Below are 57,671 nucleotides of genomic sequence, written 5' to 3' on the forward strand. Positions count from 1 at the left end.
CTTGCATGTATTAGGCACGCCGCCAGCGTTCGTCCTGAGCCAGGATCAAACTCTCCATTAAAGACGCGACTTCGTCGCGCCGCCCGTTCCGGAATGGGTCGATCTCAGCTGAGCCGATCATTCTGGAACGAGTATAGAAAGAGCTGATTGCTCATTTTGAAACTGACGAGAATTTCTTCTCTTTAATACTCACTCGTTGTTCAGTTTTCAAAGATCAAGCTTCATTCAAGACTTTCATCGTCGCTTGTGTTCCTCAGCAGCAACTCTTATATCTTATCACAACCAAGTGATCAACGCAAGCTTTTTTATTTCTTTTTTGAATCAACAGCTCGTGTTTCTTGGCCGGAATTAGAATATACCACAGATGACGAAGAATATGCAATAGATTTAAAAAAATAAAAAAGAGCTGATTTCACAACTTGCGAAATCAGCTCTTGGGGTTCCGTTAATTTAAGCAGCTTCACTTATTAATAATACTTAGCGCCCGTGTATTTGCTGGCGAGCTTGGTAATGCCGGTGCCGGCAGTCTGCTTGGTCTTGCCAAGCCCTGCATCCACTGTCGTGTCGATTGTGACCCATTGGCCATCAATCAGCACTTCATTCCAGGCATGGTACGCGGTTACGTAGCTGCTTTGGCCCATTACAAGCTTCGTAGGCACATCCACACTGCGCAGCATAGCGGCGAAGAGAGAAGCGTAATCATAGCAAATGCCCTTCTTCGTAGCGAGTGTGTTGTCGATGTTAGGGATGTAGTCCGTAGTTACATTGGCAGCAAGATCATAATCGTATTTAACATTCGAGACAACATAGTTATAGATAGCTGTTACTTTCTCTTTATCGGTAGCCGCATTCTGCGTAAGCTGTTTGGCTTTTTGAATAGCGCGGTCGGATGGACTCCAGTTAATGTTCTGAACAGAACTCAAATATACGGCATTGGAGTTGCTGAGGGACAGTTCAACGGTATCAGAATCAATCAGCTTGTACTTGTTACCCGTGGTGTTCTCCATGATCGACACTTTATACGTGCCATTTCCGAGTTGAAGAGGGAAGCTCTCAACCGACTTGGAAGCATACAGGTTGTACGTATAGCTGCTGCCGTTCTTGGTGATCATCAGTTTGGTCTTTTTATCTTGAGGGACGGAATAGTGAATGCCAATAACGCCTTGGTCTACACTCGAGGTATCAAGCCACTCCGCACTTGCGAAGGCTTTAGGGGCAAATTGGATAGATCCAGCAATTACAAACAAAGAAAGAATAAAACCGTAAAGCTTCTTCATATGAAAAACTCCTTTCGGTAGCTGGCTGCCATCCTTACGGGAAGGCCCTCTAGCTTTGCGTCCCTGCCTTTCGACAGGTTTGCCGTTATCGTGGAATCTCCACCTTACATAAAAAAGAACAACTCCCATTTTCATACTGTGTCACTAAACAAAAAAAGCCTCTCATTCGGTAGCTGGCTGCCATCCTTACGGGAAGGCCCTTTAGCTTTGCGTCCCTGCCTTTCGACAGGTTTGCCGTTATCGTGTTTAGCTTTCTATGAATAGAGTACCATATTTTAATAGCTAAGAAAATAGTTTTCTAGGAAAAATCGCCTAATTTTTTATTTATTTTTTCGAAAAAGGGCTTATGCCTCAAGCTTGGCATGAATAATCAGACGATGAGTCGGATTAATTAGCGGATCGCAAGTAATTAAAGTAAGAATCCGGTCTTTATTATTTCCTTCCAGCACCGAGACATCCGTTGGCTCTACTACCAAGATCTCATAGACCTTATACTCCAAGTCTTCGCTCTTGGTCTTGATCGTAATGGTATCGCCAATCTTCACTTCGCCCAGTCGGTTGAACAATCTGCCTTTGGTATGCGCCCGATGCGCGGCGATGGCCGAATTGCCGATTCCCCCCAGCGGGGCAGTCTCGGTCATATGAACGGCGGCATGTCTCATATTCGCCTTGGTCGCCCCCTCCAGAACGGGAAGCTTCACATCGATAGAGGGAATTTCAATCAGCGCAATCGCCTTTTCGTCGCTGGCCGGATCTTGTTCAGCCTCCGACAACTGATCCTGCTCATTCAGCGCCGATTCATCGGCAAGAAGCTGCGTCACCTTGGCGTATTTCAAGCTGAGATCAGGATCTGCGGCAGTCCCTCCAGCAACCTCGCTCTGCTTCGGACTCTGGTCGAAGCTCTGTTCCGCTTGCTCCAGCAGCCGCTGCTGCTTCCAGTCTTCGAACCATTCGCTTCCTTTGGGATAGAGCATCAGAAGCAGACCGGCGATGATGATAATATAGGACAGCTTCCGCATGGGTCTCCTCCTATCGCTGTTCAATGTTCGATCCCGGAGCCGGCACTGTCTCCTTGGGAGCGGTGAATACCCACTTCCGGCTGCCGAAAAAGTTGATAATAACCGTCACGAACGTAACCAGCACCTTGGCAACCAGCTCCTGCAGGCCAAAGCGGTTGATTAGCAGCCTCATCAGCAGCAGAGAGATGCCAAGCACAACCAGATTCAGCACCACAAACCGGATAAGCTGCATATGGTCGAAGCCCTCTTCTTTGCTCCGCTGGCGGTCCTTAAATGTAATCTTGCTGTTCAGAATAAAGCTGTTGGCCGTTCCTGCGCTGTAGGAAATAATTTGCGCCCCGATATAGAATAAGCCAAAGACGCCATTAAGCAATGCAAACACAGCCATATCGACGAGCGTATTAAGCAGACCAACAATATTGAATTTCACGAACTGGATGAAGTCACGTTTGAAATTCTGGTTATTCATACCGCCCATCCTTTCGCAAATGCCGGGCCTCCTCGTTCAGAAGCTCGATTTCTTCGGCTTTCAATTTCCGGTAACCTACCGTCTGACGGACGATATACAGTGGACGGCCTTTGGATTCGTCGTAAATCCGTCCGATATACTCCCCTATTACCCCAAGGATCATCAACACGATCCCGTTGAACAGCAGGTTCACACCGACAATGGACGCCCAGCCGGGAACCGTGCGGTCAGTGAATAATCTCTGCATGAGAACGACGAACAAGTAGATGAAGCTGGAGATCGAGAGCGCAAAGCCCAAATAAGAAGCGATCTTGAGGGGCTTATGGGAAAAAGAAGTGATGCCGTCGAGCGCGAAGCGGATCATTTTCTTAAGCGGATATTTCGTCTCGCCCGCAAAACGCTCCTCACGCACATATTCCACGCTCGCCTGACGGAAGCCTACCCAGCTTACCAGCCCCCGGACGTACCGGTTCTTCTCCTTCAGATCCCGCATTACATCGGCCACCTTGCTATCAATCAGCCGGAAATCGCCGGTATCCGTCGGAATGTCGACGCTGGTCATGCTGCTGAGCAGACGGTAGAAGACTTTGGCGGTCGTTTTTTTAAACAGGGTCTCGCCATGGCGCTTCAGCCTTTTGGCATACACCACCTCGTACCCCTGCTTCCACTTCGCGATCATCTCCAAAATAACCTCCGGCGGGTCCTGCAGATCGGCATCGATCACCACAACCGCGTCGCCCTCCGCATAGTCCATTCCCGCCGTAATGGCGATCTGATGCCCGAAATTTCGGGAGAAGTCGATCAGCTTGACATTCGGATCGTTGTCTGCAATATCCTGGATGATGGCCGCCGTCCTGTCACGGCTACCGTCGTTCACGAACACCAGCTCATATGGCTCGCCGGTGTTGTCCATTACCTGCTTCAGACGCTGATGTGTGTGCGAGATGACTTGTTCTTCATTATACATCGGGATGACGACGCTGTACCTGGCTTTCATTTCTTTTCCTCCTACATTTTAGAAAGGGTCTTTAGAAGACCCACGTCGGGAACCAGCGCAGAATTCCGGTCACATAGCCGCCGCTGACCTGCATGCCCGAGAGAACGGGATAGAACATCACGAAGAGAACGAAGGCCGCAGCCACATAGACATACCGGATTGTCTTCGCCCTGCGCTCCGGCAGCAGTTCGTCAAACTGCCTGAACACATACACCAGCGCCAGAATCATAAACGGAACCATTGCAAAATAATGGTACAAGAATGTCGTTCTCGGAACAAGCATCCAGGGCACATATTGGGAAAAATATGCAATCCAGATCATATACTCGGCCTTCTGCCTGCGCTTGATCGTCAGCCACAGCACCGCCAGAACCGCAAATACGCCAGTCCACCATATCAGCGGATTGCCCATCGTTACAATGCTGCTCACCATTCCGGCCGGCTGACCTTCGCCTCCGCTGAAGAACCACACCGGACGCTTCATGAACGGCCACTGCCACCACTGGGAAGAGAACGGGTGAGTGGCTTCGAGCTTGCTGTGATAATCGTACATGCTGGTCTGTGCGTCAATCAAGCCCTTGAACGTATATCCCTGCTCGGTCACGGACAGTACGGGAATGAACGATGCGCTATAGATTGCAGCCGGAATTGCGACGAAGAAGACGAGACAGCAGGATAAGGTGATTATGGTCTTTTTCCAAAAAGAACCCGCCGCTTCCCTGCATGCATCCGCCATCGCCGGATCTCCAGCTGCCCCCGCCGCCAGCAGGCGGCGTGCCGCCCGATGCTGACGGTAGCGGTCAAAGAGCGAAATGCCAAGCATGATGGCAAGGCCCGCTCCGCCGTAGAGCGCGATCCATTTGGATGCGACCCCGATGCCGAAGAACAGGCCGGACCAGAACAGCGGCCAGAGCGTTCGGCGCAGCGGAACGCGGTAGAAGTTCATGACCATATACCGCTGCATGAAGTAGAACATCAGCATAATGAAGAACACGACGTATACGTCGATGGTCGCGATTCGCGTCTGGGTGAAATGCATGAAGTCCAAGGCGAACAGTCCTGTCGCAAGCGCGGCGTAGCGGGTGCGTCCGAACAGTCTAAGCGCCATGACATACAGGGCGGGCAGCATAGCAATGCCGAACACCGTGCCGACGATCCGCCAGCCGAACGGATTCACACCGAACAGCGCCATCCCGACCGAGATCAGCAGCTTGCCGAGCGGCGGATGTGTGTTCTCATACGGAACAATGCCGTGAGCGAACTCATAGGCAGTCCGGGCATGGTAAATTTCATCGAAATAAGAGCTGTTCATGAAGCCCGAATTGGCGGGAATCAGCTGCTGCTCGTCGAACAGATTGGCAGGCTTCCCTGTCTTCGGCGTGCCTCCCGTATCCTCCGAGACGCTCGTAACCGGAAGCGGCGAAGCCGAGCCCTGCTCGTAAAAAGCCATCTCGTGCAAATAGAAGCCCGGAGTATTTACATTTACTTTCACATAACGTGCCGACACGTTCAGGTCATTGCTCTTCCATATAAAGACGTTGCCGACGTCTTCGTTGATTTTGAGCGGGGAAGAGAAGCTGTCCTGCGTCTGCCCGAATTCCAGCGTAAACTCCCCGGTTCCCACGCCGCCGAATATCCGTACCCGATCCAGCTGCTTCGCGCTTCCCAGATCGACAACGAAGCTTTCACCGGCGGATGAAGGCGCCCAGACGGTCTCTGGCGACGATGTTGAGCCCAGATTGACAAGCGCAAGCGCGCCGTACAGCACCGTTATAGCGCCCATCCACAGCCAATCCTTGCGGAGTAGCCGCGGCGCAGCCTTGGCAGCTTCTCCTTCGGGACTGCGCAGCTCACCGGCAAGCGCCAGATCGGACTCCCGCAGCTCCCCTTGGGTACGTGGAGGCGCCAGCGGCAGAATCCGTCTTCGGTAATAAATATCCCAGCCCGTATACAGCATAAAGAGCAGCAGGGCAATATTGGCAATCGATGTCAAAATAACAACGCCGTCCGATCCCGGATTCTGGCCCGCATTCAGGAACAGCAGCACATAGGCGACATTAATATATTGCGTAAGGCTGATGCCGAAGAACAGGGTCAGCAGCCTGCGGTCCTTCGTCTCCATGAAGGCGAACAGGCTGAGAATCAGTGCCGGGAACATGTAACGTTCATGCATTTTCGTTCCGATAACGAACATAACGACAATCAGGACAAGCCCGATAAAGTAAGACTTGGACAAATCTTTCCGATCCTTCCGGAACGAATACACTCCGGCCAGCACGACGGCTGCCAGAATCGCGATATTGCCCCAAACGCGGAACGGAATGCCCAGCCAGGTCTGCTCAATCGATGTCCAGGACGGCGCAATAAGCGTGTACAGGTTAAAGGCGTTAACCGTCGAATACGGGTAAGAAGTAAGCGTGCCCGTATAGAGATCGATCAGCCCTTTTAATCCGCCGTTCCCCCAGAAGAAAGGCAGCGTAATCACGGCAAAGGTCACCAGGCCGAAGACCGCGCCCTTAAGCATCTCCAGCCAAGCCCGTCTATGATAAAAGGCGAACAGCAGCACCGGTGTAAAGATCAGCGCCTGGGGCTTGACCGCCGTTGCTATGGCGAACCATACCGCCGAGGCTGCCAGCTTGTTCTCCGAAACGGCGATGATGCTGACCAGGAGGAACAGGACGAAGAAAGCGTCCGCTTGTCCCCAGACGGCCGAATCCGTGAGGACGGCCGGGTTGAAAAGATACAGAAGCGACAGGCCGAGGGCGATGCCGCTGCCGAGCTTTTTGCTGCCATAGCGATAAATGAGCCAGCCCGCAACGAGATCGGAGAGAATCGCCGGCAGTTTGAACAGCAGCATCTCGCCGGCGGAGCCAGGAACGATACCAAGGCCGATTTTCAAACTATGGAGCAAATACAGGATGTAGAGATAGCCTGGCGGATAATCGGCGAATACCCCTTCCTGATAGAAGCGTCCCGGACCGACTTCGGCCAACCGTTGGCCCCAGTACATGAAGGTCCTCATGTCGCTCATATAGCCTTCCTGTGTCCACCCCAGCCGCAGCCGCAGCAGGAATGCAAGTCCCATAGCCAGCCACAGCCAGACTCCATATGAGCCTTTCTCCCTGCGGAGCAGACGATCGCTTCTAAAAGCGGTCCGGTACACCCAGGCGAACAGGCCCGAGAACAGCGCCGAGAAGATCAGAATGTTCTTCCAGGAGATCTTCAAAGCTTTAACTTCCTGGCTGACACCCGACGAGGAATCCAGCGAAATGACCGAGGCGCCCGCCGGAGCGGATGTCAATTCCTCCACCGTAACATCGTCAAAGTAAGCCTTGCCGCTGGCGAGATTGCCGTAGCCCCCAAGGGCCGCGCCAATCGTCATTTCCTTCTGGCCGCTTCCTGTCTTGCCGACAAAGCTCAGCTGCTGCCAGCTTCCGCCAGTATCCTTGGTGCTCGGATAGCCACCGCCCACGCCCGCGACGAAGAAGTTGGCCCCAAGTCCATCGCTGCCGACGCTCACCACCTTGACCCAGCCGGAGATCCGGTAGTTCGTGTCAGGCTTGACGGCAACGGTCTGAACCCATTTTGCGTGATTGGGCTGCCGGTTCTCGATAACTGCTGCGTAAGCGCCTGAATACACATCGTCGGATTCGACGGACAGCACACTGGCTTCCCCGCCCTGAACCCATAAATCCTGAGTCCACGAAACAGGCACCTTGCCGTCCGCCTCCTCAAATCCCGGATTCTTGAGCAAGTTGCCTTCAGCAAACATTGTTCCCGCCGGCAGCACCAGCATGAAGAGCATCAATAAAAACGTCAATCTTGCGGCAAGAGGCCACTTTTTCATTCGTCTTTACCACCTTTGAACCGAATCTATGTATAAGACAACTCTTAATTTTTCCCTCATTTCAATATAATCGAATATCCAGTTGAAGGAAAGTCCACACCTTCTTTAGCGTCGCCAGCTTTCCGCCCTCAGGTCTCTGTTCATATGTCAAAAAGAAAACGGCCCCTTCCCTTAATGGAAGAAGCCGTTATCGCCAAGCTGCGTCCTTATCCCTGGCTGCCGATCAGCAGATAGCGAAGCACGATCAGGATGGCCAGAAGCCACATCATCCAGTGGATGTCGTATTTCTTCTTGCCAGAAATATTTGCCACAAACGCCAGCACGACGTAGGTGACGATCCCGAAGGAAATGCCGTTCGCAATATTGTAGGTGAAAGGCATAATAGCCAGCGTCAGGAACGATGGGATCGCGATGACCATGTCGCCAAAATCGATCTGGCGGATCGACTGCGCCATCAGCACGCCGACGATAATCAGCGCCGCAGCGGTGGCGGAGCCTGGGATCAGGGCGGCAATCGGCGCCAGGAACAGGGCGAGCAGGAAGCATACGCCGGTTGTAACCGCGGTGAGGCCTGTGCGTCCGCCTTCGGCTACGCCCGCTGCGCTCTCGACATAAGCGGTCGTCGTGGAAGTTCCGAGCATTGCGCCCCCGGCAACGGCGGCTGCGTCTACGAGCATCGCCTTGCCGACGCGCTTCTTGCCGACTTCAGGATTGTCCATAATGCCGGCGCGCTGCGCCGTGCCGACCAGTGTTCCGAATGTATCGAACAGCTCGACGAATGTGAACGTGGCAATCGCCGAGATGATGCCGGTATGCATAATGCCCTCCCAGTCAAAGGACCAGAAGTTGAGCTGCGAGAAGTCCGGAACCCAAGGAGTCGCCGGATTGGACAGTGTGGAGAAATCAACCGCGCCCATCAGCACGCCGACAAGGGTCGTGCCGAGGATGCCGAACAGAATGGCTCCCTTGACGCGGAGCACCATCAGAATTCCGATCAGCAGCAGTCCGATGATCGCCAGTTGAACATTTGTGTTATCAAGGCTGCCCATATGAATAACCGTCTCGAAAGACTGCACATCCGTAAAGGTGTTGGCCTGAATCGCATTGCCCGCTTCGACGCCGATCGTCATCAGGCCGCTGTTCTTGAGGCCGATGATCGTGATGAACAGGCCGATGCCGACGGTGATCGCATGCTTCAGGCTGTCCGGGATCGCATCCAGCAGAATTTGCCGGACCTTGGTAACCGTAAGCAGGATGAAGATCAAACCGGAGATAAACACCGCCGTCAAGCCCATCTGCCAGCTGAACGGATGATCCGTTGTGGCTGAGGACAGGACAACCGATGCGAAATAAGCATTCAATCCCATGCCAGGCGCAAGCGCGACCGGGAAATTAATGAAGAGCCCCATGGCGATTGTAAAAATGCCCGCTGCAAGTGCGGTCGCCAGAAAGACGGAATACCAGCCCATGTCGATCCGGCCGAAGGCCGTCAGAGTGCCGGGATTGACCGACAGGATGTACGCCATCGCCATAAAGGTGGTCAGACCGGCCATAACCTCGGTGCGTACGTTGGTGCCGTTCTCTTTGAGTCTGAAAAAGCGTTCCAAAATGTTCTCCCCCTAAGGTAGTAATAGATGGGCAGCAACAAAAAAGCCGGTGTCGAAGACGACGCCGGCTGAACAGAAACACCGCCACTCGTCCGCCCACGCGCCAAAACGCGGAAAGCAGCAAGTTACGGCATCCCTTTATATCGTAGCCAGGTCATTATGGTGACCTCGTAGAGACTCCCGGGCCAATTCCCGGGATTATACGAATAGTGATGTTGTTGTGCTTTCTCATTTTAGGCTGACCTCACATCGCTTGTCAATAGTAAAAACGAACATTCCAGGTTATGTCTCTGCGAATGTTCGGTTATCGGTCGATATGGTTTTTATTAGGATGTCCTGAAAAAACAAATCCATTCACGCCTGATTAACGTTAGATTAATTCACCTGAATTACGCAATCTCCGGGCAAAACCAGGTTGTACCACTATTTCATGTTATATTTCCTCGAATGTCGGTAAGATTTCAGTAAGATTTCTTCTATATAATAAGATTACGTTAAATTTTATATCGCATATATGACGCATATAAAGAGAGGAGTGATCCGAATTGGAGAGAACGGAACAAACAAAAGGGCCTCCAAGAGTTCTGACGCAGGGCAAACAGATTATTTTCGGCGTCTCCTTGATGGCTCCCGTCGCAATCTTCGGAACCTACGGCGTCGCGACTGAAATCTCGGACGGAATGCTGCCGACCGCCTATTTGATCGCTTTTCTGGTCATGATCATTACGGCCTACAGTTACGGGAGAATGGTCAAAGTGCTGCCGACTTCCGGCTCGGCCTACGGCTATGTGCAAAAAGCGGTGCATCCGTACGCCGGATTTCTGGTCGGTTGGACGCTTCTGCTCGATTATGCCTTTGTACCGATGCTGTCGGTGCTGTTTCTGGGGCTGGCCCTCCATGACATGCTTCCCGCGGTTCCCAGTGTGGGCTGGGTTGCCGTCCTTGTCGCCTTCAGCACACTCCTCAACATTCGGGGCATGCAGACGACCATTAAAGTTAACCGGGTGATCGTCGGGCTTCAGTTCCTATTGATCGCCGTATTCCTGGGCTTATGCGCTTATCGAATCCTTCATCCGGCGCTGTCGGCTCCCCATTCCTCCACTCCGCTCTTCCGCTCCGGCTCCGGCGCTCTGCATAGCGTAATCGCGGGAACGGCTCTCGTATGCCAGTCCTTCCTGGGCTTCGACGCGGTAACTACGATTACCGACGAATCGGTCGAGCCGCAGCGAACCATTCCCCGGACGCTGATCATCGTGACGGTGCTGATGGGCGCGCTCTATTTCTTCATCGCTTATTTGGGAGGCCTCGCTTTTCAGGGCGGCACGTTCTCGTCGACCGATACGGCGGCTCTGGAGCTGATGAATTTTTTAGGCGGAGCAGCCTTTGAAAATCTGTTCATGGTCGTCAGCGCCGCTTCCATCTTCGTGCTGGTGGTGTCGCAGCAAGCGGGCATCTCTCGCCTCTTGTATGTCATGGGCCAGGACCGCGTTGTTCCACAGAGGCTGTTCGGCCACCTGCACAAGCGGCATATGACTCCGGTCGGCGGGATTATTTTTATCGGCGTCTTCACTGTTGTTGTCTCTTCCCTCGTGGATCTCGTTACGCTGGCCTCATTCATTAACTTTGGCGCCTTTATCGCCTTCGCCTTTGTGAATATATCCGTCATTACCCACTATTATGTGAGAAACGGGCGGCGTTCGGTAACAACGACCCTCATGTACTTCGTCATTCCGTTAGCCGGGGTTGTATGCAACCTGTGGCTTCTCGCGAATTTGAAGTCTCAGGCGCTGATCGTCGGGGGAGCGTGGGTCGCTGCGGGACTTGCCTATCTGGCGGTAAAAACCCGGATGTTCCGGCAGATGCCGAACTGGGGAATTTTTGATCATGTGTAAACGGGAGGGTTCATATGTCAAGCAGCCATACAAAAGCGGCGATTAATCTGTACGCCATTCTTAGAAATCTGGAGGAGCTGTGCGAGGTGGACGAAGCATCGCAGGGACTCATTCGCGGCAAGCAGCAATCCATCCGGTTCTCCATTCAAAATGGTCCCTCGGCAACACTCGTATTCCGGGACGGCAAATGCAAGATGACCGAAGATGAAGGTTCCTCATCAATCAAGCTGTATTTTCGTTCCACCGACCATTTCAACCGGATGATCGACGGCGCGGCCAATCCGATTCCTGTTAAAGGGTTCACGAAATTGGGGTTCCTGACCAACGAATTCAACCAGCTCACCAAGCGTCTGGAATATTATCTGAAGCCGCAGCCTGAGCTGCTCGGGGACCCTGACTTTTTTCGCCAGCACACCGGTTTCCTGCTCCATACGGCTGCATATGCCCTGGCCTGCATCGCCAATTACGACCGGATCGGCCAGGAGATTGCGAAGCGGATTCCCGACGGCGTGGTCTCATTGTCCATTCAGGAAAGCGGACAGCAGGTCTTCCTGGAGGCCAAGGGCGGACGGCTGAAGGCGATGAAGAGCAGCACTGTGCCGCCGCGCTCCTTCATGATTTTCGATACGGTGCAGTCGGCGGGCGACCTGCTGAGCGAGCGGGCAGATGTGCATGAGCTGGTTGTCCGGGAGAATCTCCTGCTGAAAGGCATGATGCCGATGATTCAGCATCTCAGCGATATTTTATCGAGAGTGCCGCTGTATATCTGAGTTTTTGGTCCGAATGGACGAAATTCGATGAACGAAATCCGATTGAAAGAGGCGATTATGATGCAAACCTACTCCTATCCCACGAGCAAGCAGCTGCTGGAACGAGCCTTGAAGGTCATTCCCTCCGGCGTGTACGGGCATCTAGGCCCGGTCGAGGGAAGCATGCTGCCGCCGAGCGCTTTTCCATTCTACGCCAGCCGGGCGAACGGAGCTTATTTCTGGGATGTAGACGGCAACCGGTTCATTGATTATATGTGCGCGTACGGTCCCAACATCCTGGGCTATAACGACGAAGAGGTCGAGCGCGCCGCGAACGAACAGGCCGGGCTGGGCAACTGCGTGACACTGCCGTCCGTCAAAATGATCGAATTCGCCGAGCTGCTGGTTGATACAGTCCATTCGGCCGACTGGGCCTTCTTCGCCAAGAACGGCGGGGATGCAACGAGCTTCGCGCTGACAATTGCAAGAGCCGAGACGGGCAGGAAAAAAGCGGTTTTTGTGAAAAGAGACTATCATGGCGTATCCCCCTGGGCGAAGCTGATCGGCAACGCAGGCGTCGTCGAAGAGGACGTCTCCCACAACTTGTATGTGGACTGGAACGACTATCAGGCGCTCGAAAATCTGGTAGAGCAGCATCCGGGCGAGATCGCCTGTCTGATGGCCTGCCCGTATTCCCACGGGAACTATGTCGACAACGAGCTGCCGGCTGCGGATTACTGGAGCAAAGTACGGGCGCTCTGCACGAAGCACGGCATCGTGCTCGCTATTGACGATGTGCGCTGCGGCTTCCGGCTCGACCTTGCCGGCTCGGATCACTATTACGGCTTCAAGGCGGACCTGATCTGCTTCTGCAAGGCGCTTGCCAACGGGCATAATGTGTCGGCAATCTGCGGCATCCAGGCTCTGAAGAGCACAGCCGCCTCGGTCTTCTATACGGGAAGCTACTGGTTCTCGTCCGTTCCGTTCGCAGCAGGCATCGCCACAATCCAGAAGCTGAAGCGGATCGACGCGCCCAAGCTGCTCCGCGAGATCGGCCAGAAATTGACGGGCGGGCTGGTCGATGTAGCCAAGAGCCACGGGTTCCATCTGAACATCAGCGGTGAACTGCCGCTCTGGTATATGAGAATTACGGATGACGACACCCAGGTGCTTCATCAAGCCTGGATTGCCGCCTGTGTGCAGCGCGGCGTCTTCTTCACGAATCATCACAATCATTTTCTGAATACGGCGCTGACCGACGAGGATATCGCTTTTACGCTTGACGTGGCGGACGACGCTTTCAAGGCCGTGAAACAATTGCTCCCCCAATACGCTTAGCATGGGCGACATTTCAGGAGGCAGGACATGACCAGAACGATATTGATTACAGGAGCATCGTCGGGAATCGGGCGGGCGACCGCGGACTATTTTGCACAAAAGGGCTGGAGCGTCGCGGCCACGATGCGTAATCCCGAGGGCCAAAAGCCTTCGTCGCCGCGCATCCGGTATTACCGGCTGGATGTAACGGACACGGAGAGCATCCGGCTCGCCATCGACGGAGCGATCTCCGATTTCGGCGGGATCGACGTAGTGATGAACAATGCCGGCTACGGTGCGGTCGGCGTGTTCGAGGCCGCCTCCATGGAACGGATCAAACGCCAATTTGAAACGAATGTGTTCGGGCTGATGAATGTCACCTCCTGCATCCTCCCTTACTTCCGGGCCCGAAAAGGCGGCATGATCATCAACATCTCATCCATGGGAGGCAAAACCACCTTCCCGCTGTACAGCTTGTATCACAGCACCAAATGGGCGGTCGAGGGCTTCTCCGAATCGCTGCATTACGAGCTTCGGGCCATCGGAGTCAAGCTGAAAATGATTGAACCGGGAGTGATCAAGACTGATTTTAACACCCGCTCGCTTGATTTCATCAATGACGAGAAACTTGCGGAGTATCAGCCTTACGTCCGGACGGCAATGTCCAATATCGAACAAAGCTACACGACAGGCGACACTTCAGAGACGGTCGCGAAGACGATCTACAAAGCCGCGACCGACGGCTCAAGCCGTCTGCGCTATCCGGCAGGCAAGCCTGCCCCTCTGCTGCTGGCGCTCCGCAAGCTGATTCCGGAGAGATGGTTCATCGGACTCGTCCGGGGCCAGATCGAGAAGTAATCCCTAGAGCAGAAAGTATCCCCCAAAAAGTGAAGCTTGCCAGGCTACTGATGCCGGCCACTTTCGGGGAAGCCCCGGATAACTATTCCTTCGAAGGAGCGTGCTGCCCATGATTATCGGCGTGCCCAGAGAAATCAAAAGCTATGAGAGCCGAGCGGGAATGACGCCCTCCTCCGTTCAGATCTATCGCCGGCACGGACATGAGGTATGGATCGAGGCCGGAGCCGGGGAAGGCAGCGGATTCGGGGACAGTGAATATATCGATGCGGGCGCCCGGATTGTCCGGGATTCAGCCACCGCCTGGTCGGCGGAAATGGTGGTCAAGGTCAAAGAGCCGCAGCCGGAAGAATACTCGTATTTTCGCGAGGGATTGATTCTCTTCGCCTACCTTCATCTGGCCCCTTCGCCCGAGTTGGCACAGGCGCTGATCGACCGCCGTGTGTCCGCCGTCGCCTACGAGACGACTCAGCTTGATGATGGAAGCCTGCCGCTGCTGATACCGATGAGCGAAGTGGCCGGGAGAATGTCGGTTCAGATCGGAGCCCGTCTGCTGGAGAAGCCCTCCGGCGGCAAAGGAATGCTGCTTGGCGGCGTTCCGGGCGCGAGGCCGGCAGAGGTCGTCATTGTCGGCGGCGGCACCGTCGGTACGAATGCCGCGAAGGCGGCAATCAGCCTCGGCGCCGATGTCACTCTGCTCGACATCAACCCGGAGCGGTTGCGGCGGCTGGATGATCAATTTGGCGGCAGGCTGAAAAGCTTGATCTGCAATCCCTATGTGCTCGCCCAGGCCGTACAGAAGGCCGATCTGCTGGTCGGTGCGGTTCTTGTGCCCGGCGCCAGATCGCCGAAGGTCGTGGCGGCGGAGACGGTCAAGCAGATGCGGCCGGGCTCGGTCATCGTGGATGTGGCGATCGATCAGGGCGGCTCGGTCGAAACGGTCGACCGGATTACGACCCATGGAAACCCTACATTCGAGCGCCATGGCATTCTCCATTATTCAGTCGCCAACATACCGGGTGCGGTTCCCCGAACTTCCACCACCGCATTAAGCAACGCGACGACGCCTTACGGACTGCTGATGGCCAATCACGGGTTAAGGCAGGCTGTCTTAAGCAACCCGGCGCTTGCGAAAGGACTCTGTGTGATCAACGGTCAAGTGACCTGTGGAGCCGTTGCGGAGTCGCTCGGAATTCCCGAAGTCCCGCTGCTTGGCGCACTCTAAAATCCCTTAGATCCCGCCTTCCGAGAGGATTTCGGATGGATCGTGGCGAATTGGTCACCAGTATATTTACTGGACCCGCAATCGGGCAGATTTCCGCAAGGCGAGGTGACCTCATTGTTTATCCGTGAGAGTAAAATCACGATACCGGACTGTTCCCCCTGTCTGCCCAGAACACGCCTATATTCGTTCCTGGACGAGCATCGGCATGCGAAGCTGATCACGGTCATCAGCGAGCCGGGCTATGGCAAAACGACTTTAATATCCGGCTATGTCCGGGAAAGAAATATTCCGGCCGTCTGGTATCGCTTGAATGAAAGCGATCGTTATCCCCATATTTTACTCACCCATCTAAAAGCGGCGCTATGCCAGCATTCGGGTCATCACCTCACTCAGCCGGTCATGCCGGAGTCTGTCCGCGAAGAACTGGAAGAAGTCTCGCTCATGCTGTCGAATTGGACCTCCCAGCTATACCTGGTATTCGACGATATTCAAATGATCCAATCCGTGCGGGAAATTCTGGACATCCTGAGCCTCTTGATCCGGGAATCCTCGTCCCGCGTTACCTTCGTTCTGATCGGCCAGCAGCTCCCCTCCTTGCCCTATGCTTCGTATAAGGTGCAGCGCCAATACGCGGAAATTACGAATCGGGAGCTGGCTTTTTCGAGGGAGGAAGTCGAGGCTTTCTTTTCGGACGCCGGCGCCGATCCGCTGGAGAGCTTCGAGCTTGAGCTGATCGTTCACAAAACCGAAGGCTGGCCGGCCAGCCTTCAGCTTGTCCGTGATGCCATCCAGGGCAGAACCCGGGAGGAGCGGGAGCGAATCTGGAAGCAGTTCCCCGCACTTCCGCATATTTATGATTACTTGGCCAGCGAGGTGCTGGACCGGCAGCAGCCGGAAATTCGGCGCGTTCTCCTCAAGACCAGCATCCTGAAGGAACTGGATTCCACCGTTATCCGGCAATACCTGGAGCCTGCTGACCCCGATGTACTCGAATCGCTGTCCGAGCGGTTCCTGTTCGTCCGCAAAAATGCCAGGGGTGAATTCGAATTTCACCGGCTGTTCCGCTCGTTCCTGTTCGAGCTGTACCGCAAGGAGACAGACCGGCATGAGATGGAGCGCAATCACCGGCAGCTCAGCGCCATCTACGAGCGCAATTATAAATACTTCCACGCGTTTGCCCATGCGATGCTGGGTGGAGATTACTCGAACGCCGTCCGGCTGATGCGGACGCTGGAGACCAGGTATCAGCCGCTGCAATTCATCGATCTGATCGAGAATTGGCTGGAGGAATTCTTCGCCAGACAATCGCTCGCATCCCCCATTTTCGTGTACCGTTCCGTACCGCTTTCGATTCTGCAAAAATTGATCCCGCATCTGGAGAACAGCCTCGCTCTGCTGGAGAATCAGCAGCACGCAATGGGTGTCGCCAGCGTCAAGCAGCAGGTCGCGGGCATTTATATGCTGCTCGGGGAGCTGGAGAAGGCCCGTCATTTATTCGAGGAATCTCTGCAAATGTTCGAGCGGCTGCAGGATTGGCATATGGTTATGCTCAATCTGAACATTATGTCGGAGCTTCTGCTCAATCTGAATCAAACAGCACAGGCCAAGGCATGTGCGCAGCGATGCCTGTTTCTGGCCGAATCGGAAGGAGCGGAGCATTTCCGGCTGTACGCCTTAAGCGGCCTGGCCGATATTCTGATCGAGGAAGGAGCGCCTGAGGCCGGGGAGTATTTGGACAAAGCGCTTGAAGGACAGGGTGCTAACGACAATACCTTGAACTTGTACATTTACTGCGGCAAAAGCAAGTATTACAGCGTGAGAAACGAGCCCGGAGCGGCGATTGAATGGGGACTCAGAGCGGTTCGAAATGCCGATGAGTTCGGGATCGGGTATGACACCGGGCTTGCCAGCCATCATCTGGGGATGGCGTATATGTGCGCAGGGCAGTGGGATGCCGCCGAGGAAGCGCTGAATCGGGCATATCTAAACCTACAATCCTTTGCGTTCAATCTGACACAGGTCGTCTCCAGCCAATACGAGCTGCTCCTGAACAGGGGAACTGCCGAAGCTGAACTACAGGCGAAATGGATGGAGCTTACCCGTCTATGCCGGGAGCATGGCTATCCCTGGATAGAGAAACGCTTTAAGGAGCGCCAGCCGGACTCAGCCGTAGAGTTGGTCGAACCGGTCATTGCACCTTCGCTCAAAGTCGAGACGCTCGGGAAGCTGCAAGTCGCGTTCGATCACCGCCCTGTTCAAATCAAGAGAAGAGCAAGCTTAAGACTGCTTCTCTATTTAATCGTAAATAACGGCCGGAGAATCCCCCAGGAGGTCCTCATGGAAGAGCTATTCCCGGATCAATCTCCGGAATCCGCCCAGAATCAATTGTATGTGGCCCTGTCAGTGCTGCGAAGCACGCTGGAGCCCAGCCTGCAATCCGGGCGCCACTCCAGCTACATCGGAAATTCCGAAGGTCTCTACTCGCTGCATCACGGCCGGATCGACCTCGATTTGAATACATTTCTGAGTATGAGCGGCACAAGCGGGCAGAGCCCCCGCGACATGGAGCACCTGATCCGCGCCGAGCAGCTGTACCGGGGCGATCTGCTGGAGGAGTACCGGTATGAGCCGTTCATCGAACCGGAACGCGAGCGCATCCGGATCAAATATTTGCAGGTGCTGAGCGAGCTGGCGGGGCATTACGCCGAGCAAGGCGACTGCTACCGCAGCATGGAATACTATGAGAAGCTGATCTCGAAGGACCCTTACAACGAAGCCAATTACCGCGCTTATATCGCAATGCTGGAACAGTACCGCCTGCCGTCCCATGCCGCAAGTGTTGCCGAGCGCATGCGCAGGGCGTTGGCGGAATAAGCGGGTGTCGGAGCCTGAGGGCGCGGTGCATGGCGCCTCTGCTTCCGCGCGTTCCATAAGAAAAACTCCCTTCCATCCGCTGGTTAAAGCGGACGGAAGGGAGTTTTGCGTTATCTGTAGTAATATTGTACCATGTTTTCCGCTAAGTTAGCATCCCCAATCCATTGCATTGCCCGTTGACGAATCTTACACCAAGTAACAAACGCAGAACAGATTAATTCGACCTCTCTTCATATTCTCACAGTCTTAATAACAAATAACCGCTCCACCGAGCGGCATCCAATATGGGCAGCTTATTTTTGTTGGGATTAAACTAACAGACAGGATACTTCGGACGTGGCAAGAATTATAACCATGAACGTTTATTGAGAAAGTAGGTTGTTAATACGTGGTGTTTGCACATCTCATTGTGGAGTTGCACTGTCTTTACGGGATAGGTGACCAAGATGAAATTAATCCTGTTCCACCTTTTTGTAAAAACGGAGTTCGTAAACCAGGGTACCATTGTTTATCGGAAAATTGTGAGTTCTCAGGGCATGCACCAGCGCCTCTTGAAATAGCTTATTCTGATGAAAAGGGTGAAGTAGCCCCCGATGCGTGGATAGGATTTGGAGGCGATATGGACCCTAATCCTTATAACGATAAGATGGTATCGGAACTAAAAGAATCATGGGAAAANGGGGTAACTCATGGATAAAATGGTTCATGAATTGAAGAGCATTGAATTAGATAATCCATTCCCGTATAGAGATTCTGATAAAATTCAGGAGGATTTCCGTTCTGCTTTTATGAAGCTAAGAGATGAAGAAAACTCATTGAATGGCGATTTTAACACCTACTGTATGAATATTGCGGGTACTTTACGCTATCTCTTGACTGGTAAGATAGAAGATATTCCTCACCGACAAAGAGAATGGTTAGAGCTTTCTTTCTTTAATTGGTACCCGCAGTATAGATTCATCGAGGGAAGTATCGGTAAGTACGCGGAGTTCTTTCAAGAGTACGAGAACTTCGAGAAAGCTCGACTGCTGCTGCTCGACTATTTAGAGGCAGCAGATAGGGGATTGCGCTAACTGGGAACGTTAGCTCAAAAAAATAAAGCCAGTCCGAATGATCCTGTTCAGACTGGCTATTGGGTTGTACTAACTGATTCCCAAAATCAAATCATGCTCCGTTCTCAGACGCTCAATTCCGGCTCGTATGGCTTCATAGCGAGTCTGAGTAACCTTACAGCAGATTGGTCTAGGAAGTAGTAATCTTCAATTTCATCCTGTAGTATGTATTTCTTGATATGAAACTGCGTCACTTCCTCAGCTTCGGTGACACCCAATTCTTTAACCGCAACCTTTCCCACCTATACAAGTGAAACATAAAAGATCAACGTACTTCTTTTCCCTGTCCAAAATTTCTTGGTTTAGCTTAAAATCCTCAATTAGTTCTTTGATTTTGGTCATAAAAATTACTCCCTTCTATTTGCTAAACAACGCAAATAGAAGAGAGTAATTTTTTTGCATTCTATTGTTGTTGGTGTACACAGGATTTCAATGCCGCCAATGCTGGAAACCCTTATGTATCAAGGGTTCCAAGCGACAAACGACTTTAAATATTCCTGTTCTATTCCCACTCGATCGTTGCCGGCGGCTTGGAGGTGATATCGTACACAACGCGGTTCACGTTCTCCACTTCGTTGACGATGCGCACGGAGATTTTCTCCAGCACATCCCACGGAATGCGAGCCCAGTCTGCGGTCATGCCGTCGATGGACGTTACGGCGCGGATGCCGACGGTGTAGGAATACGTACGGGCATCGCCCATAACGCCTACGCTCTTCATGTTCGGAAGCGCGGTGAAATACTGCCAGATTTCGTTATCCAGCCCGGCCTTGGCGATCTCTTCGCGGAGAATGAAGTCGGAATCGCGGACGATCGTCAGCTTGTCCTCCGTCACTTCGCCCAGCACGCGGATAGCAAGACCCGGTCCCGGGAACGGCTGGCGCCAGACGATTTCTCGCGGCAAGCCAAGCTCTTCGCCGACCTTGCGCACTTCATCCTTGAACAAGGTGTTCAGAGGTTCGATCAGGCTGAACTTCATGTCTTCCGGCAGACCGCCGACGTTATGATGCGATTTGATTGTCTGCGCCGTCGCGGTTCCGCTCTCGACGATATCGGTGTACAGCGTACCCTGCGCAAGGAAATCGAAATCGCCCAGCTCGGCCGATTCTTCGTCGAAGCAGTAGATGAATTCGTTGCCGATGATTTTGCGTTTCTTCTCCGGGTCGTCCACGCCGGCCAGCTTGCCGAGGAACCGCTCACGGGCGTCGATCTTCACGACATGGATATCGAACTTGCCGACGAACGTCTCCATTACGCTCTCAGCTTCTCCCTTGCGCAGCAGGCCATGATCGATGAACATACAGGTCAGCTGGTCGCCGATCGCCTTGTGGATCAGCATCGCAACTACCGAGGAATCGACGCCGCCGCTCAGCGCGCACAGCACCTTCTTGCCGCCGACCTTGGCGCGGATATCATTCACAGCATCCTCGATGAAGGATTCCATGGTCCAGTTGCCATCGCATCCGCAGACCTCGTACAGGAAGTTCGAGATCATCTCGTTGCCGTGCACGGAGTGGCGCACTTCCGGATGAAACTGCACGGAGTAGAGCTTCTTGCCTTCATGGCTCATGGCTGCGATTGGCGCGCTCTCCGTTCCCGCGTCCAGCTTGAAGCCCTCCGGCAGCTTGGACACATGGTCGCCGTGGCTCATCCAGACGGTCTGGGCGCCTTCAAGGCCCTTGACGATCTTCGCACCCTCTTCAAATGTCAGATCCGCCTTGCCGTATTCCCGCTTCGAGGCGCGCTCCACCTTGCCGCCGAGCTGATGGGCCATCAATTGCATTCCGTAGCAGATGCCAAAGATCGGCAGGCCGAGGTCATAAATCGCCGGGTCCACATGCGGAGCGTCTTCAGCGTATACGCTCATCGGTCCGCCGGAGAAGACGATGCCCTTGGGCGACAGCGACTTGATTCGTTCGATCGGCGTATTATAGGGCAGCAGTTCACTGTACACGCCCAGGTCCCGGATTCTCCGCGCGATCAATTGATTGTATTGTCCCCCGAAATCGAGAACAACGATAATTTCATTTGGCTTATTCATTACGAGCCTCCCTTGATTGTTGGATTCATTATACGCAAACGCAATTCGCACCGTCAAGGAAAGCCAGGCATCCAAAAAATGCGACGGCGGGCAGGTTCTCCAGGCGAAACACGCCTTCTATTCGAGAGAGTTCAAAGCCTGCATCGCGGCCTCAAAAGACAGCCGATTTTAACAGACCCGTCAACGCAGAGTCCACCGCCGCATCAGCATCTCAAGCTTCGCAAACAGCAACCAAAATCTTCAAAACATACCAACCACAGTATGGTATGATAGCAGAGCAATAGAAAGGCTGATATGGGCGGTCGGCTAATCTCCCGGAAGGGAGGTGATGCCTGTGGAGGTTTATCAAGCGTTGTCCCTGATGTTCATGTTCGGCATGTTCATTCTGGCACTGCTGAGTTACCTCAAAAAGAAATAGACCGCCCTGCTCAAGGATAACGGTCTATTTCTCGAGGCCTGCCTTATAAGCCGCCGCCCTTATTGCGCGGAGAGTCGTGTTGGAGCACGGCTCTCTTTGCCATTGTACGTTAATTCTGGACTCATTATACCACATCTTGAATTCAGATATATTATAAAAAGAGGATACGCGCCCGGCCCACTGGGCACATGCTCTCCATGCGCATGCTTTCCGGGGATCGCCTTCAACCGAGTCGTGTCACTATAACGCGGCAATCCCGGAGGAACTGGCGCGCGTCTTGTCCGACAGCAGAAGCATCCCGGGGAGTCTCCGGAGGACGATACGCCAGTGTCTCCCACTGGCGTACGAACCTCCCGACGGCCGCTTGCAGGCCGGCGTCGTCGATGGGCAGGGACGCGGCGTATTCGCGTCCCGTCGCTCCCGGCGGGGGCGGGCCGAACCGGACGGCCAGCGCCCGCCACGCCAGCGCGGCTGCGGGGATCAGCCGCTCCCGCCGCGCTGCGCCACGCGACAGGCGCAGCAGCGCAAGGCCCCGCCGCCGGCTCCAAGCGGCGGCGGTCAGCAGCGCCGCTGCTGCCGGCGCTGAAGCGCGGCCGCCCGTAGGCGCCGGGTCCGCCAATGCCGGCCCGGCGGCCAGCGCTGGCGCCGCATCCCCCGCCGCGCGCGCGGTTACAGCCGCGGCGGAGTCCCCGGGCGGCTGCGCGGAGCCGCCCGCCGCTGCCGGCGTCGGGTCGAAGGGCACCCAGCCCGCGCCGGGAAAATACACTTCAACCCAGGCATGCGCGTCCCCTTCGGTCACGGCGTACCGGTGAGCGCCGGGTCCGCCGACCGGCTTGCCCGTCGAATAGCCCTGAACAAAGCGCGCGGGAATGCCGACGCTCCGCAGCAGCACGGTCATGGCGGAAGCGAAGTGGGCGCAGTAGCCCTTTTTCTCCTCGAACAGAAAATCATCCACAAAATCCGCCCCCGCCGGCGGCACGCGGGTATCCAGCGAATAGGGATAAGTGGATCGCAGATAATCCCGGACCGCGATTGCGGCATCGTACCGGTTCGCGGTTCTCTCCGTCAAGCTGACCGCCAGCGTTCCGATCCGTTCCGGCAGTCCGGCCGGCAGCTCCAAATCGGCGGATAACCCGGCAGGATCTTCTCCACTGAGCCGGCGCAGCACGGCAGGATCGCTCTCGGGAAGCGCCGATTTCACCGTATAACCGGTCACTCTGGAGGTTCCCGCCAGCTCCGGAAACGAAACTTCGTCTGCTTCGGCTCCCGTCATGACGTAGCTCAGACGGCTGCCATCCAGCTGCCGGATGTCGGTTAAGGAGACGATCTGCCCGGCCGCGAACACCGGATTTCCCCCGGACGATGGCTCAGCGAACACGATGCGCTGGATAAGGAGGCCAGGCTTCACCGCCTCTCCCTTCTCCAATGCCTGCTTTTGACGGGCCGCCAAAGCTGCCGGCGTCAGCGGCCCGGTCTCTCCGCTGCTGCTCCTCGTCCAGCCCCGCCCGTCGTAGCGGTCGAGACTTTCTCCGCGCAGGTAGGCAGGCTCCCGGCTCTCGACCGTGAACACAGGCCGCGAACTGGGCGCAAGCGGCGCGCCAAGCTCGCGGCCATCTCCATAGCCAGTCGTTCCCTGGATCTCAAGAGCGCTGGTGCGCAGCTCGCCGGCTGCCCAATCCTGAAGCTGCCGGGCAGCCGCCTTCAGCTCTCCGATACCGTTTGCCTGCCCGCCGGGAAGCTCGGTGCCAGCCCAGGCTGAAGCGGCAAGCACCGCCCCCAGCATGCAGGCCGAAATCCCCCATTTCATAAAGGGAATGCGCTCCGTCTCCCAAGGCCGGTCCAACAGCCGGGCCATGCCGCCCAAAGCCTGCATGGCCGCGATCAGCAAGGCGGAGACCATGATATCAAGAGTGGTCGAGATGCCGAGCCCCCGGTCCAGGATCAGCAGATACAGAAGCGTAACCCCCGTAAACAGCAGCGTGCTGCCCCGAAGTAGGGCGAGATGCTGCACCGAGACGACCAGCAGACACCAGCCGGCAAGGAGCAGCAGCAGTCTGCCCGGGTCACCCATCTCGGAGAAGCGGCCCGACAGAAGCAGCAGGGCGTCATAGCCAAGACCGGCAGGCAGGCGCAAGGCCGGGGCGCCTCCTTCAACTGCGCCGCACAAATAGAGCCATGACGCAGCAGCGACGGAGACCCGCACGGACGTCATAATCCACGAGCCGGAGCGGAACAGTCCGACCAGCAGCAGCGCTCCTGCGGCAAGAGCCAGCACATCCAGCACCCGATCCTTATCGCTGCCCCCGTTCATCCCGTACAAAGGATGCAGCCAGGCAGCAAACAAACCAAAGAGGGCCAGGGAGAACAACGCCTGATACCCTATAGGAGCATCAGGTCTATCAGAGTGCCCGGCCTCCCCGCTGCCGGTAAGCGTCCAGGCCGCAGGCAGGCCGGTAACGTTAAACTTCAGACCGGCCCCTCCCTTCGCGCCCAGTTCGGAAAGCCGCCGGACAGCGGAGGCGGGGATCGCCGCTTCCTGCCCCGCATCGTTCCCCGCCCGCCCCGGCCCCTTGTACGTTCCGGGATCAGGAAGATGTCTGCCGTCTGAAGCGTTCATCCGCAGCTCCCTCCCCGCGGGCGGAACATACCATGGCTTCCAGACAGTACAGCCCGGCTCCCAGCCTTCCCAGACTACCGCAGAGTGACGGCTGCTGCTGCGAAAGGGACCGGAACGCTTCGGCCGCACCGTGTCGGTAAGGGGCCGCTTCACCGGAACGCCATGAGTCAGCCCCGCCATTCTCATTCGCGGACGCTTCACTCAGGCGTTGTGCCCTGTCCGGACGGCCTAAGGACGGAGCAGCTCCCTCCTCCGAAAGGGAAAGGCCAAGAGAGCCTTGTCTGCTTCCCGTCGCCATATCCCACACGTAATACAGGTCGACCCGGATTCCGTGGGCAAGCAGACGGGAGATCGCCAGCGCCGTGTCCCGGTTCGGACAGCCGGTTACAACGGCCACGCTCATGCCCGGAATCCACTGCCGGGAGGCGTCCTCCAGAAGATCGGACAGCGTGCGAGTCCCGTCCGGGGCGATTTCCGCCAGCAGCTCCGGCACTCTGGGCGGCAGCGCGCCGAGTCCTTCATATCTGGCGATCCCGTCCGGCCAGCCGCCGGTGAAGAGCTGGGCATAAGAAGCGTTCCGTTCAGCCGCAAGCAGCAGGCCCAATACGGCCGAGACGGCCAGCTCGAAAGCTGGCGTCCCGGCAAAGAAGCTGCCGCGAGGAGGCAGGCGGTCGGCAGTCGTCTCATAAGAAGAGGGATGGTTGTCCAGCACCACGCAGAGCATATGGCCTTTCTCCCTCTCCGGAACTCTAAGCTGCATGGCACCCTTTCGGGCCGAGCTCTTCCAGTCTACCCGGTTCAACGGATCACCCGGCAGGTAATCCCGAATCCCGGTTTCGTCCGGACACTCGGAGCTAAGCCGGTTCGCCGGCCCTCGGCTCATCCTTCCTCCCATGGCGGCTGGCAGCTCCCCTGTATACAAAGGGGCGGGCAGCACCAGAAAGCTCTGGTCCGTCTCCGGCAGACATGATCCGCCGAACCAGCCCGGCAGGTCTCCCCAGCCGACCCGGCAGGAGCAGAGCCGCTGTCTGCCCCGAGGCAGCCCGTCCAGCCGGTAGCTGTAGCGGAAGCTGCGCCGGAAGCCCGGAAACAGCAGCATCCGGTGATCGCCGCAGGTCCAGCGTTCCTCCACCATCATCCATGGCAGCGGCAGCCGGGAGCGGAAACGGAGGCTGACCGTTACTTCAACACTGTCCCCTGCCTGCGGCTTCGGAGGATTCACCGTACGGGTGAGCTCGACTCTTCGCGGACCGGCCGCGTGGAGCAGCAGCCCGCCCAGCGTTCCGAGCACGGCGAAGATCAACAGAAACCTCAGAGCCGGACCGCCCAGCGTCCCGTAGAGGACGCCGACTAGTCCCAGAACCGCCAGCGCTCTTGCCCATTGCACAGGCAGGCTGGGACCGGACGGATTATCGAACCCGCCTGGCAGACTTGATTTCTTGTTCAATGGCTATCTATCCCTTCCATGGACACTTTTACTTCATAGTGTTCCCATGAACAGGGCCGGACAGACCTTGGAGGCGCCGAACCGGAATGCCGTGAATATACAAATTGCCGGACATTCCTGCCCGGCTTCATGATGCCCGGACCCGCCGCTCCTCCGGCGTGGACGTAGCGAAAACCGAAGTATAGCCGGCCGTGCCCAGCAGATCACGCAGCGGAAGCCACAACGCATCCGCCCGGAGGGCGACAGCCGACGCAACCGTCCGCTCTGCTCCGCCATCCGTCACGGTTAGCCCGCCGCCGACAGCATCGGCTGCAATCGCTCTTCCATTCAACAGAACCCGCCCGCAGCGGGCCTGACTGTCCCAGGTTACCCGCCCGCCCAGCCGCTCCACAACAGCACGCAGCGGCACATAATAGCGTCCATTCTCCAGGCTGTATTCTCCAGGCTTCAGCGTGAAGCTTGAGCCTGCCGCCTCAACGATCAGCGGGCGGTCACCCTCCAGCAGGGCGGCGTTCGGCCCGATATGGGCGGCGACCCAGCTCATCTGCGGCTGGGGACGAGTGGCCATGGATTTATTCCCATGAACTTTGAACTGCACCGGCTCCTCCTCCGGGTCGAGAGTCCGGAATGAATAACCCGCCGCCTTGTAAGCCTCGATGATCCGGGGCAGCGCCTTGGCGCTCTCCTCATGGCCTGATCCGTCATGCAGCAGCAGCACGACGCGAGATGATTTCAGGTTCGCGACCGAGGCTGACGCAATGTCGGCGGCCGGTACTCCCCTGCGTGCAGAGTCTCCGCTGTCAACCGTCCAATCCGTTACCGTATAGCCCGCTTGCTTCAACAGTTTGAAGTAGGTATCATCAAAATGTCCGGCCGTTCCGCCGGGAGCCCGCACCAGACGCGGCCGCTCTCCGGTAATCTGGTTCAGGATTTCTTCCGTTTTTTTAATCTGGTTCCAGAAGTGTGTAAATCCGCTGTATAAATCTTTATAATTATGATCATAGGAATGATTGCCGATGACATGTCCCTGCGCCCGGATTTCCCGGATCAGGTCGGGATGGCTCTGCGCCCCGTCTCCCAGCACAAAGAACGTCGCCTTGACGTTCTCCCGCTGCAGAATCTCCAGCACCTGCGGCGTTACCCGGCTCGGACCGTCGTCAAAGGTCAGATAGACGATCTTGCCCGCTGGTTCTGCCTTAACCTTGACCGCCGGAGAAGCCGTCTTGCCGGCAGTCTGAGCCGCGCCCGGATCGGTTCCGAAAGCCTTCTGATTATTTACGGAAGCCTTGGACAGATGGACAGAGCCGTCGGATTGTCCGCCGGAGCCGCGATCCGCCAGGAGCGTCGCTTCATCGGCAGATTTGGCTCCGGAAGCCGCATTGCCGCCACCAGGACCGGCAGACTCCGCCTTCTGGCGTCCAGTCCGCTCCGCTGTCTGAACTACGCCGCCCTGGGCGACAAGCTCCCGTGCACCGGGGATTGCCCCAGCTCTCCAGAAGATCAGGATCAGGGCCGCCGCTGCGGCCACTGCAGCAAGGAGCCGGACCATTATGCGGATGCCGCGCTTTTTCCAAGCCATATTTCTCTACCTCCAGCATTCGATTGGCATTTATGCCTGTGCTGGATTATATGAGGACAAGCCGCGAAATAGACATGCCCTCCGATGCGTAAATCAAGGAGTGACCCCTAGAAATGGAAATGCTGAAATGGATACAGGAGCTGTTCGCCCAATATGGTTACAATGTGCTGTTCTTCGGGCTGCTGCTTGAATTTATTGCCTTGCCTTTTCCAGGCGAGACGACGATGGCTTTTGCAGGCTATCTGTCTTATACGGGAAGACTTGATTTCATGGTGCTGATTCTGGTTGCCTTCCTGGGAACGACAGTAGGGATGACGATCACCTATTTCATCGGTTTGCGGGCCGGTTTGCCCTTCATTCAGCGGTACGGACGCTGGTTTTTCTTCTCTCCGGCGAAGCTGGAGAAGACGCAGCGCTGGTTCGGAAAGTATGGCAGCCTGCTGATCACCATCGGCTATTTCATTCCCGGCGTCCGCCACTTTACCGGCTATTTCTCCGGCATTATCGCGATCCCATTCCGGAAGTTCGCCCTGTACGCCTACTCGGGAGCCTTGGTCTGGGTGATCCTCTTCCTGTCGATCGGCAAGCTGTTCGGTCCCCAGTGGACGGTTATCTTTCACATGCTGGAATCCTACGCTCCGTGGATCGCCTTGTCCGCCATTCTGCTGGTGGCGCTGATCGTGGCCTATCGGCTCCGGATCGGCTACAAATCCCGGCTGCTCACCGAGGCTGCCCCGGTCCATGAAGCTCCGAAGGAGCCTTGAGCTTCCGGCTCTGTCCGTTCCTGATCCAGGCATAGCCCCCCAGGAACAGGGCAATGCCCGCAAAAATCAGTCCGCCGGTGAAGCCCAGCATCCTCGGCTCCACCCTTTCCAGCAGCCATCCGGCCAGCAGCATGGACAGACCGAGAAGCGTGTTGCCTCCCGCCGCCAGCGCTCCGAATACGGAGGGCTGCCAGCGGGCGGGCGTCTCCCGCATCAGCAGCGTATCCAGCGAAGCGTTGCTGATGCCGGATGCCAGCGAGAGAAGCACATACAGCAAGCAGACGGCGATGAAGCTTCCCGACTGACTGATCCCCGTCAGCAGCAGTCCTTCGACCAGCAGGCCGCCGAGCGCCGCCGCCATCAAATTCCCCTTGAGCCTCCGGGCCGCCCAGAAGCTGAGCGTCAGCCCCGCCCCGAGCGATGCATAGAACAAGCCCACCCCGGCATCCCCTTTATGAAAAACCTGAATCGCATAGACACTGATCAGCACATTATCAAGTCCGCTTACCATCGATACCATAATTTCATATCCGATCAGCACCTGTAGAACAATGCTCCCGGCCAGCAGTGCGGCCAGGCCTTTTCGTCCGGGCCGAACCGTCCCGCTCTCCGGTGCTTGGCGGAGACCCGATTCCGTAGAGTCGGCATCTCCCGCTTCTTCAGGAAACGAAATGCCCGAAATAATGACGGCCGCTCCCAAAAAGGAGGCCGCGTTAAGCACAAAGGCCGTATCCGGGCCGAACCAGTAAGAGACGAGCCCTCCCGTCAGGGCGCCCAACACCAGCACACAGCCCGTCATGAGCTGTTCCATCGCGTTCACCCGCTGCAAAGTTTTAGGCCCTGCCAGCAAGGGAATCGCCGACTTGCGGACGGGAGCGTAAACCGCTTCGCCCGCGGCCAGCATGAAGCTGCCGGCGTACAGCAGCCACAGCATCCCGGCCCCGTCCACAAGCAGAAAGGCGAGGGCGAAGGGAATGCGCGCCAGATCGGCTGCAATCAGGATTCGCTTGCGGGACAGCCTGCTTCCCAGCAAGCCGCCAAGCGGGGCGAACAGCAGATTCGGCAGAAGCGACAGGCCGAGCGACAAGCCGACGGCCATGCCCGACCCGGTCAGCTTAAGTACAAGGGACAGCATGGCGACCTGGCTGAAGCGGGCCCCGATCCCGTTGATCAGACCAGCGGCGAACAGCCGGTTGTAGCCGTCTTGTCCAAGGCTGCGGATCATGGTTGGATTCATAGTTCGTTCCTCACAATCTAATTAAATAATAATCTAATTAGATACTAATAAAATCAGTTGCCTTTGGCAACCTTTTTTTTGACGGCATCCCGGCCCCTCAAACTGAACAAAAAAGGACCCGCCCGGCTGATATCAGCACTCGGACGAGTCTTTCGATAGGAAATATGAACTTGGTAAATGATTTACCCCGTTATTATTTAACCCGTTATTTTTGCGGTGCGGAGACTGCCTGCTCCTCGGTCTTCAGGAAGTCCGGGGCCGGGGAAGTCTTGCGGATGAATACGGCCAGCACAAGCGCCGCGACCGTTACCCATGTCGCCACGACGAACGCATGCGTGATGCCGTGAATCATCGCTTCCTGCGAGAACTTGGCGAATGCCAGCTTGTCGGTCTGCGACACCTGGCCGCTCATGACAGCATCGGTGATTTCGCTCTTGGTGTGGTTGGTCATAAGGCTGACGAACAGCGCCATGCCGAGTGCGCCGCCGACGGTACGGAGCGTGTTGGACATCGCCGTTCCGTGCGAGCTCAGACGCTGCGGCAGCTGATTCAGACCGGCCGTCGTAATCGGCATCATCAGCATCGACATGCCGAACATGCGGGCCGTGTAGGTCAGAATCAGATGCAGATAGGTGGTCGAATCGGTCAGACGGCTGAACTCCCAGGTTGTAATAATGGTAATGATCAGTCCGATAATGGACAGCCATCTGGCGCCGATCTTGTCAAAGATAATACCGGTAATCGGAGACATAATGCCCATCAGAATTGCGCCCGGCAGCAGCATCAGACCGGATTCCATCGGCGTGAAGCCGCGGATGTTCTGCAGATAGAGCGGCAGCAGAATCATGCCGGAATACATCGCCATCGTTACGATAATGTTAATGACGGTCGTCAGGGAATACATGTTATAGCGGAAAATCCGGAATTCCAGCATCGGCTTCTTGGCAACAAGCTCGCGCCATACGAGCAGAATGAGACCGGCCACGCCGACAATCAGCGAGACCAGAACGGTGCTGCTGTTCCAGCCGTCGGTTCCCGCTTCACTGAAGCCGTACAGCAGGCCGCCGAAGCCGAGCGTTGAGAAGACAATCCCCATTTTATCCAGCTTGGGCGAGGTCTTCACTGTCACGTTCTGCATGAATTTCATACCGAGCAGCGTTGCAAAAATGGCCAGCGGAAGCACGATATAGAACAGCACCCGCCAAGAGTAGTTCTGCACAACCCAGCCGGAGAGCGTCGGGCCTACAGCCGGAGCGAAGATCATGGCAACCGCCATAAGGCCCATCGCTTTGCCCCGCTCTTCGATCGGGAAGATCATCAGGAAGACGATATTCATAAGCGGCATCAGGATACCCGCGCCTCCGGCTTGAATAACCCGGCCGACCATGATCATCTCAAACCCGGTTCCCAGTGCACAGACAAGCGTCCCCAGTGAAAAAAGAATCATCGCCGTTATAAACAGCGCGCGCGTCGTAAATTTCTCGACCAGATAGGCGCTGACCGGAATCAGAACGCCATTCACCAGCATAAAGCCGGTTGTCAGCCACTGGGCCTTGCTGGCCTCAATGTCCAGACTCTTCATCATCTGTGGCAGAGCCACGTTCATCAGCGTCTGGTTGAGCAGCGCGACGAAGGCGCCGATCAGCAGCGCCGCTATAATCGGGCCTCTGCGAATGTTCTTAGCCGCCGCAGCGGCATTCGCGGTTATTGTACTCATAATTCTTCTGTTTCTCTCCCTTGTTCCAAAATTTCCAGTATGCGGCCATGTATTCGAAGCAGCTCCTGCGAATCCTCGATCGGAATTTCCGCCAGCGGAAGCAGATGCTTTCTGAGGGCCTCTCTGCTGTTCTCCACAATCCCCCGGCCTTTGTCCGTCAGTGCAACCCGGAAAATACGCCGGTCTTCCTCGGAGCGCTGCCTGGTTATGAGATCCGCCTTCACCATCCGGTCGACCAGACCGCTTACCGAGCTGTTGCCCAGATAGAGCCGGTCCGCAAGCTCAGTCACCGAAAGCTCCGGGCAGCGCTCCAGCTTCCGCAGCACCAATAGCTGGGTTGGAGTGATGTCGAGCTGCTCCGCATCTTTCCACAATAACTGTTGAACCGCGTGGTTGATGCGCCGGAAAGAGGATACGATTTCGTCAAGCTGTTCCCTTCTTTCCATCTATTTCCCAACCTCCATCTGTATTAAATCCATATATTTCGCATACGAAATATTTTACTAGCTAATAAATGTATCGTCAATACATTGCTGAAAATTTCTGAAACTTACCTGTTATGATTCATTTGTTTTAGTATTGGCATGCACAGCTTCAATCCATGCCCCATTCATGACCGGATCAGCTCGTAAAAAAAGGCCAATCAGCTAAAAACTGGTTGACCTGATCATAGCGATTTAATCTTGCGGGGCGGTAAACGATTGAACACGAGGCTCCATGGATCGTGATTTAATGAATTCTATATTTTTATATAATGAGTACTTTATCTTATATTTATTAAGGATTTTATGGGAGTTACAATGAAACGTATCATTAAAACCTATCATTATAGGCCTTTGAAGATGCTCTCCGGCCTCCTGATAACGACCGCGGGTACCGCACAAGTGGGTGGTGTGGCGTTGCATACATAAGGCAAAGATCATGTTCCTGGATGAGCCTAAGATCGGGCTTAAAGATAATTTGAGAAGGAGCTGTAGAAGAAATGCTGGAGTCGAACACAATCGCCCAATTAAAAAGAACATTGAGAACAAGTATCGACAACAATGAAATCGCGGGCGCAAACTTTATGGTAATCAAGAATGGCGACGAAGTTTTTTACCATGAAGACGGCTTGGCTGACCGCGAATCAGGCCGCCCTATAGCAAGGGATTCTATTTTCCGTCTATATTCGATGACGAAGCCGGTTACCGCCACTTCGATCATGATGTTGTTGGAACGTGGAGAAATTGACTTGTTTGATTCTGTCAGCAAGTATATTCCGGCTTTTAAAAACCAAATGGTCGTGAAAAGCGGTGAATGGGTTCAAGCCAGCCGAGAAGTCAGCATTCACGATTTATTGAATATGACATCGGGATTGTTATATGACGGACCGGATTTAGCGGGTCAACATTCATATGCATTGTTTCAAGAATTGGACAGTCGTTTGTTCAGCGACAATCCGATGGCCACAATGGAATTTGCAAGCCGGCTGGGACAAGGTCCCCTATCATTCGAGCCAGGCTCAAACTGGCAATATGGAACGTCGGCAGATGTACTCGGCGCAATTGTAGAGACAGTTAGCGGCATGCGATACGGGCAATTTTTGAAAAAGGAATTATTTGAGCCTTTGGAAATGCATGATACCGGTTTTTGGCTGCCCGAGGACAAAAGAGCGCGTCTAGCGAAAACCTACCAGGATGATGGCAATGGCGGTTTAAACCTGTATACAGGAAATCATCTTGGCATTAATCATCAGATGGATCGGAATCCAGCGTTCGAATCGGGGGGCGCAGGCCTTGCATCCACTATTGATGATGCCGCCAAATTTACAACGATGCTGCTGAATCAAGGCATCTTTAAGGGTGTTCAGCTTTTGAAACCCAGAACGGTTCAATATTTAACATCGGAGTCATTGACGAATTGCCAGCAAAAAGGTTTCGATACCTGGCATACCTTGTGCGGCCACGGCTACGGGAACCAAATGCGTATAATGACCGAACCTGCGAGAGCCGGGTTCATTGGCAGCAAAGGTGAATATGGCTGGGATGGCTGGTTAGGGGCTTACTTCACTAACAGTCCCCTGGACGGTCTGACCCTGTTATTTATGGTTCAGAAAAAAGATGCCGGTACACTGGCGATTACGCGCAAGTTGCGCAATATCGTCTTCAGCAATTTATAGACGGGGAAAAAGGCAGAAACGCGCATTAGTGAAACGGGCAGACTTTAAAAAAGCGGCTGATCCTCTCCAGTGAGAAGATCAACCGCTTTTTTGCTAGGATTAAAACATCCGGAAAGCCGATACCGCAGGTTTGGCCGTATCAACCGTGCTCTCTTTCTTGTCGGTCAGCCCGCCAGACTCGCCCGCTCCGCGTCCCCCTTGAGGACCGGAGGATGGCGGCTGGTGTTCCTGAACGGCGCCCAGATCCCTGGCAATGGACATCATGAGCTTGATCCGGTTCGTCTGGTTCACCACGCTGACCCCCGCGTCGTAGTCGATGGCCGCAATGTTGGCAGACGGATACAGCTCCTTGAGCCCCTTGATCGTCCCGCGCCCGGTGATATGGTTCGGCAGACAGGCGAAGGGCTGGATACACACGATATTATTCGTTCCGTTATCGAGCAGATCCATCATCTCGGCGGTCAGGAACCAGCCTTCGCCCATCTGATTGCCTACCGACACAAGCCGTTCGGCCTTCTCGGCCAGGCGGTAAATATTTTTGTCCTTGTGGGCAAGGCCCAATGTCTCCAGTGCAGCCGTCACCGGCTTGCGGTACATCTCCAGATAGGAAATGAGCATCGGATTGATCACGCCCAGCTTGCGGCTTTTGCCGAACTGTTCGGCCCGGTAGATCGGATTGTATATGCAGTAAAAAATAAAGTCCATAAAGTCGGGCATTACCGCTTCTCCGCCCTCGGATTCGATCAGCTCGATGATCCGGTTGTTGGCATCCGGATGGAACTTGATCAGAATCTCGCCGACGATTCCTACGCGCGGCTTCGCCGCTCCCGTGACGGGGAGCTGCCCGAACTCTGCGGCGATCTCGCGGCAGAGTCGCTTGTATTCGCGGATGGAGAAGGATGACAGACTGTTCTTGCACCGCTCCATTCCCCACCGGAACAGCGCCTGCGCACTTCCCGGAACGCTCTCGTAAGGCCGGTAGCGATTCAGAAGACGCATCAGCAGATCGCCGTAGCAGGCAGCGGCAAACATCCGGTTGATCATTTTGAAGCCGATCTTGAAGCCCGGCTGGCTCTCCAGCCCGGAGGCGTTCAGCGACAGCACGGGAATCTGCCCGAGACCCGCGTCCTTCAGCGCCTTGCGGAGCAGGGAGATATAATTGGTCGCCCGGCATCCTCCCCCGGTCTGTGACATGACGACAGCCGTCCGGTCAGGATCATAATCGCCACTCTGCAGCGCAGACAGAATCTGGCCGATCGTTACGATCGCCGGATAGCAGGCGTCGTTGTTGACGTATTTCAGCCCCGCCTCCGTCGTCTCGGGACCGGAATTCTCCAGCACCTTGAACCGGTAGCCGAAATCCTGGAATACCCGCTCCAGCAGCTCGAAGTGGATCGGGGACATCTGCGGAGCCAGAATCGTGTAGGCCGATTTCATGTCCTTCGTGAACGTTGTCCGCTTCTCCTCCACTCTCGCCGGAGGCGGCGTCGTCTCGCGTTTGTCCCGCTCCCGCATAGCCGCGAGCAGCGACCGGAGACGAATTCGGGCCGCTCCCAGATTGCTGATCTCGTCAATCTTGATCATGGTGTAGACCTTGCCCGAACGCTCCAGGATGTCCTGAACCGCATCGCCGGTAATGGCGTCGATACCGCAGCCGAAGGAGGTAAGCTGAACCAGCTCCAGATCGCGTTGCTCTACGGCGAGCCGGGCCGCACGGTAAATGCGGGCATGATAGGTCCACTGGTTGACGATATTGATATCGCTCTCGCCCCGGGCCAGGTGGCAGACCGAATCCTCGGTCAATACGGCGAGCCCCATGCCCGTGATCAGCTCGGCGATGCCGTGATTGATCTCGGGATCGGCATGATACGGGTGACCGCACAGCAGGATGCCTTTCATGCCGTTCTCTCCGAGCAGCCCCAGCGTCTCCTCTCCCTTGCGCCGCAGGTCGTTCTTGGCGGCCTCGGCTTCCGCTAGGCCCGCTTTCACGGCGGAGGAAATTTCCTCTCTCGGAATTTCCGGAAACGCCCGGGCCAGCCCTTTGGTCAGTGCCGACACGTCGTCAAAGTTCAGGAACGGGCTGACCAGCGGAATGTCCTTCTCCTTCAGACCGTCCATATTGTTTCGGATGACCTCCGGATACGAAGCGACGACCGGACAGTTGAAGTGATTGTCCGCCGTTTCGTCCTCCTTCTTCTCATAGACGACGGCGGGATAGAAAATAAAATCCACACCCATCCCCAGTAGGCTCTGAACATGCCCGTGGACCATCTTGGCCGGATAGCAGACCGCTTCGGACGGGATTGTGTCCATGCCGCTCTCGAAGAGCTTCTTGTCGGACTTCGGCGACAGCAGCACCTTGTAGCGCAGCGCCGTAAAGAAGGTGTGCCAGAACGGATAATTCTCAAACAGGTTCATCGCCCGCGGAATGCCGACGGAGCCGCGCACGGCTTCGGCATCCTCCAGAGGCTGATAGTCGAAGAACCGGTTGTATTTGTACTCCATAAGGTTCGGCAGCGTGTTCTTCTCCCGCTTCCCTCCAGCTCCGCGCTCGCACCGGTTGCCGGTCACATGGAAGCTGCGGTCTGGGAAGCGGCTGATCGTCAGCGGGCAGTTATTGCCGCAACGGCCGCAACGGCCCTGCGTCACCTCGAAGGTGAAGCTCTCCAGCTCAGCCGGACCCAGCACACGGCTTGCTCCGCTCTCCGGCGCATGCTCGCGGGCTAACAGGGCGCAGCCGTACGCTCCCATGACGCCAGCGATGTCCGGGCGGATAACGGTTCTGCCCGTAAGCTGCTCAAAGGCGCGAAGCACGGCTTCGTTATAGAAGGTGCCGCCCTGCACGATGATATGCTTGCCCAGCTCATCGAATCTGCGGATTTTGATAACCTTCTGAAGAGCGTTCTTGATGACGGAGTAGGCAAGCCCAGCCGACAGCTCGGCCAGGGAGGCGCCTTCCTTCTGCGCCTGCTTGACCTTGGAATTCATGAAGACGGTGCAGCGGGAGCCGAGGTTCACAGGCTTCTCCGCCTCCAGCGCCGCCTGTGCGAACTCGGCTACACCTAGGCCGAGCGCAGAGGCGAAGCTCTCCAGGAACGAGCCGCAGCCCGCCGAGCAGGCTTCGTTCAGCATGAGGCTGTCAATAACGCCTCCGCGGATTTTGATGCACTTCATGTCCTGCCCGCCGATATCCAGGATGAAATCGACCTCGGGCATGAATTTGGCGGCCGCCTTGTAATGGGCGACCGTCTCCACCTCCCCGCCGTCGATGCGAAGCGCCGCCTTGATCAGCCCTTCGCCATAGCCAGTCACGTAAGCGCCGGCGATCTGACAGCCCTCCGGCAGCAGCCGGTAAATATCCTTGAGCGCCTCGGTCACCGACTGCAGCGGATTTCCCTGATTACTTCCGTAGTAGGTATGCAGAATCTCGTCCTGTTCTCCGGTCAGCACCAGCTTGGTCGTCGTCGACCCGGCGTCGATGCCGAGGTAGCAGCGTCCACGGTAGGAGGACAAATCTCCTCGCTTGGCCGCAGCCTTTCCATGCCGTGCCCGAAACGCTTCAAGATCAGCCGCGCTCTCGAACAGACGGGGCAGATCACCGCCCTCGGAACGTTCCGAAGTGAAGTCAACGGCCGCAATCCGTTCCCTCCATTCCACCAGCGGCAGAACGTTATTCTCTCCGGCAGACAGGGCGGAGCCAATCGCAACAAAATACTGCGACCGTTCCGGGAACAGAATATCCCCATCGGTCAGCTCCAGCGTTTCCGCGAATCTTGCGCGAAGCTGGGACAGGTAGGTAAGCGGGCCGCCGAGAAAGGCGACCTTGCCGCGGATTTTGCGCCCGCAGGCAAGTCCGGCGATCGTCTGATTCACGATGCTCTGGAAGATCGAGGCCGCTACATCCTCGCGGCGTGCTCCTTCGTTCAGCAGCGGCTGAACGTCGCTCTTGGCGAACACCCCGCAGCGCGAAGCGATCGGATAGATGCGTGTATGAGATTTCGCCAATTCGTCAAGACCGGAAGGATCGGTCTGAAGCAGCGCCGCCATCTGGTCGATGAACGCACCCGTTCCTCCTGCGCAGGCATTGTTCATCCGCTGCTCCACGCCGCCGGTCAGATAAATGATCTTGGCATCCTCTCCTCCAAGCTCAATCGCCGTATCGCAGGAGGGCAGCAGCTCGCCGATCGCCTTGGTGCAGGCGACGACCTCCTGGACAAAGGGAATATCCGCCAGCCTCGACAGGGACAGTCCCGATGAACCACTTACCGAGAGCGATGCCCGTTCCCCCGGGAACCGGTCTTCGACCTGTTTCAACAGGGAAAGGACCGCCCTTTTAATATCACTGTAATGTCTTGCATATTGTTCATGAACAATCCTATTCCGTTCCATCACAACCAGTTTGGCCGTAGTGGACCCAACGTCCAGTCCGATGCTCAGCTGCATCACGCCATCACCATGCCTTGTGGTAAATTCACCTATATAGGCAATTTATCACATAAAGGGCCTGTACAAGCTGTTAAAAATGTAACAGTTAAAAATGCAACAGTTTGCTAACGGCGTATTTATCCGCTATTTCCGGCTGAGACTTTCCGTCACAACCTCGGCATGCCCCTTCACCCGGATCTTTATCCACATGTCCTGAATCTTTCCTTGCTCATCAATCAGAAAGGTGGAGCGGACAACGCCCATAAACTCCTTGCCGTACAGCTTCTTCAGCCGCCAGACCCCGTAAAGCTCGCTTACGCTATGGTCCTCGTCGGACAGCAGGAGAAAGGGCAGACCGTTCTTGGCGATAAACTTCGCGTGCGAAGCCAGACTGTCAGGGCTTACCCCGAGAATGACGGCTCCGGCGGACGAAATCCGGTCGCTCGCGTCGCGGAACTCGCAGGCTTCCTGGGTGCAGCCCGGGGTCATGTTTTTCGGATAAAAATATAGAACAACCTTGCGTCCTCTGTACTGGCTCAAGGAAACCGCGCTTCCGTCCGAAGCGGGCAGTGTGAAATCCGGCGCCTCCTGGCCAATCGACAATTCTTCCATAGAATATGGTTCCTTTCATATGTAGAGTGACCCAACCGGCGCTTTCCCCCGGTGAGCGGTTCAATTGATTGTAGCTGTAAAAGAAATTATAATGTAAGGAATGTGAATGCGAAAGGAAGAGGCCCACATGCCGCCACGCTCGAAACGACATGCGAAGAAGAAAAAAAACGGGAAGAAACCCCTGCTCTGGGGCCTTTTCATCGTGCTGCTGCTCCTGGTCGGAGGCGCGGCTTACTATTTCACCTCCATCTACCAGAGTCTGGACAGTCTGCAGAAGACGGGATCGGCTTCCCCCTTCCAGAATGTTGAAACTGTGGATGTCAATACGCCCGATCCTCCGAAATGGGAAGGAACGGAGCCCGTTAACATTCTCCTGATGGGTGTGGACGCGCGCGGTGTGAAGAAAGGGGAAATACCGCGGTCCGACACGATGATGATCGCCTCGCTCGATCCGGTATCGAAGAAGGCCCATGTCTTCTCCATTCTTCGGGATACATACGTTTCGATCCCCGATCATGGACGGGACCGTATTAATTCTGCCATCATTTACGGCCCGAATACGGCGATGAAGACCGTGAGCGATCTTCTCGGCATCCCGATTCAATATTATGTGTATACCGATTTCCAGGGATTTATCAAGCTGATCGACGCGGTAGGCGGCATCGATTATACGGTTGAGAAGGACATGGTGTACAAGACCAAAGCCGACGGTCCGGAATACGATATCGACCTCAAGGCCGGCTATCAGCATCTGGACGGCAGCAAGGCTCTGCAGTACGTCCGCTTCCGGCATGACGCCACTTCGGACTATACGCGCACACAGCGCCAGCGCGCATTCATGAGCGCCGTGGCCGACAAGCTCAAGAGCACCACATCGCTCGTCAAGCTTCCGACGATTCTGAATGAGGTCACCCCGTATATCGACACCAACCTTTCGGTGACTGATATGTGGAAGCTGGCCAGCGTCGGCTACGACAGCAGCGTGGCCGGCAGCGAGCAGATTCCGCCGATGAAGCTGCTTAAGGAGGAGACGGTCAAGGGCGCCTCCGTGCTCGGCGTCAGTGATCTCGATGCGCTGAAGCAGTTCGTGCAGGAGACAATGGCCAATACGGAGCCGGTGGCTTCTCCGCCTGTCTCCGGTTCTCCACTGCCCTCCGCTTCCGCTTCGAAGTAGCGGCAGCCCCTGCGGGGCGGGACTCTTCGCTCTCACGGCAGCACCCGTAAGCATCAATCAGGCGCATGGCCCCGGGAAGCGGGCGGAATTGGCGGGACAACCGCCAGCCGCCCGCTTCCTCATGCGCCGACAATCGAAAGGATGACCCTTATGCTAAACCACTCCAAATCCGAACAATTGTACCAGGAAGCGCTCCAGCATATCGTTGGCGGCGTCAACAGCCCCTCCCGCTCCTACAAAGCGGTGGGCGGCGGCGCTCCTGTCTTCATGGAACGCGCTTCCGGCGCTTATTTCTGGGATGCAGACGGCAACCGCTATATCGATTATCTCGCGGCGTTCGGCCCCGTTATTACCGGCTTCGCCCACCCGCACATCACGGCCGCGATCACCAAGGCCGCCCAGAACGGTGTGCTCTACGGTACACCGACCGAACTTGAGATTACACTCGCCAAGATGATCAAAGACGCCATCCCGTCCCTGGACAAGGTCCGGTTCGTCAACTCCGGCACCGAGGCCGTCATGTCCACGATCCGTGTGGCCCGGGCCTATACCGGACGGAGCAAAATTCTGAAATTCGCCGGCTGCTACCACGGCCATTCCGATCTTGTGCTCGTCGCCGCCGGCTCCGGCCCGTCGACGCTCGGCATTCCGGACAGCGCCGGCATCCCGGTCAGCATCGCCCACGAAGTCATCACCGTCCCCTTCAACAGCCTGGACGGACTGCGCGAGGCGCTGGACAAGTGGGGCGACGACATCGCGGCCGTCATGGTCGAGCCGATCGTCGGCAATTTCGGCATGGTTATGCCGAAGCCGGGCTTCCTGGAGGGCATGTGCAAGCTGGCGCATGACAACGGCTCCCTGGTCATTTACGACGAAGTCATCACGAACTTCCGCTTCCACTACGGCGGCGCTCAGAACTACGCGGGCCTCGCGAATCATGACCAGATCATCCCGGATTTGACGGCAATGGGCAAAATCTTCGGCGGCGGCCTACCCATCGGAGCCTACGGCGGCCGCAAGGAGATCATGGACCAGGTCGCACCACTCGGACCGGCTTACCAGGCCGGAACGATGGCCGGCAATCCGGCATCCATCTCGGCGGGCATCGCCTGCCTGGAGGTTCTCCAGGGCGAGGGCGTATACGAAGAGATGGAGCGGCTCGCTATCCGGCTGACGGACGGCCTGGCCGAATCGGCCGCGCGGCACGGCATCCCGCTGACGATCAACCGCATCCGCGGTTCCTTCTCCACCCATTTCTGCAATCATCCGGTCACCAATTACGACGAAGCGCAGGATACGGATGGGGAAGCATTCGGCCGTTTCTTCCGTCACATGCTGGAACGCGGCGTCAATCTGGCTCCATCGAAATATGAAGCCTGGTTCCTGACCACCGCCCACACCGACGAAGATATCGACGCCACCCTGGAGGCGGCCGAGGCTTCCTTCCGCGCCATGAAGGAAGAACGCTAAGGCTTTCCGCGTTCGGAAACTACACAACAAATAACAGATGCCGGCCCCGCAGAGACATTCGGAATGTCTTGCGGGGCCGGCGTTTTTTTCGCACCAGGAGAGTTCTTATCAGGAAGGTTCTCATCAGGAGAGTTGCCATCAGTGAGAGCTCACGGGAGAGAGCATGCTGCACAAAAACGGCCGCCGTTCCCTCGGGATGCGGCAGCCGCCTTAGTTGTAATTTACACGTTGTTGCTGAAAATTATGCTTTGTTTCGCAAATCCTCCATTAATCTTCACCATGGTTGTACAGACTGCGGATCGGCACATTCGGCGGAAGCTTGAAGGGGTTCTCCTGATTGATCCGGTCATAGAACATAACGCCGTCCAGATGATCCATCTCATGCTGAACAACGATCGAGGTATAGCCCTTGAACTTCAACAGTACCGCTTGCTCCGTGCACAGATCATAGGCTTTTACCTTCACTGACTCATAACGCGGGACGAAGCCTTGAATCGGGCGGTCGACCGACAGGCAGCCTTCGCTCTCCGGCAAATAGATCATGGAGACCGAATGGCTGATGATTTTGGGATTGACCAGGGCATGCTCATGCAGACGTCCCTGCTCGTCGGAGGTGTACATCACGAACATCCGCTTATTCAGCCCGATCTGGTTGGCCGACAGGCCGACGCCCGACCGGAGCTTATACTTCTCGGCCAAATCCTCGTCCTGGCTGTTCTTCAGGAACTGCAGCATGCAGTGCAGCGTATCGCGGTCCTCCTGCGACAGCGGCATCGGCACCGGCTCCGCAACCTCGCGCAGCGCCGGATGTCCCTCCCTTACGATGTCATCCATGGTCAGCATATAATCCCGTTTAAATTTTGCCTGAGACAACGTTCTTCTCCACCTTTACTTCAAATGTTAATTCACAGGCGTGCCTGTTCTAGGATTACTATATTTAAGGATTTATAAAAGCGGTACGCAGCTGCGCGCTGTACTGAACATCAAAGCCGAGTCCGGAGGCAAGAGCCGCCAGCGGCAGATAGGTTTTGACTTCCTTGCCGTTCTTCTGTAGAAACGCCGGATTGGCAACCTGAACCTTCTGGCCGTTCACAGTCATCGTATTGGAGCCGATTGTAATGACGGCCGTGCGTCCGCCATAGACAATCGTCGCACTGGACGTCTTGTTGTCCCAGGTTCCGGCCGCCCCCATCGCCTTCACAATATCGGCCAGCGGCAAAAAGTTCTGTCCGCCCTTATTGACCGGCTTGTTCGGCGTGTTGAGTTCGGCTCCGTTCACTACAATCGTCATCGGACGCGGAGAGGCCGTCGCCGTCAGGAAGGTGCTTGGCACCCGGTAATCGCCCCAGAGCATTTCGGTGAAGACCTTCGCGATCATCTCATATCCGAGCTGTGTGGGGTGAAAATCGGTATGCGAAATAATATGCGTCAGCGAGCTCTCCTGCCCGGCGAACCGGGCAGCTACATGCGCCACCAGCACAGGGGCATCGTTGCGTGTAACCTGCTGCGCCAGCGCGTCGGTTGTCTGGGTGAAGCTTGCCGCTGCGCTCATCAGCTTGTTGTAGCTGGCCCCGGCATAAAGGCTTGGCACAGGCTGATACTGGTCAGCCAGCATAATCGTGGCAGTCGGATTAATCGCCCGGATATTCTCCAGAGCGGCGGTGACGTTCGTCGTGTAGGATGCCAGCATCTGCTGAACCCGGCTCTGCAATTCGGCGTCCGTCAGATTTTTGGCATCCAGCAGCAGGCTGCTGACATCATTGCCGCCAATCGTAATGGCGATCAGCTTCGCGCCGGCAAGATCAGCCTTCGTCTGGGCCGCCTTGGCCGCGAATTCATCCATCCGCGGATCAGAGATGCCCGGCTGTACCGCGCTTGCGCTGATGGCTGTTCCGTCCTTAAGGGCGGCCGTATAGTTGCGGAGCCCGGCCGTGGTCAGCCCCAGAATGCCGTAGTTGCCGAGCGTGGCCCGCTGGCCGTGGAACCAGGCCTGCTCCAGCAGCCGTTCCGAATAGCCGTAAGGCTGCGAATTCAGCGTCATGCCAGGCTCATAGCCGGCTGTAATCGAATCTCCGAGCGTGACGATGCCCAGCGGCTCAGGCGCCGCAGACGCCGCTGTGACGGGCGAAGCGGCCGCGTAAGCCCCTAGGGCTCCGAAGCTCAGTATGAAGGCAAGCAGCAGCAGGCAGCTTGCCGCTCTCCTTTTGCCATGCGTACGGATCATGATACCCCTCCACCTTGTATAAGATTCTTTCATTCTATCATTCGGTCTCCGATAAAGGTAGACTCGAAGAAAGCATCGTATGCAGGGACCTTCACTGAATCGCATTCGGCAGCGAAAATCGACAGCATCTCTTCCTGGGTGGTATAATTCGAGTACATGCATCCTTAACAGGCGGTGATTCCCATTTTATATGTATTGTCATTTATCCTGTCCTATGCCATTGTCTATCTGCTGATACCTCCTCTCGGCAAGCTCGCGTTCCGGCTTGATTTCGTGGACAAGCCCCGACGCGACGTCGAGCGCAAAATACATAGAGAACCGATTCCACTGACCGCAAGCTATGCGATATTCGCCGGCTTCTTCATTGCCTATCTGGCGTTCACCCGCGATTTCTCCTGGAAGACGGGCGCGCTGTTCGGCGGCGGCATCCTGCTGCTTACGATCGGCACAATCGATGACTGGTACAAGACAAAGGGCCGGGATTTCCCTGCGCTTCCCAAGATGGTGATCCAGATGTCCGCCGCTGTGCTGGTCTATGCTTCCGGCATTGCCTTTACGGGCTTCTACAATCCCTTCTCTGGCGAATACCTGGTGCTTCCGGTGTTCCTGCAATTTATCCTGACGATTCTGTGGATCTTCGGCGTAACGACGGTCATTAATTTCTCGGATGGACTCGATGGGCTTGCGGGAGGCTTGACCGCCATTTCGGCTGTAACGCTGTTCATTGTCGCTCTGGCGATGGGCCAGTCCGCCTCCGCTCTCATGGCGATCATCCTGATCGGCGTAACGCTGGCTTATCTGCATTACAACAAGCCCCCGGCCAAAATCTTCATGGGAGATGCCGGCGCCACCTTCCTCGGCTTCATTCTGGCGGTGATCGCCCTGGACGGCGCCTTCAAGCAGGCGACTGTACTGTCGCTGTTTATTCCGATTCTGGCGCTGGGCGTTCCCATCTTCGACAACATATTTGTCGTCATCAAACGTTTTGTGCAGGGCAAGGCCATCTATCAGGCCGATGCCAGCCAGGCGCACTACCGGCTGCTTAAGGCCGGACTGAGCCATAAACAGGCTCTGCTCGTGCTGTGTCTCGTCAGTGTCTGCCTCAGCCTGTCCTCCATTATTTTGCTGCTGATTCAGAGCTGATGCCCAGCAGAGCAATTAACGGGTTGACCTGATGAGGAGCTGTCTCAAGAGCTTTTTATCAGCAAAATGAAAACGGGGCCGTTCATCAGTCACTTGTGTGATTGATGAACGGCCCCTCTCTTGTATCTAAGCATGCTGCAGGCGGGGTTAATCCTCTTCCCTGTCCCGCCCGTTTCCAGCCTGCTCCTGTGCTTCGTTCGGCATCGGCTTACTTGCAAATACGCATGATTGGAACCCTTGGCCCCCTCAGCATTCAGGAATGAGATTCAGCTCTCTTCCGGCCGCTTCTTCGTCCGGTCCAGATACTTGTCGTAGCGATCGTCCAGCTCTTGACCGAACCTCCGATACTGTAGCGTCTCCTCCACAATCGGGTCCAGCGACGTCTGGATGCGGATTTCATACTCCGGCGAGATTTGGCGAAGCTTCCGTTCCTCCCGCTCGCTCCGCTCAAGCTCTCCTTCAGTGAGCATTTCACTTAAGCGTCTTTCCAGTTCTTCCTTCTTCTCGTCCATCCGAAGCATACGCCTCCTTCATGACAGGTTAGAATCCGGTCCCTTGCCCTTCCTTCAGCGAAGTCAGGATGTCCTCATGGATAAGTCCGTTGCTGGCGACGATATGACGGGTCGCGATGCTGTAGGGACGGCCCAGCGTATCCGTCACCTTGCCGCCCGATTCGGTGATAAGCAGGACGCCGGCCGCGCAGTCCCACGGGCTGAGTCCGACCTCATAGTAACCACTGACCCGGCCCGCCGCCACATAGGCGAGATGCAGGGCCGCCGATCCGCCTGCACGAATGCCGCGAACCTTCGGCAGGATGGACTGCAGACCGGCCAGATTAGCCGGCTGCGCGAAGCTGCGGTCCGGCGGGAAACCGAGCGCTATCAGGCTGTCCTCAAGCGAGCTCTCTTGGGAGACCGATGTCTTGACACCGTGCATGTAGGCGCCTTTACCCTTCTCGGCCACGAACATTTCGTCCCGAACCGGGTCGTAGATCACGCCGACTGTCAGCTCTCCGCGCACGGCAAGAGCGATCGATACGGCATAGAAAGGAAAGCCGTGAACATAGTTGGTCGTTCCGTCAACAGGGTCGACGATCCACAGAAATTCGCTGTCCTTGGCAAGCTCCAGCGCCGCGGCAACCCCGGCCGCACCAGGCTCTACGCCCTCCTCGCCCAAAATCTCATGGTCGGGGTAATGCGTCTTCACCAGCCGGCGGATCATCGTCTCGGCACCCTTATCCACTTCCGTCACCAGGTCCTGAGCCGAGGATTTGGTCCCCAGCTCTTTAATCGTTCCCTGTCTGCTCTTGATATACTCGCCGGCCTTCGCCGCCGCGTTGACGGCCACCGCCGTGTAGCCTTTGCCCGTTACCACATAGGGCTCCCGTTCATTGCCGCTGTTAGGAGTTAAAGAACTCATCTTCACACACCGCTTTCTTAAACTTGTTAGCCGGTGTTCAAAGCCCCCTCCAAGCAAGTCGAAAGGGAGTTTCGCCCGGCCCGCAGGCTAACCGCCGATGATATGATAACCGCCATCCACGTAAATGACCTCTCCGGTAATGCCCCGCGACAGATGGCTCATGAGGAACATCGCCGTATCGCCGACTTCGGCCACGTCGGTTCCGCGGCGCAGCGGCGCCTTCTCCTCGACCACACGAAGGATCGAGTTGAAATCGCTGATGCCCTTGGCCGCCAGCGTACGGATTGGTCCGGCCGAAACAGCGTTGACCCGGATATTGTCCGGTCCCAGATCGCTGGCCAGATAGCGTACCGAAGCCTCAAGCGCCGCCTTGGCGACGCCCATGACGTTATAATTGCGCATAACGCGCTCCGAACCCATATACGTCATGGTCAGAATCGAGCCGCCCTCCTTCATGAGGGGATGCAGGCGCTGGGCGACCGCCACCAGCGAGTAGGCGCTGATGTCATGAGCCAGCGCGAAGCCGGAGCGGGACGTGTCGGCAAAGCGTCCTTCCAGATCCTCGCCCTTGGCGAAGGCGATGCTGTGCACGATGCCATGCAGTACGCCGAACTCTTCCTTCAGCTGCTCCGCCAGCTTGTCGATGTCTTCATCCACCGTTACATTACATGGAAGGATCAGAGAACCCGGGAGAGTCTCAGCCAGCTTACGCACCCGTCCTTCCACACGTTCGCTTTCATATGTAAAAGCAAGGCGAGCTCCCTGTTCGGACAGGCTCTTGGCAATCGCCCAGGCGATGCTCCGGTCGTTGGCCACTCCCATGATGACGATATTTTTTCCGCTTAGCAGTTCTCCCATATTTGCATGCTCCTTTGGATATAGTCCTTATTGGGGTAATCCCGGCTTAACTCGGTATAATTCGATTTTAATTCGGTTTTAATTCAAAGTAACTTATTTCACAGCGACAATCAAGTGGACAGCTTGCCTGCATTTTTACGAGCGCGGGCAAGAATACGGATGGCAGCACGTAGGGTAGGAGAAGACGGCTTGTCCTCTCTCCCGCCGTAGCGGACAAGATTAGGCCGTGATCTCAACCGTCGCCCCGTCCAGCACGGCAATGCCGCTTCCCGGCTCCGCCATTTCTTTCAGCGCCTCCATCAGCCCGAACAAGGCTCCGTCCTTCGCCTTCGCTTCGATCATGACATCGACCGCCTCCGTGTTGGCCGCTATTCTCCGCAGAAACGTCAGCAGCGGAGCCGGATCAACGAGGTCGGCATGACTGCGAATGTCGGCCATGCTCTTCGGGCTTGAGACATGAATCTTGGGGGGAAGCGGATGATTCGCCGGAACGTCCGTCCGGGCGAGCGGCGTCCGCCAGGTCTCCTGAATGTCCGGCCACAGCTCCCAGGGCGCTTCGCCTGCGTTGTTCACCCATTGATGGTGAATATCCAGCACCATCGGCAGCTCGAGCGCCTTGCATGCCTCCAGCGTCTCCACCGCATTGAATGTCTTGTCATCGTTCTCAAGCGTAATCCGGGCCTGAATATCCGGCGGAAGCGTGCCGAAATTCCGGATGAACCGAGCGGCAGCCAAGGGCTTGTCCCCATAAGCGCCGCCGATATGGATGTTGTTCTTCGCCGTGGCGGGGAGACCCATGGCCAGCAGCATGTCGGTATGATGCCGCAGATCCCGGACCGAGCTCTCAAGCACCTCGGACCGGGGGGTACTCAGCACGGTGAAGTGATCGGGATGGAACGACACGCGCATGCCGTTATCTAGGATGTAGCAGCCCACCTCCGCGAAGTTCTCAGCCAAAGACTCTAAGGGATTCCACTCCTGGAGCTCCGGATGGGTGGCGAGCGGGACGAGCTTCGACGTCATCCGGTATACCTTGATGTCCGACGCCCGGCTATGCTTCAGCAGTCTCAGCGTGTTATGCAGATTCTCCCGGGCAATGCTCTCCAGGCGGTGCAATGCGGCTTCGCGGTCCTCCAGCTTGCGAAAGGAAGCCATGGTCATCGTCTTCGACGGGGAGCAGTCCTTTAGCACAGTCGACATAGCGACATAGCCGAAGCGGACGATCATTCGCGCTCCCCGAAGAACATCTCGTAGGCCAGCGCCGTCTGGACTCTGGACTCCTCCTCGTTAAGCTTGCGGACCAATTCCATTTCAACCGCCGTTACCTCATGGCCCTGAAAGTTGATCTCGGCGATGGACGCCGAGATCTTCACAATAGCCACAGCCGTATTATCCGGCGTGTAGGCGATCACCTTCTGTCCGGTCGGATAGACCCGGAAGCCCTGCTTCAGCATTTTGCAGCGTCCGTACTCCATCAGTTCGTACAGTTCCTGCTCGTTCTTGAATTTGCAGACTGAATTGAATTCCGTTTGAAATCCCATAGCTAACTCTCCTTTTCGGGGCGTTATGCCTGCTTCGGCAATTATTGCTCCTTGTCGTATTGCAGGCTCTGCTTATATTGGAAGCGTTCAAGCGCAAGCTCAATCATTCGGTCCAGCAGGGTGCGGTAAGAGACGCCCGTCTCGCGCCACAACAGCGGATACATGCTGAATGGCGTGAAGCCCGGCATCGTATTGACTTCATTGATCAGAAGCCGGCCGTCGGATTTGCGGAGGAAGAAATCGGCGCGCGTTATGCCGCTGCCTTCAATGGCGCGGAATGCTGCTACCGCCAGATCGCGCAGACGCTCCGCGGTCTCGGGATCAACGGGGGCCGGGATCAGCATCTGCGACTTGCCGTCGAGATACTTGGCCGCGTAATCATAGTATTCACCGGAAGTCACGATTTCACCGGGAACGGAAGCCTCAGGCTCGTCATTTCCCAGTACACTGACCTCCAGCTCACGGGCGTCGACGAATTCCTCGACAATCACCTTGGTATCGTAGCGGAAGGCAGCTTCCACAGCTTTAGTGAAGCTTTCCTTGTCCACCGCTTTGGAGATGCCGACGCTGGAGCCCAGATTCGCAGGCTTGACGAACACCGGATAGCCGAGCCGGTCCTCGACGCTCACGGTCAGGTCGTGGCTCTTCCGTTTCCAGGCGTCCGCATTGAAATAGCAGTATTTGCACTGGTCAAGACCGGCTTCCGCGAACAGCTTCTTCATGACCACCTTATCCATTCCGGCCGCGGAGGCCAGAACTCCGGCTCCAATATAAGGGATATTCGCCATCTCGAACAGTCCCTGGATCGTACCGTCCTCGCCGTTCGTTCCGTGGAGCAGCGGGAACATGACGTCGACCTCCTGCTCTCCTCCTTCAAGACCGCTGAATACGGCGCCCAGCGCCTTGCCGGTATCGACCGGAATGTCCTCCAGCTTCAGTTGCTCCAGCTTGGGCAGCGGGGCGTTCAGCTTCCCGCCGATCTTCCACAATCCCTGCTTGCTGATGTAAAAAGGGATGATCTCATATTTATCGTAGTCGAAGGCGTTCATCACGGCGAAAGCGGTCTGCAGCGACACCTCATGCTCTCCTGATTTCCCGCCGTATGCCAAACCCACCGTCAATTTTGCTTGTTCCATTCCTTAACCTCTTTCCGGATCATAAGTAATCATGAATGTGAAAAAAACGATACACCGTTCTGTCGGTCCAGGCATAAGAATCCTTATAATCCCAATAGCGGTGGCGGCTGGGCACCGTGTGCGCGTTGACAAGCGGCATGCCGCCGGCATCGAACGCCGTGACAACCGTGCTGTGCTGAAAGCGTCCGTCCCCGTCCCAGTCGTACTGAATGACGTCTCCGAGCATAAGCTGCTGCGGGCTTTCCATCCTCTCCGCACGTAGTCCGGTGCTGCGTTCCCCGTCCAGAAAGCGCCGCAGACTGTCCGACACGGCCCAGCTGAAGCTCCATTCTTCCCGGCCGCCGATATAGCCTTTATACCACCAGCCCGTTTCTCTTCTACCAGTATAGTTGATCGGTGCCCCCCCTGCAAAGATACATTGGGACACATAATTGGTGCAGTCCACCGCGAAAGTTTCGAATTCCGGATTGAATCCATCCCACCAGCGGTCCGCATACATCGCCGCATCTTCCCTGCGATAGCGGATATCCCGGGACGAAATTCCGGTCACCTTGCGGCTCAAAAGCGGCCCCGGCAAAGAAGGCTGGTACTCATCCCACCCGTAGTCAGGCATCCCTGACGGCAGCCTTCCCTCAAACTGCCCCGGAGACCGGCGCTCGGGCAGATGCCTTTCAGCCTCCTGCAGCCGCCAGTTACCGTCCCCATCATAAGAGAACCCGAGCAGTTCCCGCTCGATCCTGTCCTCCCGGTGGACAATCCCTCCTTTTTCATAAAAAAACGCGCTGTGCAGCTCGGCTACCGCCGAGATCTCGCCGGGGAAGCGCGCAACGGCCGACAACACCTTGACCCCCGTCTCGCAGCGCCGGGGCGTAATCTCCCGCTGGTCGTACCAATCCGCCAGCCGCCGCCCCCTCTCCCGCTGCTCCGCCCCGGCCCCGGCCACCGCCAATGTACCGGTATAAATCTCCGTGTCGGGAGCCACTTTGCTCTTGTTGCACTGATCGACGTACGTATACAAGGTCCGCTTCCAGTTCTGCTCCATTGCCGTCATGCTCCTCTCCTCACCACATATCCTTGCCGCATATTTCCACCCTACAGCTTGCTGCTGTCCGGCGTATTTCGGCCACAGTTCCGGCCCAGGCTTTCACGGCAGAAGGCCGCCGATACATGTATATGAGGCACTGCCGGACAGCATGATCGAGCGCCCCCCGGGACAATCATAAGTGTGCGGAATTTTCCTATTAAAAATGAGGGAAATAACTTTACTCCCCCTACTGTAACCGTTATACTAAATGTAAAGACAATTATGAAATATGGTTTCATTAGATGAAACAAGGAGGCACATACATGCCAAGCAAGGATTACTTTAATCTGGGCCGTACTTTCGAGTCGGGCGGCAAGACTTACCGCTACTTCGATCTTCAAGCGTTGGAGCAGCAAGGACTCGGCAATATTTCCTCCCTCCCTTTCTCCATTAAAGTGCTGCTTGAGGCTGCTGTCCGTCAATTCGACGGCAGAGCGATCACGGAAGAGCATGTGAAGCAGATTGCCGGCTGGGCGGGCGATATTGACCGCGGCAAGGAAATCCCCTTCATCCCGGCGCGCATCGTGCTTCAGGACTTCACCGGCGTGCCGGTTGTCGTGGACCTGGCAGCTATGCGCGACACCGTGAAGAAAGCGGGCGGCGATCCCAAGAAGATCAATCCGCTCGTTCCGGTTGATCTTGTCATCGACCATTCCGTCATGGTTGACGCTTTCGGCACAAGCGACGCACTGGAATACAATATGAACGTCGAATTCGAACGCAATGAAGAACGCTACCGCTTCCTGCGCTGGGCGCAGACAGCGTTCAACAACTTCCGCGCCGTTCCGCCGGCGACGGGGATCGTGCACCAGGTTAACCTGGAATACCTGGCTTCCGTTGCCGCAACCAAGAGCGTTGACGGCGAAACCGTCGTCTACCCGGACTCGCTCGTGGGGACGGACTCCCACACGACGATGATCAACGGTCTCGGCGTTGTCGGCTGGGGCGTAGGCGGCATCGAGGCCGAAGCCGGCATGCTCGGACAGCCGCTCTACTTCGTAACGCCTGACGTTATCGGCTTCAAGCTGACCGGCAGCCTCATGGAAGGCGCAACGGCGACCGACCTGGCGCTGACCGTTACCCAGATGCTCCGCAAGAAGGGCGTTGTCGGCAAATTCGTCGAATTCTACGGCCCGGGACTTGCGAACATCAGCCTTGCCGACCGCGCGACGGTTGCCAACATGGCACCGGAATACGGTGCGACGATCGGCTTCTTCCCGGTCGACGACGAGACGCTGTTCTACCTGCGCAATACAGGACGTCCCGACGAGCTGGTAGAGCTTGTCGAGAAATATTACAAAGCGCAGGGCTTGTTCCGCACATCGGATACGCCGGACCCGGTGTTCACCGATACGATCGAGCTGGATCTGGCTTCGGTCGTACCTTCCCTTGCCGGACCGAAGCGTCCGCAGGACCGGATCGAGCTCTCCCAGATGAAGGAGAACTTCGAGGGCGTCATCCGCACGCCTGTCGCCCAGGGAGGATACGGCCTCAGCGACGAGAAGATCGCCCAGAAGGTGCCGGTTGCCCACAAGAACGGAACAACCAGCGAGCTGACTACCGGCGCAGTCGTGATTGCAGCCATTACGAGCTGTACGAACACGTCCAACCCGAGCGTTATGCTCGGCGCAGGACTGCTGGCGAAGAAGGCTGTGGAACGCGGCCTGACCAAGCCGGGCTATGTCAAGAGCTCCCTGACGCCGGGTTCGCTCGTCGTGACCGAGTACCTGGTCAAAGCGGGGCTGCTGGAGCCGCTGGAAGAACTCGGCTTCTACGTGGCCGGCTACGGCTGCGCCACCTGCATCGGCAACTCCGGCCCGCTGCCGGATGAGGTTGCCCAGGCGGTCGCCGAGAACGACATGACCGTCGCCGCGGTCATCTCCGGCAACCGGAACTTCGAGGGACGCGTGCATGCGCAGGTCAAGGCGAACTATCTCGCTTCTCCGCCGCTCGTTGTCGCATACGCGCTTGCGGGCACGGTCAACATCGACCTGCAGAACGATCCGATCGGCTATGACCCGCAAGGAGAGCCGGTCTACCTGAAGGACATCTGGCCGACCAGCGCCGAGATCCGCGAAGCGATTCAAGCGTCCGTCAGCCCGGAGATGTTCCGCCGCAAATACGAGAACGTCTTTACAGCCAATGAGCGCTGGAACTCCATCCCTGTTCCTGAAGGCGAGCTGTACGAATGGGACGGAGAATCCACGTACATCCAGAACCCGCCGTTCTTCGAGAATCTGGCGGACGGCCTTGCCGACATCGCCAACATCGATCAGGCGCGCGTACTTGCCCTGCTGGGCGATTCCGTCACGACCGACCATATCTCGCCTGCCGGCAATATCTCGACTTCGAGTCCTGCGGGACAGTACCTTAGCGAGCATGGCGTTGCCCGCAAGGATTTCAACTCCTACGGCTCCCGCCGCGGCAACCACGAGGTCATGATGCGCGGAACGTTCGCGAATATCCGTATCCGCAACGCCGTCGCTCCGGGGACGGAAGGCGGAGTGACCACCTGCCTGCCGGGCGATGAAGTGATGTCGATCTACGATGCCTCCATGCGCTATCAGGCGGAGGGTCAGAATCTGATCGTCATCGCCGGCAAGGAATACGGCACCGGCAGCTCGCGCGACTGGGCGGCCAAGGGTACCCTACTGCTGGGCGTCAAGGCCGTAATCGCCGAGAGCTTCGAGCGGATTCACCGCAGCAACCTCGTCGGCATGGGCGTTCTGCCGCTTCAGTTCCAGGAAGGCTCCAGCTGGGGCAGTCTTGGTCTGACCGGCCGTGAAGTCTTCACGATCAGCGGCCTGAGCAACGACGTGCAGCCCGGTCAGGAGCTGACCGTCACCGCCACCCGCGAAGACGGTACCAAGTTCGACTTCCCGGTTATTGCACGGCTCGACAGCATGGTCGATATCGACTACTACCGCAACGGCGGCATCCTGCAGACGGTGCTGCGCCAGATGCTGGCGGAAGCTTCCCCTGAGACTGCGCCGGCTGAGTAAGCGAAGATCGGTATAAGGATTAGCCAAATAAGCGCGACCCCATGTGGGGCCGCGCTTTTCTTTTTGCCTATAACACATGATAACAATAATCCGGTCCTACTTAATCGAAACCGCCGCAATCGACGGCTTGCCCGCAGCATACTCCAGGAAATAAGCGATCCTCCGTTCCGGAGCATATCCGGCAAAGCGGGCTGCACCTTCTCCCGGCCAGCTCAGATTGCGGACAATGACGGCGCCGCCCTCCCCATACAGAGACCAGGAGCGCTGCATCAGATCGCCGACGAACAACCGGCCGTTAACGAGAACCGTCTTCCATCCGCCGCCGTCGTCATTCGCCGCGAACACGCCCTCCAGAACGTTAGCCTTCTTTCCCCGGTCGATATCGACCGACTGATAGTACGGCTGAATATCGCCCGCCTTGGGCCGGACCAGATTGGCCGGAACCGGGTTATATACGGAATCATACACATTCGAGGTGTAAATCTCCGCCTTTGCCCCCTTAAGCGATACGCCGACATCGGTGATGAAATCGTCGAACAGGGTTTCTTTTTTCGTATACAGATTGACCGTCTTGACCCAGTAATACTCGCTCATGATACCCTGCGCCATATATTTCACAGCCAGGTAGGGATACCCCTGGAAGTCCCAATCGATCACACTGACATACTCGAACCGCTCGTCGCTAAGCTTGGCGTCATAGGTAACGCTCGGCTGTCTCCAGGGAGACTGGTACAGGCGAAAAACATTCCCGTTCTGCACCATAATGCGTTCCTTCGCCTTTCCGGCGGGAGCCGTCCATTTGACATGATCGCCGTCCGCCAGCTTCAGCGGAATCCAGCTCCTGGAGAGCACCCGTCCCTGATAAGACAGCACGATCTTCGTTACCTGATTGATATCTGACTTCTGCAAAAGAATGATCTTGTCCGGCTGCCGAAGCGCCTTGATGTCAAGCACAGCGGCTGCGCTCACCGGAATCTTCGTGAACCGTCCGGTCGGGAGATCAGCCAGCATTACCGTATCCGCCGCATGGTCCACGAGAAGCGCAGCACTTCCGGAAACCGGGTACATATCCGTTGTATCATAGCCGGAGATCCGTGGGGCTGCGCTGGCGGCGACGCTATTGCCCCAACATCCCGCAATCATAACAAGAACAAGCATCCATCGCATGAAAACTTTCATCTGACCTCTCCAATTCCTGTATTTGGTATTTGTATAGACGAAGGACAGATGGAAAGGTTGCGAAGCCTATTATGGAACCATAAAGCCCATTTCAACCGCCGCTTCTTGTAATTCGGCGGCATAGTCGGCCAGTGTCTCTATCGACAGCCGGCTTACAGGCCCGGACAGCGAGAGGGCGGCCGCCAGTTCGCCGCTGCGCCCGAAGACCGGTACAGCTACCGCAGCTGCGCCCGGCTCGCGCTCCTCGAAGCTCGTCGCGTACCCGGCCCGGAGCACTTCTTTCAGCTGCTCCGCATAGCGCTGGCGATCTACGGAAGACGGCCAGTCTTCCGACTCCAGCAGCTCTTGCTGCACCTCCGCTGGCGCATAGGCGGCCAGCACCTTGCTGGAGGCTCCCACCGTCAGCGGGAGCCTGGCGCCGATCTGGGCGACGCGCCGGATCGCCTGGTTGCTCTGCACGGCCTGGATGCGGACCCGCTCCAGCCCGTCTCTGAGGTACAGGCTGACCGTCTCGCCCAGCCGGTCCCGCAGGCGCTCCATCGCCGGGAGCAGCAGCGTGCCCGGATTCTCCGACACCGGCAGATGGGTCGACAGCTCCCAGATGCGGATACCGAGCCGGTACTTCTCCGTCCCGGCGTCGCGGCTGAGGAAGCCCTTATCCTCCAGCGTTGTCAGCAGCCGGTGCACTGTGCTCTTATGCAGCCCGATCGACGTTGAAATTTCCGTCAGGCTCAGGTCGCTTCCCTGCGTGAAGCAGAGTAAAATATCAAGGGCGCGCTCCACGGCGCGCACCGTTAGCTTCCGATCATCCTCCACGAGGTTTCTCCCCTTCATGTTTCATTATATGAAACACGGTTACATATTTTCTAATCTCTTTTATCTTAGCAAATGTCCGCAAAATGTCCAGCCTAATCACTGTGCCGGAAGTCCCGGCTTTCGAGTTTACAGTTCCATTACAAATGAAGGAGATTCATTGACTTTGCGTAAACGTCATCCTACGATTAGATTAGAAATGCAAATGAATCAGCCTAGAAAATCAGTGTGTTATCGATTGATGCTAGGCAGCCGCCGATGCGAGTTCTGCTCGCAGATTAAGCGGGGATGCCTATCCTCGCAAAACTTAGCCTATGCTTACGATGCGAGTTTTTGCCGAAGCTCATTCAGAGAAGCATCCCTAGCAAAAACTTAGCCTATGCTTCCGATGCGAGTTTTTGCCGAAGCTGATTCAGAGAAGCATCCCTAGCAAAAACTTTTAGGAGAGAGACTTATGGACCTTATACACCAACGCGCTGGCAGAACGGTCTCCCCGCCCCCGCTGGGCCCCCAGACCGAACAGCCGCCGCAGCTATCACTGCGGATGATCCGTTTTAAGCATATTATCGTGGCGCTCCTGTTATCCGTGTTCTTCTTCCTGGGCTTCTGCTTCGTTTCGCTGCACGGCTATATTACCTGGGTGCTGTCCAATCCGAGCGTCGCGCCGCTGTACTCCAATCCGAAGCTCGCCAAGGGCCTGGATTATGAGGACATCACGTTTAAATCCAGCGACGGCAGCCGGAGCATTCAGGGCTGGTATATTCCTTCCGGCCACTCTACCAAGACAATTGTGTTCAGCCATGGCTACGGCGCCAACCGCGAGGAATCGTGGATTCCGATGTACGATCTTGCCCACTACGCGCACCGGCTGAACTTCAATGTGATCATGTTCGACTACGGGTTCGCCTCGCAGACGAATAAAGATGTCGCCACTGGCGGCAAAAAAGAATCCCGCGAGCTTCTCGGAGCGGTCCAGCTTGCGAAGCAGCGCGGAGCCACGGAGATCGTCGTCTGGGGCTTCTCGATGGGTGCGGGCACCGCCCTTCAGACAGGACTCTTGACCAAGGATGTCGATGCCATGATTCTGGACAGCACCTTCCTGCTGGAGCCGGATACGCTCTACCATAACATCCGGCAGAATATCGATCTCCCCCGGCATCCTTCTCTCGAGATCATGGAGCTGCTCTTCCCTGTTCTGAACGGTACGGCCCTGAATCAGATTCCGTACAGCAAGGTGAAGAGCGAAGACTACCCCTTCCCGATCCTGTTCATTCACGGAACCGAGGATGAGAAGGCGCCTTACGAAATTGCCGAGAAGCTGGCGGCGAACCAGACCAATCCGTACTCCGATTCCTGGATCGTCAAGGACTCTCATCATGAGCTGATCTTCCGGGAACACTCCCGCGAATATCTCCGCCGGGTTTCTGCCTTCTTAAGCAATGTGCCGCTGGCCCAAGCCGCAAAGGCCGAGCAGCATCAGAAATGACAAACCCCTCATAGTACAAACCCGCCCCCTCATATTCTGTAAGGAAAGCTATAAATAGGGGAGGGCTGTATGATATGGGGTATGAATTGGGCTTGCCGCCCGCGGCGAGCGTGCTCGAGGATATTGCATTCTGGAAAAAACAAGAGCAATACAACACGGCGCTGGTCAGACTTGCCGTGCCCGGGCTTCAGGAGCCTTACGTGAAGCTCCTTGACGATTGGGCGGCCGTCTTCAGCGCAACGGAGAGCGGCGCCCGCCAGCTGCTGGAGTCCGGCGCCTCGGCTACCGCTCCCGGGAGTCCTGATTATGCGGCAGCCGAAGCTCTTGCCCTGGCCGCTGCCGGGCAATCGCGCGAGTGGATTCGGCAGCTGGACTCTCTTCGGGAAGACTTCGGCAGCTCACGGGATGAGGCGGCAGAGATCTGCTTCACCCGTTCCGCCCGCGAGTCCGAATATTTGCTGTGCATCCTGAACGGCACAAGGCCTGCAGGCGCGACGGCCGGCCTGAGCCGCGACGATTCGGAGAATGCTTCTCCTGCGGACGACGCTGCGGTTAACATATCGGCCGCAGAGCCATCCGATGCGAGAGACAAGACCTACGTGCCGATCGGGGAGCATAAGCTGCCCCCACTGCCTTATCCCTACAATGCGCTGGAGCCCTACATCGACGAGAAGACGATGCGGATTCATCACGACAAGCATCATCAGAGCTATGTGGACGGTCTGAACACGGCGGAGAAGAAGCTGGCCGAAGCCCGGAAGAGCGGGAACTTCGATCTCGTCAAGCATTGGGAACGGGAGCTTGCCTTTAACGGTGCGGGGCATTATCTGCACACGATCTTCTGGGATGAAATGTCTCCCCAGGGCGGAGGACGCCCGACAGGAGCC

The 57,671-nt window shown here is 56.4% G+C and carries 42 protein-coding genes, 1 rRNA gene and 3 riboswitches (1 of these 46 running past the window's edge); of the genes, 16 read left to right on the plus strand and 27 right to left on the minus strand.

The features are described from left to right. The 7 genes from KIH86_RS09475 to KIH86_RS09505 all read right to left on the minus strand — a co-directional run. Positions 1-61, minus strand: a 16S ribosomal RNA gene (locus tag KIH86_RS09475); the annotation flags it as partial. Between the two features lie 406 nt (positions 62-467). Next, positions 468-1,277, minus strand: a complete 810-nt coding sequence (locus tag KIH86_RS09480) for a transglutaminase-like domain-containing protein (protein WP_223084197.1) — start codon at positions 1,275-1,277, stop codon at positions 468-470. Between the two features lie 13 nt (positions 1,278-1,290). Further along, a riboswitch (cyclic di-GMP riboswitch) is annotated at positions 1,291-1,371 on the minus strand. A gap of 71 nt (positions 1,372-1,442) precedes the next feature. Next, positions 1,443-1,523, minus strand: a riboswitch (cyclic di-GMP riboswitch). 98 nt (positions 1,524-1,621) lie between these two features. After that, a complete protein-coding gene (locus KIH86_RS09485; protein WP_223084198.1) occupies positions 1,622-2,296 on the minus strand; it encodes a class D sortase in 675 nt (224 codons plus the stop codon). A gap of 10 nt (positions 2,297-2,306) precedes the next feature. After that, the gene (locus tag KIH86_RS09490) at positions 2,307-2,765 is read right to left on the minus strand and encodes a GtrA family protein (protein WP_223084199.1); all 459 of its coding nucleotides are present in this window, start codon (positions 2,763-2,765) and stop codon (positions 2,307-2,309) included. Continuing rightward, positions 2,758-3,762, minus strand: coding sequence for a glycosyltransferase family 2 protein (locus KIH86_RS09495; RefSeq protein WP_223084200.1), 1,005 nt, complete (start codon positions 3,760-3,762; stop codon positions 2,758-2,760). The genes KIH86_RS09490 and KIH86_RS09495 overlap by 8 nt, the downstream gene beginning before the upstream one ends. Before the next feature lie 31 nt (positions 3,763-3,793). Then, positions 3,794-7,609 carry a phospholipid carrier-dependent glycosyltransferase gene (locus KIH86_RS09500; RefSeq protein ID WP_223084201.1) on the minus strand — a complete coding sequence of 1,272 codons (3,816 nt, stop codon included), beginning with the start codon at positions 7,607-7,609 and terminating at the stop codon, positions 3,794-3,796. Between the two features lie 206 nt (positions 7,610-7,815). Further along, on the minus strand, positions 7,816-9,216 hold the full coding sequence (locus KIH86_RS09505) for an NCS2 family permease (RefSeq protein ID WP_223084202.1): 1,401 nt from the start codon (positions 9,214-9,216) through the stop codon (positions 7,816-7,818). Between the two features lie 126 nt (positions 9,217-9,342). Then, a riboswitch (purine riboswitch) is annotated at positions 9,343-9,442 on the minus strand. A 319-nt stretch (positions 9,443-9,761) separates the two neighbouring features. On the opposite strand from KIH86_RS09505, the gene KIH86_RS09510 reads away from it, so the two are divergent. From KIH86_RS09510 to KIH86_RS09540, 7 genes are all read left to right on the plus strand, one after another. After that, positions 9,762-11,108, plus strand: coding sequence for an APC family permease (locus KIH86_RS09510; protein WP_223084203.1), 1,347 nt, complete (start codon positions 9,762-9,764; stop codon positions 11,106-11,108). A 14-nt stretch (positions 11,109-11,122) separates the two neighbouring features. Further along, a complete protein-coding gene (locus KIH86_RS09515; protein ID WP_223084204.1) occupies positions 11,123-11,878 on the plus strand; it encodes a hypothetical protein in 756 nt (251 codons plus the stop codon). A 27-nt stretch (positions 11,879-11,905) separates the two neighbouring features. Further along, positions 11,906-13,195, plus strand: a complete 1,290-nt coding sequence (locus tag KIH86_RS09520; RefSeq protein ID WP_235775333.1) for an aminotransferase class III-fold pyridoxal phosphate-dependent enzyme — start codon at positions 11,906-11,908, stop codon at positions 13,193-13,195. Positions 13,196-13,222: 27 nt separating this feature from the next. Beyond that, positions 13,223-14,032, plus strand: a complete 810-nt coding sequence (locus KIH86_RS09525; RefSeq protein WP_223084205.1) for an SDR family oxidoreductase — start codon at positions 13,223-13,225, stop codon at positions 14,030-14,032. A gap of 109 nt (positions 14,033-14,141) precedes the next feature. Continuing rightward, the gene (gene ald, locus KIH86_RS09530; RefSeq protein ID WP_223084206.1) at positions 14,142-15,254 is read left to right on the plus strand and encodes an alanine dehydrogenase; all 1,113 of its coding nucleotides are present in this window, start codon (positions 14,142-14,144) and stop codon (positions 15,252-15,254) included. A gap of 42 nt (positions 15,255-15,296) precedes the next feature. Beyond that, a complete protein-coding gene (locus tag KIH86_RS09535) occupies positions 15,297-18,128 on the plus strand; it encodes a BTAD domain-containing putative transcriptional regulator (RefSeq protein WP_223084207.1) in 2,832 nt (943 codons plus the stop codon). A gap of 689 nt (positions 18,129-18,817) precedes the next feature. Beyond that, positions 18,818-19,201 (plus strand): YxiJ family protein, encoded by a 384-nt coding sequence (locus KIH86_RS09540; RefSeq protein WP_223084209.1) that lies wholly within the window; start codon positions 18,818-18,820, stop codon positions 19,199-19,201. 541 nt (positions 19,202-19,742) lie between these two features. Here KIH86_RS09540 and guaA read toward each other — a convergent pair. Beyond that, positions 19,743-21,281, minus strand: a complete 1,539-nt coding sequence (gene guaA, locus KIH86_RS09545; protein WP_223084210.1) for a glutamine-hydrolyzing GMP synthase — start codon at positions 21,279-21,281, stop codon at positions 19,743-19,745. 367 nt (positions 21,282-21,648) lie between these two features. On the opposite strand from guaA, the gene KIH86_RS30085 reads away from it, so the two are divergent. After that, positions 21,649-21,699 (plus strand): putative holin-like toxin, encoded by a 51-nt coding sequence (locus tag KIH86_RS30085; protein ID WP_231884788.1) that lies wholly within the window; start codon positions 21,649-21,651, stop codon positions 21,697-21,699. Between the two features lie 223 nt (positions 21,700-21,922). Here KIH86_RS30085 and KIH86_RS09555 read toward each other — a convergent pair whose 3' ends face one another. The 3 genes from KIH86_RS09555 to KIH86_RS09565 form a co-directional block, all read right to left on the minus strand. Further along, positions 21,923-24,316, minus strand: coding sequence for a transglutaminase family protein (locus KIH86_RS09555; RefSeq protein WP_223084211.1), 2,394 nt, complete (start codon positions 24,314-24,316; stop codon positions 21,923-21,925). Beyond that, entirely contained in the window at positions 24,285-25,763 is a 1,479-nt protein-coding gene (locus KIH86_RS09560) for a DUF58 domain-containing protein (RefSeq protein ID WP_223084212.1), read from the minus strand. Before KIH86_RS09560 ends, KIH86_RS09555 begins: the two co-directional genes overlap by 32 nt. 127 nt (positions 25,764-25,890) lie before the next feature. Continuing rightward, complete coding sequence (locus KIH86_RS09565) at positions 25,891-27,342, minus strand: polysaccharide deacetylase (protein WP_223084213.1); 1,452 nt, start codon at positions 27,340-27,342, stop codon at positions 25,891-25,893. A gap of 113 nt (positions 27,343-27,455) precedes the next feature. Here KIH86_RS09565 and KIH86_RS09570 point away from each other — a divergent pair, with 113 nt between their 5' ends. After that, the gene (locus KIH86_RS09570) at positions 27,456-28,106 is read left to right on the plus strand and encodes a DedA family protein (protein WP_223084214.1); all 651 of its coding nucleotides are present in this window, start codon (positions 27,456-27,458) and stop codon (positions 28,104-28,106) included. Here the strand turns inward: KIH86_RS09570 and KIH86_RS09575 are convergent. From KIH86_RS09575 to KIH86_RS09585, 3 genes are all read right to left on the minus strand, one after another. Further along, positions 28,063-29,343, minus strand: a complete 1,281-nt coding sequence (locus KIH86_RS09575) for an MFS transporter (protein ID WP_235775334.1) — start codon at positions 29,341-29,343, stop codon at positions 28,063-28,065. The genes KIH86_RS09570 and KIH86_RS09575 overlap by 44 nt on opposite strands. Positions 29,344-29,548: 205 nt before the next feature. Continuing rightward, positions 29,549-31,060, minus strand: a complete 1,512-nt coding sequence (locus KIH86_RS09580) for a DHA2 family efflux MFS transporter permease subunit (RefSeq protein ID WP_223084215.1) — start codon at positions 31,058-31,060, stop codon at positions 29,549-29,551. Continuing rightward, the gene (locus KIH86_RS09585) at positions 31,057-31,506 is read right to left on the minus strand and encodes a MarR family winged helix-turn-helix transcriptional regulator (protein WP_223084216.1); all 450 of its coding nucleotides are present in this window, start codon (positions 31,504-31,506) and stop codon (positions 31,057-31,059) included. Before KIH86_RS09585 ends, KIH86_RS09580 begins: the two co-directional genes overlap by 4 nt. A 536-nt stretch (positions 31,507-32,042) precedes the next feature. Between KIH86_RS09585 and KIH86_RS09590 the strand changes: the two genes are divergently transcribed. Next, the gene (locus tag KIH86_RS09590) at positions 32,043-33,218 is read left to right on the plus strand and encodes a serine hydrolase domain-containing protein (protein WP_223084217.1); all 1,176 of its coding nucleotides are present in this window, start codon (positions 32,043-32,045) and stop codon (positions 33,216-33,218) included. 99 nt (positions 33,219-33,317) lie between these two features. Here KIH86_RS09590 and KIH86_RS09595 read toward each other — a convergent pair whose 3' ends face one another. Together KIH86_RS09595 and bcp are read right to left on the minus strand one after the other, a co-directional pair. After that, the gene (locus tag KIH86_RS09595; RefSeq protein ID WP_223084218.1) at positions 33,318-37,661 is read right to left on the minus strand and encodes a 2-hydroxyacyl-CoA dehydratase; all 4,344 of its coding nucleotides are present in this window, start codon (positions 37,659-37,661) and stop codon (positions 33,318-33,320) included. A gap of 126 nt (positions 37,662-37,787) precedes the next feature. After that, the gene (bcp, locus tag KIH86_RS09600; RefSeq protein WP_223084219.1) at positions 37,788-38,255 is read right to left on the minus strand and encodes a thioredoxin-dependent thiol peroxidase; all 468 of its coding nucleotides are present in this window, start codon (positions 38,253-38,255) and stop codon (positions 37,788-37,790) included. A 127-nt stretch (positions 38,256-38,382) separates the two neighbouring features. Here bcp and KIH86_RS09605 point away from each other — a divergent pair, with 127 nt between their 5' ends. Next, the gene (locus KIH86_RS09605) at positions 38,383-39,429 is read left to right on the plus strand and encodes an LCP family protein (RefSeq protein ID WP_223084220.1); all 1,047 of its coding nucleotides are present in this window, start codon (positions 38,383-38,385) and stop codon (positions 39,427-39,429) included. 150 nt (positions 39,430-39,579) lie between these two features. Continuing rightward, on the plus strand, positions 39,580-40,899 hold the full coding sequence (locus KIH86_RS09610) for a glutamate-1-semialdehyde 2,1-aminomutase (RefSeq protein ID WP_407672259.1): 1,320 nt from the start codon (positions 39,580-39,582) through the stop codon (positions 40,897-40,899). 267 nt (positions 40,900-41,166) lie between these two features. On the opposite strand, the gene def is transcribed toward KIH86_RS09610, so the two are convergent. Beyond that, complete coding sequence (gene def, locus KIH86_RS09615; RefSeq protein ID WP_223084542.1) at positions 41,167-41,742, minus strand: peptide deformylase; 576 nt, start codon at positions 41,740-41,742, stop codon at positions 41,167-41,169. A gap of 94 nt (positions 41,743-41,836) precedes the next feature. After that, the gene (locus KIH86_RS09620; RefSeq protein WP_223084222.1) at positions 41,837-43,123 is read right to left on the minus strand and encodes a stalk domain-containing protein; all 1,287 of its coding nucleotides are present in this window, start codon (positions 43,121-43,123) and stop codon (positions 41,837-41,839) included. A 183-nt stretch (positions 43,124-43,306) separates the two neighbouring features. Here KIH86_RS09620 and KIH86_RS09625 point away from each other — a divergent pair, with 183 nt between their 5' ends. Then, positions 43,307-44,266, plus strand: coding sequence for an MraY family glycosyltransferase (locus tag KIH86_RS09625; protein WP_223084543.1), 960 nt, complete (start codon positions 43,307-43,309; stop codon positions 44,264-44,266). A gap of 266 nt (positions 44,267-44,532) precedes the next feature. Here KIH86_RS09625 and KIH86_RS09630 read toward each other — a convergent pair whose 3' ends face one another. The 7 genes from KIH86_RS09630 to KIH86_RS09660 all read right to left on the minus strand — a co-directional run bounded on the left by KIH86_RS09630 (position 44,533) and on the right by KIH86_RS09660 (position 50,262). After that, positions 44,533-44,778, minus strand: coding sequence for a hypothetical protein (locus KIH86_RS09630; protein ID WP_223084223.1), 246 nt, complete (start codon positions 44,776-44,778; stop codon positions 44,533-44,535). Positions 44,779-44,806: 28 nt separating this feature from the next. Then, on the minus strand, positions 44,807-45,685 hold the full coding sequence (locus KIH86_RS09635; RefSeq protein WP_223084224.1) for an inositol monophosphatase family protein: 879 nt from the start codon (positions 45,683-45,685) through the stop codon (positions 44,807-44,809). A gap of 87 nt (positions 45,686-45,772) precedes the next feature. Next, complete coding sequence (fabI, locus tag KIH86_RS09640) at positions 45,773-46,543, minus strand: enoyl-ACP reductase FabI (RefSeq protein ID WP_223084225.1); 771 nt, start codon at positions 46,541-46,543, stop codon at positions 45,773-45,775. Between the two features lie 219 nt (positions 46,544-46,762). Further along, entirely contained in the window at positions 46,763-47,770 is a 1,008-nt protein-coding gene (gene uvsE / locus KIH86_RS09645; RefSeq protein WP_223084226.1) for a UV DNA damage repair endonuclease UvsE, read from the minus strand. Beyond that, on the minus strand, positions 47,767-48,084 hold the full coding sequence (locus KIH86_RS09650) for a hypothetical protein (RefSeq protein ID WP_223084227.1): 318 nt from the start codon (positions 48,082-48,084) through the stop codon (positions 47,767-47,769). The genes uvsE and KIH86_RS09650 overlap by 4 nt, the downstream gene beginning before the upstream one ends. 41 nt (positions 48,085-48,125) lie before the next feature. Continuing rightward, positions 48,126-49,220: a D-alanine--D-alanine ligase gene (locus tag KIH86_RS09655; protein ID WP_223084228.1), complete on the minus strand. Its 1,095-nt coding sequence runs from the start codon at positions 49,218-49,220 to the stop codon at positions 48,126-48,128. 19 nt (positions 49,221-49,239) lie between these two features. Next, positions 49,240-50,262 (minus strand): amidase domain-containing protein, encoded by a 1,023-nt coding sequence (locus KIH86_RS09660; RefSeq protein WP_223084544.1) that lies wholly within the window; start codon positions 50,260-50,262, stop codon positions 49,240-49,242. 305 nt (positions 50,263-50,567) lie between these two features. Between KIH86_RS09660 and acnA the strand changes: the two genes are divergently transcribed. Next, the gene (gene acnA / locus KIH86_RS09665) at positions 50,568-53,306 is read left to right on the plus strand and encodes an aconitate hydratase AcnA (RefSeq protein WP_223084229.1); all 2,739 of its coding nucleotides are present in this window, start codon (positions 50,568-50,570) and stop codon (positions 53,304-53,306) included. Positions 53,307-53,402: 96 nt separating this feature from the next. On the opposite strand, the gene KIH86_RS09670 is transcribed toward acnA, so the two are convergent. Next, complete coding sequence (locus KIH86_RS09670; protein WP_223110416.1) at positions 53,403-54,449, minus strand: hypothetical protein; 1,047 nt, start codon at positions 54,447-54,449, stop codon at positions 53,403-53,405. A 105-nt stretch (positions 54,450-54,554) separates the two neighbouring features. Beyond that, positions 54,555-55,301, minus strand: a complete 747-nt coding sequence (locus KIH86_RS09675; protein WP_235775335.1) for an IclR family transcriptional regulator — start codon at positions 55,299-55,301, stop codon at positions 54,555-54,557. A 451-nt stretch (positions 55,302-55,752) separates the two neighbouring features. Between KIH86_RS09675 and KIH86_RS09680 the strand changes: the two genes are divergently transcribed. Together KIH86_RS09680 and KIH86_RS09685 are read left to right on the plus strand one after the other, a co-directional pair. After that, on the plus strand, positions 55,753-56,784 hold the full coding sequence (locus KIH86_RS09680) for an alpha/beta hydrolase (protein ID WP_223084232.1): 1,032 nt from the start codon (positions 55,753-55,755) through the stop codon (positions 56,782-56,784). 74 nt (positions 56,785-56,858) lie between these two features. Beyond that, positions 56,859-57,671, plus strand: the 5' portion of a protein-coding gene (locus KIH86_RS09685; RefSeq protein WP_223084233.1) for a superoxide dismutase. 336 nt of this gene lie beyond the right edge of the window; the window shows 813 of its 1,149 coding nt (coding positions 1-813); the start codon lies at positions 56,859-56,861; the stop codon falls past the right edge of the window.

The organism is Paenibacillus sinensis (assembly GCF_019904155.1).
Lineage (GTDB): Bacteria > Bacillota > Bacilli > Paenibacillales > Paenibacillaceae > Paenibacillus_AQ > Paenibacillus_AQ sinensis.

What these genes read in the sequence shown, in the direction of transcription:
- KIH86_RS09480 (WP_223084197.1), bottom strand. Translation starts at nt 1,277, where the DNA reads ATGAAGAAGCTTTACGGTTTTATTCTTTCTTTGTTTGTAATTGCTGGA.
- KIH86_RS09485 (WP_223084198.1), bottom strand. Translation starts at nt 2,296, where the DNA reads ATGCGGAAGCTGTCCTATATTATCATCATCGCCGGTCTGCTTCTGATG.
- KIH86_RS09490 (WP_223084199.1), bottom strand. Translation starts at nt 2,765, where the DNA reads ATGAATAACCAGAATTTCAAACGTGACTTCATCCAGTTCGTGAAATTC.
- KIH86_RS09495 (WP_223084200.1), bottom strand. Translation starts at nt 3,762, where the DNA reads ATGAAAGCCAGGTACAGCGTCGTCATCCCGATGTATAATGAAGAACAA.
- KIH86_RS09500 (WP_223084201.1), bottom strand. Translation starts at nt 7,609, where the DNA reads ATGAAAAAGTGGCCTCTTGCCGCAAGATTGACGTTTTTATTGATGCTC.
- KIH86_RS09515 (WP_223084204.1), top strand. Translation starts at nt 11,123, where the DNA reads ATGTCAAGCAGCCATACAAAAGCGGCGATTAATCTGTACGCCATTCTT.
- KIH86_RS09520 (WP_235775333.1), top strand. Translation starts at nt 11,906, where the DNA reads ATGAACGAAATCCGATTGAAAGAGGCGATTATGATGCAAACCTACTCC.
- KIH86_RS09525 (WP_223084205.1), top strand. Translation starts at nt 13,223, where the DNA reads ATGACCAGAACGATATTGATTACAGGAGCATCGTCGGGAATCGGGCGG.
- ald (WP_223084206.1), top strand. Translation starts at nt 14,142, where the DNA reads ATGATTATCGGCGTGCCCAGAGAAATCAAAAGCTATGAGAGCCGAGCG.
- KIH86_RS09540 (WP_223084209.1), top strand. Translation starts at nt 18,818, where the DNA reads ATGGATAAAATGGTTCATGAATTGAAGAGCATTGAATTAGATAATCCA.
- guaA (WP_223084210.1), bottom strand. Translation starts at nt 21,281, where the DNA reads ATGAATAAGCCAAATGAAATTATCGTTGTTCTCGATTTCGGGGGACAA.
- KIH86_RS09555 (WP_223084211.1), bottom strand. Translation starts at nt 24,316, where the DNA reads ATGAACGCTTCAGACGGCAGACATCTTCCTGATCCCGGAACGTACAAG.
- KIH86_RS09565 (WP_223084213.1), bottom strand. Translation starts at nt 27,342, where the DNA reads ATGGCTTGGAAAAAGCGCGGCATCCGCATAATGGTCCGGCTCCTTGCT.
- KIH86_RS09570 (WP_223084214.1), top strand. Translation starts at nt 27,456, where the DNA reads ATGGAAATGCTGAAATGGATACAGGAGCTGTTCGCCCAATATGGTTAC.
- KIH86_RS09575 (WP_235775334.1), bottom strand. Translation starts at nt 29,343, where the DNA reads ATGAATCCAACCATGATCCGCAGCCTTGGACAAGACGGCTACAACCGG.
- KIH86_RS09580 (WP_223084215.1), bottom strand. Translation starts at nt 31,060, where the DNA reads ATGAGTACAATAACCGCGAATGCCGCTGCGGCGGCTAAGAACATTCGC.
- KIH86_RS09585 (WP_223084216.1), bottom strand. Translation starts at nt 31,506, where the DNA reads ATGGAAAGAAGGGAACAGCTTGACGAAATCGTATCCTCTTTCCGGCGC.
- KIH86_RS09590 (WP_223084217.1), top strand. Translation starts at nt 32,043, where the DNA reads ATGCTGGAGTCGAACACAATCGCCCAATTAAAAAGAACATTGAGAACA.
- KIH86_RS09595 (WP_223084218.1), bottom strand. Translation starts at nt 37,661, where the DNA reads ATGCAGCTGAGCATCGGACTGGACGTTGGGTCCACTACGGCCAAACTG.
- bcp (WP_223084219.1), bottom strand. Translation starts at nt 38,255, where the DNA reads ATGGAAGAATTGTCGATTGGCCAGGAGGCGCCGGATTTCACACTGCCC.
- KIH86_RS09605 (WP_223084220.1), top strand. Translation starts at nt 38,383, where the DNA reads ATGCCGCCACGCTCGAAACGACATGCGAAGAAGAAAAAAAACGGGAAG.
- KIH86_RS09610 (WP_407672259.1), top strand. Translation starts at nt 39,580, where the DNA reads ATGCTAAACCACTCCAAATCCGAACAATTGTACCAGGAAGCGCTCCAG.
- def (WP_223084542.1), bottom strand. Translation starts at nt 41,742, where the DNA reads ATGCTGACCATGGATGACATCGTAAGGGAGGGACATCCGGCGCTGCGC.
- KIH86_RS09620 (WP_223084222.1), bottom strand. Translation starts at nt 43,123, where the DNA reads ATGATCCGTACGCATGGCAAAAGGAGAGCGGCAAGCTGCCTGCTGCTG.
- KIH86_RS09630 (WP_223084223.1), bottom strand. Translation starts at nt 44,778, where the DNA reads ATGGACGAGAAGAAGGAAGAACTGGAAAGACGCTTAAGTGAAATGCTC.
- KIH86_RS09635 (WP_223084224.1), bottom strand. Translation starts at nt 45,685, where the DNA reads ATGAGTTCTTTAACTCCTAACAGCGGCAATGAACGGGAGCCCTATGTG.
- fabI (WP_223084225.1), bottom strand. Translation starts at nt 46,543, where the DNA reads ATGGGAGAACTGCTAAGCGGAAAAAATATCGTCATCATGGGAGTGGCC.
- uvsE (WP_223084226.1), bottom strand. Translation starts at nt 47,770, where the DNA reads ATGATCGTCCGCTTCGGCTATGTCGCTATGTCGACTGTGCTAAAGGAC.
- KIH86_RS09650 (WP_223084227.1), bottom strand. Translation starts at nt 48,084, where the DNA reads ATGGGATTTCAAACGGAATTCAATTCAGTCTGCAAATTCAAGAACGAG.
- KIH86_RS09655 (WP_223084228.1), bottom strand. Translation starts at nt 49,220, where the DNA reads ATGGAACAAGCAAAATTGACGGTGGGTTTGGCATACGGCGGGAAATCA.
- KIH86_RS09660 (WP_223084544.1), bottom strand. Translation starts at nt 50,262, where the DNA reads ATGGAGCAGAACTGGAAGCGGACCTTGTATACGTACGTCGATCAGTGC.
- acnA (WP_223084229.1), top strand. Translation starts at nt 50,568, where the DNA reads ATGCCAAGCAAGGATTACTTTAATCTGGGCCGTACTTTCGAGTCGGGC.
- KIH86_RS09670 (WP_223110416.1), bottom strand. Translation starts at nt 54,449, where the DNA reads ATGATTGCGGGATGTTGGGGCAATAGCGTCGCCGCCAGCGCAGCCCCA.
- KIH86_RS09680 (WP_223084232.1), top strand. Translation starts at nt 55,753, where the DNA reads ATGGACCTTATACACCAACGCGCTGGCAGAACGGTCTCCCCGCCCCCG.